Annotated in this window: 45 protein-coding genes, 1 tRNA gene and 1 pseudogene; 18 read left to right on the top strand and 29 right to left on the bottom strand. The window is 35.6% G+C overall.

Features of this window, described 5'->3' with window-relative positions; all coding sequences use genetic code 11:
• Positions 1–201: 201 nt before the first annotated feature.
• The 9 genes from GOQ16_RS11785 to GOQ16_RS11825 all read right to left on the bottom strand — a co-directional run bounded on the left by GOQ16_RS11785 (position 202) and on the right by GOQ16_RS11825 (position 12,805).
• Positions 202–1,191: a metallophosphoesterase family protein gene (locus tag GOQ16_RS11785; RefSeq protein WP_160069465.1), complete on the bottom strand. Its 990-nt coding sequence runs from the start codon at positions 1,189–1,191 to the stop codon at positions 202–204.
• Between the two features lie 104 nt (positions 1,192–1,295).
• Positions 1,296–2,630, bottom strand: a complete 1,335-nt coding sequence (locus GOQ16_RS11790) for an alpha/beta hydrolase family protein (RefSeq protein WP_160069466.1) — start codon at positions 2,628–2,630, stop codon at positions 1,296–1,298.
• A 3-nt stretch (positions 2,631–2,633) separates the two neighbouring features.
• Entirely contained in the window at positions 2,634–3,839 is a 1,206-nt protein-coding gene (locus tag GOQ16_RS11795) for a TlpA family protein disulfide reductase (protein ID WP_160069467.1), read from the bottom strand.
• A complete protein-coding gene (locus GOQ16_RS11800) occupies positions 3,839–5,287 on the bottom strand; it encodes a PKD-like family lipoprotein (protein ID WP_160069468.1) in 1,449 nt (482 codons plus the stop codon). Before GOQ16_RS11800 ends, GOQ16_RS11795 begins: the two co-directional genes overlap by 1 nt.
• A gap of 16 nt (positions 5,288–5,303) precedes the next feature.
• Positions 5,304–5,999: a DUF4843 domain-containing protein gene (locus GOQ16_RS11805; RefSeq protein ID WP_160069469.1), complete on the bottom strand. Its 696-nt coding sequence runs from the start codon at positions 5,997–5,999 to the stop codon at positions 5,304–5,306.
• A gap of 7 nt (positions 6,000–6,006) precedes the next feature.
• Positions 6,007–7,407, bottom strand: a complete 1,401-nt coding sequence (locus tag GOQ16_RS11810; RefSeq protein WP_160069470.1) for a RagB/SusD family nutrient uptake outer membrane protein — start codon at positions 7,405–7,407, stop codon at positions 6,007–6,009.
• A gap of 11 nt (positions 7,408–7,418) precedes the next feature.
• Positions 7,419–10,790 carry a SusC/RagA family TonB-linked outer membrane protein gene (locus GOQ16_RS11815; protein ID WP_160069471.1) on the bottom strand — a complete coding sequence of 1,124 codons (3,372 nt, stop codon included), beginning with the start codon at positions 10,788–10,790 and terminating at the stop codon, positions 7,419–7,421.
• Between the two features lie 99 nt (positions 10,791–10,889).
• Entirely contained in the window at positions 10,890–12,113 is a 1,224-nt protein-coding gene (locus tag GOQ16_RS11820) for a FecR family protein (RefSeq protein WP_160069472.1), read from the bottom strand.
• Positions 12,114–12,214: 101 nt separating this feature from the next.
• Entirely contained in the window at positions 12,215–12,805 is a 591-nt protein-coding gene (locus tag GOQ16_RS11825) for an RNA polymerase sigma factor (protein WP_160069473.1), read from the bottom strand.
• Between the two features lie 305 nt (positions 12,806–13,110).
• On the opposite strand from GOQ16_RS11825, the gene rpsL reads away from it, so the two are divergent.
• The 4 genes from rpsL to rpsJ all read left to right on the top strand — a co-directional run bounded on the left by rpsL (position 13,111) and on the right by rpsJ (position 16,653).
• The gene (rpsL, locus tag GOQ16_RS11830) at positions 13,111–13,524 is read left to right on the top strand and encodes a 30S ribosomal protein S12 (RefSeq protein WP_002993550.1); all 414 of its coding nucleotides are present in this window, start codon (positions 13,111–13,113) and stop codon (positions 13,522–13,524) included.
• Between the two features lie 19 nt (positions 13,525–13,543).
• The gene (rpsG, locus tag GOQ16_RS11835; protein ID WP_132778116.1) at positions 13,544–14,011 is read left to right on the top strand and encodes a 30S ribosomal protein S7; all 468 of its coding nucleotides are present in this window, start codon (positions 13,544–13,546) and stop codon (positions 14,009–14,011) included.
• A gap of 131 nt (positions 14,012–14,142) precedes the next feature.
• Positions 14,143–16,266 (top strand): elongation factor G, encoded by a 2,124-nt coding sequence (gene fusA, locus GOQ16_RS11840; protein ID WP_160069474.1) that lies wholly within the window; start codon positions 14,143–14,145, stop codon positions 16,264–16,266.
• 81 nt (positions 16,267–16,347) lie between these two features.
• Complete coding sequence (gene rpsJ, locus GOQ16_RS11845) at positions 16,348–16,653, top strand: 30S ribosomal protein S10 (protein WP_039053489.1); 306 nt, start codon at positions 16,348–16,350, stop codon at positions 16,651–16,653.
• A 57-nt stretch (positions 16,654–16,710) separates the two neighbouring features.
• Here the strand turns inward: rpsJ and GOQ16_RS11850 are convergent, their stop codons facing one another.
• Positions 16,711–17,418 carry a DsbA family oxidoreductase gene (locus tag GOQ16_RS11850; RefSeq protein WP_160069475.1) on the bottom strand — a complete coding sequence of 236 codons (708 nt, stop codon included), beginning with the start codon at positions 17,416–17,418 and terminating at the stop codon, positions 16,711–16,713.
• A 149-nt stretch (positions 17,419–17,567) separates the two neighbouring features.
• On the opposite strand from GOQ16_RS11850, the gene GOQ16_RS11855 reads away from it, so the two are divergent.
• Positions 17,568–18,284 (top strand): 3-ketoacyl-ACP reductase, encoded by a 717-nt coding sequence (locus tag GOQ16_RS11855; RefSeq protein WP_160069476.1) that lies wholly within the window; start codon positions 17,568–17,570, stop codon positions 18,282–18,284.
• Positions 18,285–18,457: 173 nt separating this feature from the next.
• Here GOQ16_RS11855 and GOQ16_RS11860 read toward each other — a convergent pair whose 3' ends face one another.
• Entirely contained in the window at positions 18,458–18,742 is a 285-nt protein-coding gene (locus GOQ16_RS11860; protein ID WP_160069477.1) for an ATP-binding protein, read from the bottom strand.
• 59 nt (positions 18,743–18,801) lie between these two features.
• Positions 18,802–20,367 carry an IS21 family transposase gene (gene istA, locus GOQ16_RS11865; protein ID WP_160069478.1) on the bottom strand — a complete coding sequence of 522 codons (1,566 nt, stop codon included), beginning with the start codon at positions 20,365–20,367 and terminating at the stop codon, positions 18,802–18,804.
• A 370-nt stretch (positions 20,368–20,737) separates the two neighbouring features.
• On the opposite strand from istA, the gene GOQ16_RS11870 reads away from it, so the two are divergent.
• From GOQ16_RS11870 to GOQ16_RS11900, 7 genes are read left to right on the top strand one after another with little or no spacing between them, the layout of a single operon-like run.
• Positions 20,738–21,367, top strand: coding sequence for a hypothetical protein (locus GOQ16_RS11870; RefSeq protein WP_160069479.1), 630 nt, complete (start codon positions 20,738–20,740; stop codon positions 21,365–21,367).
• A 49-nt stretch (positions 21,368–21,416) separates the two neighbouring features.
• Positions 21,417–22,031, top strand: coding sequence for a hypothetical protein (locus tag GOQ16_RS11875; protein WP_160069480.1), 615 nt, complete (start codon positions 21,417–21,419; stop codon positions 22,029–22,031).
• A gap of 6 nt (positions 22,032–22,037) precedes the next feature.
• The gene (locus tag GOQ16_RS11880) at positions 22,038–23,993 is read left to right on the top strand and encodes a glycosyltransferase family 4 protein (protein WP_160069481.1); all 1,956 of its coding nucleotides are present in this window, start codon (positions 22,038–22,040) and stop codon (positions 23,991–23,993) included.
• Between the two features lie 31 nt (positions 23,994–24,024).
• Positions 24,025–24,954, top strand: a complete 930-nt coding sequence (locus tag GOQ16_RS11885; protein WP_160069482.1) for a glycosyltransferase family 2 protein — start codon at positions 24,025–24,027, stop codon at positions 24,952–24,954.
• Between the two features lie 54 nt (positions 24,955–25,008).
• Entirely contained in the window at positions 25,009–27,228 is a 2,220-nt protein-coding gene (locus tag GOQ16_RS11890; RefSeq protein ID WP_160069483.1) for a peptidase domain-containing ABC transporter, read from the top strand.
• Between the two features lie 7 nt (positions 27,229–27,235).
• The gene (locus GOQ16_RS11895) at positions 27,236–28,576 is read left to right on the top strand and encodes an HlyD family secretion protein (RefSeq protein WP_160069484.1); all 1,341 of its coding nucleotides are present in this window, start codon (positions 27,236–27,238) and stop codon (positions 28,574–28,576) included.
• Complete coding sequence (locus tag GOQ16_RS11900; protein ID WP_160069485.1) at positions 28,576–29,883, top strand: TolC family protein; 1,308 nt, start codon at positions 28,576–28,578, stop codon at positions 29,881–29,883. The genes GOQ16_RS11895 and GOQ16_RS11900 overlap by 1 nt, the downstream gene beginning before the upstream one ends.
• A 166-nt stretch (positions 29,884–30,049) precedes the next feature.
• On the opposite strand, the gene GOQ16_RS11905 is transcribed toward GOQ16_RS11900, so the two are convergent.
• A tRNA-Pro gene (locus tag GOQ16_RS11905) sits at positions 30,050–30,123 on the bottom strand.
• Positions 30,124–30,359: 236 nt separating this feature from the next.
• Here GOQ16_RS11905 and GOQ16_RS11910 point away from each other — a divergent pair.
• From GOQ16_RS11910 to GOQ16_RS11920, 3 genes are all read left to right on the top strand, one after another.
• Positions 30,360–31,031 carry an ankyrin repeat domain-containing protein gene (locus GOQ16_RS11910; protein WP_160069486.1) on the top strand — a complete coding sequence of 224 codons (672 nt, stop codon included), beginning with the start codon at positions 30,360–30,362 and terminating at the stop codon, positions 31,029–31,031.
• Between the two features lie 70 nt (positions 31,032–31,101).
• A complete protein-coding gene (locus GOQ16_RS11915; RefSeq protein WP_160069487.1) occupies positions 31,102–31,491 on the top strand; it encodes a group III truncated hemoglobin in 390 nt (129 codons plus the stop codon).
• A 4-nt stretch (positions 31,492–31,495) separates the two neighbouring features.
• Positions 31,496–31,798 carry a Smr/MutS family protein gene (locus GOQ16_RS11920; RefSeq protein WP_160069488.1) on the top strand — a complete coding sequence of 101 codons (303 nt, stop codon included), beginning with the start codon at positions 31,496–31,498 and terminating at the stop codon, positions 31,796–31,798.
• Positions 31,799–31,865: 67 nt separating this feature from the next.
• Here GOQ16_RS11920 and GOQ16_RS11925 read toward each other — a convergent pair whose 3' ends face one another.
• Both GOQ16_RS11925 and GOQ16_RS11930 read right to left on the bottom strand, forming a co-directional pair.
• Positions 31,866–33,257 (bottom strand): M20/M25/M40 family metallo-hydrolase, encoded by a 1,392-nt coding sequence (locus GOQ16_RS11925; RefSeq protein WP_160069489.1) that lies wholly within the window; start codon positions 33,255–33,257, stop codon positions 31,866–31,868.
• Between the two features lie 75 nt (positions 33,258–33,332).
• On the bottom strand, positions 33,333–34,337 hold the full coding sequence (locus GOQ16_RS11930; protein WP_160069490.1) for a 3-keto-disaccharide hydrolase: 1,005 nt from the start codon (positions 34,335–34,337) through the stop codon (positions 33,333–33,335).
• A gap of 132 nt (positions 34,338–34,469) precedes the next feature.
• Here GOQ16_RS11930 and GOQ16_RS11935 point away from each other — a divergent pair, with 132 nt between their 5' ends.
• From GOQ16_RS11935 to GOQ16_RS11945, 3 genes are all read left to right on the top strand, one after another.
• A complete protein-coding gene (locus GOQ16_RS11935) occupies positions 34,470–36,440 on the top strand; it encodes a transglutaminase family protein (RefSeq protein WP_160069491.1) in 1,971 nt (656 codons plus the stop codon).
• Between the two features lie 125 nt (positions 36,441–36,565).
• Complete coding sequence (locus GOQ16_RS11940) at positions 36,566–37,024, top strand: Lrp/AsnC family transcriptional regulator (protein ID WP_149912905.1); 459 nt, start codon at positions 36,566–36,568, stop codon at positions 37,022–37,024.
• A 77-nt stretch (positions 37,025–37,101) separates the two neighbouring features.
• Entirely contained in the window at positions 37,102–37,788 is a 687-nt protein-coding gene (locus tag GOQ16_RS11945) for a hypothetical protein (protein ID WP_160069492.1), read from the top strand.
• Positions 37,789–37,838: 50 nt separating this feature from the next.
• On the opposite strand, the gene GOQ16_RS11950 is transcribed toward GOQ16_RS11945, so the two are convergent.
• The 14 genes and pseudogenes from GOQ16_RS11950 to GOQ16_RS12015 form a co-directional block, all read right to left on the bottom strand.
• On the bottom strand, positions 37,839–39,551 hold the full coding sequence (locus GOQ16_RS11950) for a protein-disulfide reductase DsbD family protein (protein WP_160069493.1): 1,713 nt from the start codon (positions 39,549–39,551) through the stop codon (positions 37,839–37,841).
• Between the two features lie 106 nt (positions 39,552–39,657).
• Positions 39,658–40,722, bottom strand: a complete 1,065-nt coding sequence (locus GOQ16_RS11955; RefSeq protein WP_160069510.1) for a PLP-dependent cysteine synthase family protein — start codon at positions 40,720–40,722, stop codon at positions 39,658–39,660.
• A gap of 248 nt (positions 40,723–40,970) precedes the next feature.
• Complete coding sequence (locus GOQ16_RS11960) at positions 40,971–41,711, bottom strand: transglutaminase-like domain-containing protein (RefSeq protein WP_160069494.1); 741 nt, start codon at positions 41,709–41,711, stop codon at positions 40,971–40,973.
• 18 nt (positions 41,712–41,729) lie between these two features.
• A complete protein-coding gene (locus GOQ16_RS11965; protein WP_160069495.1) occupies positions 41,730–41,966 on the bottom strand; it encodes a transglutaminase N-terminal domain-containing protein in 237 nt (78 codons plus the stop codon).
• Positions 41,967–41,977: 11 nt separating this feature from the next.
• Positions 41,978–42,892 (bottom strand): annotated as a pseudogene (locus tag GOQ16_RS17930) (alpha-E domain-containing protein).
• Positions 42,893–43,029: 137 nt separating this feature from the next.
• Positions 43,030–43,797 (bottom strand): circularly permuted type 2 ATP-grasp protein, encoded by a 768-nt coding sequence (locus GOQ16_RS18425; protein ID WP_262886257.1) that lies wholly within the window; start codon positions 43,795–43,797, stop codon positions 43,030–43,032.
• 46 nt (positions 43,798–43,843) lie between these two features.
• Entirely contained in the window at positions 43,844–44,347 is a 504-nt protein-coding gene (locus GOQ16_RS18430) for a circularly permuted type 2 ATP-grasp protein (protein WP_262886258.1), read from the bottom strand.
• 463 nt (positions 44,348–44,810) lie between these two features.
• On the bottom strand, positions 44,811–47,225 hold the full coding sequence (locus tag GOQ16_RS11985) for a glutaminase family protein (protein ID WP_192922527.1): 2,415 nt from the start codon (positions 47,223–47,225) through the stop codon (positions 44,811–44,813).
• A 389-nt stretch (positions 47,226–47,614) separates the two neighbouring features.
• Positions 47,615–48,334, bottom strand: a complete 720-nt coding sequence (locus GOQ16_RS11990) for a basic secretory protein-like protein (RefSeq protein WP_160069499.1) — start codon at positions 48,332–48,334, stop codon at positions 47,615–47,617.
• A gap of 12 nt (positions 48,335–48,346) precedes the next feature.
• Entirely contained in the window at positions 48,347–50,653 is a 2,307-nt protein-coding gene (locus GOQ16_RS11995; RefSeq protein WP_160069500.1) for a GH92 family glycosyl hydrolase, read from the bottom strand.
• Between the two features lie 22 nt (positions 50,654–50,675).
• A complete protein-coding gene (locus tag GOQ16_RS12000; RefSeq protein WP_160069501.1) occupies positions 50,676–51,635 on the bottom strand; it encodes a hypothetical protein in 960 nt (319 codons plus the stop codon).
• A 38-nt stretch (positions 51,636–51,673) separates the two neighbouring features.
• Positions 51,674–52,633: a BT_3987 domain-containing protein gene (locus GOQ16_RS12005; RefSeq protein WP_160069502.1), complete on the bottom strand. Its 960-nt coding sequence runs from the start codon at positions 52,631–52,633 to the stop codon at positions 51,674–51,676.
• 32 nt (positions 52,634–52,665) lie between these two features.
• Entirely contained in the window at positions 52,666–54,471 is a 1,806-nt protein-coding gene (locus GOQ16_RS12010; RefSeq protein WP_160069503.1) for a RagB/SusD family nutrient uptake outer membrane protein, read from the bottom strand.
• 71 nt (positions 54,472–54,542) lie between these two features.
• Complete coding sequence (locus GOQ16_RS12015; protein ID WP_240141030.1) at positions 54,543–57,644, bottom strand: SusC/RagA family TonB-linked outer membrane protein; 3,102 nt, start codon at positions 57,642–57,644, stop codon at positions 54,543–54,545.
• Positions 57,645–57,671: the final 27 nt, after the last annotated feature.

Here is a 57,671-nt window from a genome sequence, read left to right on the forward strand (position 1 = left end):
TTGGACAGTATAAACTCTTCTAAAGAAAATAGTGAGGATATAATTTGATTTTTCACAAAAAGCTTTCCTAATTAATAAAAGAGGGCAGATTTTTTTACACCCTAAATTTATTTAGGACAGCTGTGAAATAATTTCATAAAAACATTGTTAAATAGTTAATGTAAATAACATCACATCAAATACCTTACCACAATATTAAAATTATTTACCAAACCATTTATACACTTTACCATTAAACCCTTCAACAGAGTCTGGCAATGACTCTAAAATAATATGACGATGCGAAGCTGGTTCAAACCCTGTTATTTTAATATTTCCTCTAGCTTTTTGCCTTGGCAATTCTAATACGGCATAAGCTTTAGAAGCTTTGAATGGATGACCTAAGATTTCACGAGGACCACCACCTAAACAGCCTGCATGCAATAGTGTTATTTGCTCTTTCGTAGCTGGATAGTACGCATGCTGATGTCCAGAAATATACATATCCACATTATTTTGTTTCAGAAAATCCAACGTTTCATCCGCATCATTTAGCACTTCGCCTTTTTTGTTTTTTGCCGCTACAATGGCATACAAAGGCAAATGCCCTAAAACAATACGCGCTCGCGATTTAGTAGCAGTAGATGTTGCTAATTGTTCTTTCATCCATGATTTTACTTCAGCAGAAATAACAGAGGAAGAAGCATCCCAACTGATGAAGAATACATTATTTTTGATATATGAAAAATAGTACGGAAAATGAGTATCATCTACATACGTTAAATTTGCCTTGTGTCTGTTCATCTTCCAAAATGAAGAAGCAGCAGCTCTATCCAAAAGATAACCTGGAGAAGCATCGTGATTTCCCATTGTAAAACCAAATGGGATGCCTAACTGATTGATTGGCGTAAGAACAGACTGATCAAATGCCAACCACATAGAATCCAATCGTGATGCTGTCAATGACGCTTTCTGCCCTGCCACCATATCGCCTCCGCACAAGATTATATCCGGTTGAATATCTTTGACGCGTTTCACCACATCATGGACTTCCTTGCTGTAGCCAACGGAACCATAGCTATCATTGAGATCCGAAATTAAAAGAATTTTAAGATTTTCATTTTTCGACTCCATCTTCTTGTGCTGTGTTACACAAGAAGCAAACAGCACACAAAAAGCAAAGCCTGATGCAATAAATTTTGGTAGATTCATGCCTCAAAGTTAGGAATAGAATCTGGATACATAGAATAGAAATTACCTTTAAACCAAAAAGGGAGATTTTTAGAAAATCTCCCTCTACGTACAACAAACAAATACTACAATGTAATTTTAACTTTGGATGGAAATACACGTGCGCTATCACCAAATAACGCAGTACTTTCAATCATATTCGAAATATTAACTTTCACTTTATCGTGAAACACCAATTTTCCATTCAAGAAAATCTTCACCTTTTTATTGTAATCAATATGATGCTGATCTAAGAAAATAGAAATATCCAACTCCTCTAGCTCTTTTTTGTTCTTCATCTCATTATCCAACAAATCGACGTTAAGCTGTACTGTATTGTTTTGAAACGTAATATCAAAAACTGCTCTGTCAAACTCATCTCCTTCTTTGATGTTTAATGGCTTGTTGAATACTATATTATAAAAGCCTTTGCGGTAGCGACCATGCATCGGAAAATGCACCCAAGAAATATGCTGGGGATGAGGATTCCTGCTGTAATTGATTAACCAAGGTGTAGTCACCGTATAATCAATACCATGTCCTCGATTTGGTTGCAAAGAAATTTGATGTACAAATTCTCCTTTATTTTCAGCAGCTAATTTTTCAAATTCTTCTTTTGCCGCTAAAGTCAAATTATTACGCCCAAAGCCATGATCATTCTCTCCAGTCTGCAATGAAAAAGCGATATTTCTAAAGTTTAACGGCGGAGCGTTCTTCAAAGGCTCTCCACCTGCCATCGGACCAGCACCTGCCAAATAATCTGCATAAAATGCTGCTAATCGTTGACTTCCATACCCTCCTTCTGAAATTCCCATCACATACATCTTGTTATGATCTATCTCTTCACTCAACATAGCTAAGCGAAACAACTTCTCCCACGCATATTGAACAGGTTTATACCACCATCTGTAGCGTCGCTCATTCGGGATTTGTGGTATGAAATAAATAGATGGCGCATCTTTATAATGCATCGTCCATCCTAAAGTGTTTTTAAATTCCATCTGTTTAGGCCCAGAACCATGAAGATTCAAAAACAATGCATGTTTATTTGTAGCTTCGGTACTTTTGCGAATAAAATAAAAAGGCATTGGATCCTCATTTTTTAATTCCCATTGATGCAATGTTGGAGGATCAGTTTTTCCAATTTGGTCTTCTACTTGCGGTAAATTATATTGTTTATAAACTTGCCCCTTCCATCTTTGCCAAATTAAATCTTTAGTCTGTTCGATTTGTGTTAATTTAATATTTTGGCTACCTGCGAAAGATATCAAATTAGTTTCCTCATCAATTGATTTTAATCTTTCTTCGAAGTAACGATCTATTTGCGGATATAATTTATCTATTTGTTGTGCTTCAACATTAGTCGCGACACTACTCGTAAGCAAAACCGCAACTGATAAACATTTTTTATAAAGTTTCATTTATTAAAATTTAAGTGCACTCTGCACTAATACATTTATTTCTTGAATAAGACCATCGGTACTTCCATTGAATCCCTTCAATGCATAGCGAACTTTTCCATTTTTGTCAATAACAAATTGTGCAGGAATACCATTGACTTTGTATTTTTCCACCAATTCATATTGCGAACCACTTTTTTGATCTAATACCACCTGAAAATTCCAAGATTTTTCATTCATAAGATTTTTAATCTTTTTTATTCGATCTTGTTCTGCTGGATCACGCTCCATCGTATTTACAAATAGAAAAACAACTTCTTTGTTATCTTTATAATGATCTACCACGCGTTGCATAGTAGGAAATGAAGCCAAACATGGGCCGCACCAAGTCGCCCAAAAATCCAAAAACACGACCTTGTCTCTCAACTCCTTTAAGGATACTACATTACCTTGAACATCTTTTAATTCGAAATCGGGAGCTTCATAAGAAAGAAAACCATCAGAAAGGTGAACTTCTTTACTTTTACGCAATACAGAAAGCTGCTCTTCATAATAAGTTTCAAAACCCTTCACATTCCCATGTTTCTGTTCCCATAAATCCTGTAGCAAATGCTTTGATTCCTCATTACCCTTACCCTTCTGAATAATTTCAGCTAAAATTGGTAATGCTAATTCTGGTTCATTATTTCGACGATATAGATCAATAAACAAATAAGGATGCGTAGCTATGAGGGCGGAAAGATCCTTCTGCTCACGCAGATAATTCAATGCCTCTTTATGCTTCCCCGCATACATAAGCATCTCTGCGTACACAAAATTCTGCTGTTGTAACTGAGACTTGGATCTATGGATTTGGTTTCTAAGCGAAGTAATTACGGATTCAGCAGAAGTTTGCTGCCAGCTATCTGCTGGCAGCGCTTCTAATAATCTGTTTCGATCTTGTGCATTTTGAATTTTTATAATATAATTCAATGCCTTTGAATTTCCCCAAGCCACTAGCTTTTCAGACGCAGCAATGTAAACTTGATCCATCAAAAAATGAACTTGAGCAAATTTATCTTCCGGATAATCGTTCTCAAAATTCACATATATCTCCATCAAATCCTTCTCTTCAGAAATATTCTTAATCTGCTGCGCTATAGCAGGAATGGATATAAAAGGCGATACACTTTCTTGTGCAAACCCCAATGATTGAATAAAAACAAGCCCAATAATTATCAAATTCCGCATTATTTTCTATTCTTATATTCTAGAGAAATGGGCTTATTCAAGCCTTCATAAACAGTGGTATAAGTTTTATCCACAAATTCACCCACGTTATCGATAGAAAAGACGTACACTTTTCCTTCTTGTCCATCATAAGTTCCGACAGCTATAGTTCTATTGTTATCCGGGAACCCTACAAAGCTGCTTCTAGACTGCTTTATTTTCATCGCGGTAATAGTTTCACTCGAAGGAAATTGATATATTAATTTGGAAGAATTATTTGAGACATCTAACAAATACAACTCGTTACCTACACTGTAATAAATGTGAAAATACAATCCGGAGAATGCTGCATGAGTAGCTTGTAAAAGCTTTTCTGCTTTATCCACTTTATCTTTACTTACAGCTAAACCTGCGCTATGTATACGTAACACATAAGGAACTTGCTGATTGTCTTTCATCAAGAAACTGTATTGATTCAACGGTGCAATACCTCCAAATATCACATCCATACCAACATTTCTCATATCAAATGGTGCATTTTCTTGATTTGAAAACTGGACGAATTGCTTGTTGCTGTAATTAACAAATTGTTTTGCTTTCTCATCGTAAAACACTCCAGCATCACTACTTTGGGAAGCCAAAAAATACTTAGAAAGCTTATAGTCGCCAATTGTAGGAACGCCAAATCTAAAATCGATCTGATTCGAATAAATTTTACCATTATCAATATAGAATGCATTTGATCCAACCATGTCGTAGACATATTCTTCGGGCTTGCGCTCATTTGGCAATTCTACAAACCAATCGCTTCCTTCATTTATTTTGGTAAAATCGGTATATCTAACGCGTACAGCATCGCTTTCGCCCAATAAGAAAATATCTTGGGAACCTCCAAAAAATGTAGTTAAAACACGGGCTGAATGCAAATTTTTAGGAATAACCAAATTTGGATTTGCAGTGCTCAACAGATTTTTGATTGTGTATCCCTCTGGATGCAATAAGTCAACATCACTTTCTCCAGATGCATTTTGATTAATCAAAAGCCACCCTTCACTCAATTTACTTCCAACTTGCAGTAAATACTTTTTAAAAGATGATACTCCCGTATTATTATCTGTTACTGTATACAACAAGGTATACGTATCAGGTCGCAAACCAAATTGCATGTTCAAATCTTTGGTATCTGCAAGAACTTCATCAATCAAACCTGTAATAGGTGCATTGAGAAGATATACAGACCATTTATAAGACAAATTATCGTTGTTCTCAGCCAGAGATTGTTCGACTAGCGTTTCAACGCTAAGCATATCGAATTGATTTATCTTGATTGTGTCACTCCCATTCTTCAGAATGGAGACTTTATTAATTTCTGTGAGGTCATAATTACCTTTATCCTTATAGCAGGATATTTGCAAGATTATGAAAAGTAAAATTCCAATTTTACTCCATATAGAGGTTATGATTTTCATCGTATTAAAATTTAGGTTAAGGGAATCGCACTGGCACACCATTTTCATCTACCATTTCTGCATTGTGTGTCAGGATATATTGCCTCAAGTAATTACGACATTTGGCAACAATAAAAAGTAAAACTTCGGGATGTAAGCCCGTAAAATTGCTATATCCTGTCTCCCTAATAATTAAGCCATACTTAGCCTGACTATATTCTCCAAAGCGTACATCCTGCCAAGAAGAAGGTTTTGTCAAGTAATTATTTAGTTTGATTAAATAGTTTGCTTGCTCTTTTGGTCCTACTTTGAAATGTTCAGAATCTTTCAATGCAATCCATAATCTTGCCTCCTTGGTACTCAAATCATCTGTTTTGTTTAATTTGACATGCAATACGCCTTCATAGCTATTTGCCGGAATTGATGCAGGCAAAAGTTCATAGTTAGCCGCCGAAGCCGTGGTAGAATCAGTAAGTACACTATAATTTATTTGGCGCTCTATATTCGAAATTTGCCCCAAAATACGTACAGGTATTGCTATAGTATCCGACACCACATCTTCGTTCATCACCGCAAAAGAAACAGTCATACTATCCTGCTCTTCTGTAATGGCTTTTTTGTAAATAGCGATACCTGATCCGAAATCATAAGATAGCATCTGATCTTTCTTACAACCTATTTGCACAAAACTAAAAGCTGCGACAAATAGTATTAAAATATATTTTCTCACCATTCGATTTTTATTGGTTGTTAAATTCAATCTCATCATTTGGTCTTGGCATGATGTATTCTTTTGCCGTCATATCGAATCCATATCCTGCGATACGCAACGTATTATTTCTCTTGTAATAAAAGAATAATTGACCCTCTTGATAAAATTCTTTACGGTATTCTTTGAAAATTTCGGTTTCAATCTGGCTTTCTGTCAAGTCAACGTTAAGTGAACTGATACCACGATTTGCACGCACCGTATTCAAGTAATTAATTTTGTCCGTCAAGACATCACTAGCTTCTGCTGCAATGTAGTACATCTCCGATAGTCGTATCAGCGGTATGCGTTTTGTATTCAATGCATCCGTCTGGATATCATCTATCAAATACTTACTTGGATAGCGTTGATTTGTAGAGCCATCCGTTTTCCATAAAAACACCAACCTAAAATCCGTACTTGAGCCTTCAAATAGTGTGGTAATAAAAGATTCTTTATTTGTCAACACGCTACCTCCAGAGGCTTCACGAAACAATCCATCGTTGATGTTCTTTAATGTTGGTACATATATTCCAAATAATTGTTCGGATAAGAAAGTACGATTTGGAGCTGTCCCTGTGAGGTTATTACGTTGAATGAAAGGGAATAACGATGCATTATCAAGGATCACGCGTGCACTTTGCAGAGCTGTAGCTTTATCACCTACGTAGATTGCAATACGAGCTTTCAATGCATTAGCTGCCCAATAATTCATGTGATTGCGTGTGTGTGATTTGAATGGGTCAGCTACTCCATAGTTTACTGCCTTATGACCAGACAATAATGTAATCGATTCATCCAAATCTTTTAAACATCTTTCGATGAATGCAGTACCATCAAGGTTTGGCTTTACGACCATTTCAAAAACATCCACATATGGAATACTTTTATCTTGCATACCAATTTTTGGTATTGGACCATATGCACGAAATAAATCGAAATGTAAGAATGCACGTAAACCTAATGCTTCGCCTTTGATAAGCTCATAATAGCCTTCAGAAAAAACTCCTTTTTTGCTTTCTATATTTGCTAACAAATTATTGATATTGGCAATTGTGTTATACGAGTGATTCCAAAACTGATCTATTCGACCCTGTACTCCTGCATTCGTGTAATTATACTTTCCAAACTCGTAATAAGCATGTGTATTGCCACTTACATCGTATTGTTGCGCAAACACGTCCATGGTAGCCATTGTAAATTCACGCGCATACAGCGAAGGTTGCGCCATTTTCACGTATATCCCGTTCAAAGCATCCTTAAAACCTTGTTCATCTTGAAAAAGTACACGCTCTGAAATATTTGTTTTAGGTTGCACATCAAGCCATTTCGTACAGCTACTAAATGAAACCGTAAGTATACTGGCTGTTATAAATAATAATTTATATTTCATAATAGATACGATTAAAAGGATGTGTTTAAAGTAAATGTAAAATTGCGTGCAAATGGATATGACAACCCTCTTTCCACCTGGATAGTAGACAATTGTAATATATTATTCCCCTGCATAGTCAGACGTGTATTTTTCAAATTCCACTTATTAGTCCAACGTTCAGGTAATATATAACCCAATGAAATACTCGTAAAATTCAAATAATTGTTTTTCTGCATAAAGCGTGATGTAGCAAATGTAGCCGTAGTAACAGTATTGCCTTCCACATCTGTCAATCCTTTGAAGAATGTCACATCTCCTGGCTTCGTCCATCGGTCTAAAAACACACGCTCATCCACATTCATACTTAAATTGGCATTCTCTACGTAGTCAACCAAAGTTTGATTGTATTGCTTTGCACCAGCTTGGTAACTGAAATATGCTCCAAATTGCCAGCCTTTGTACGCTAGATTAGTACCAAAATTCCCACTCACCTTTGGAATACCATCTCCTACGATAACTTTATCTTGTGCATTCCACACATAAGTTAATTGACCATTTCGATCATAAAACAATTCTTGACCTGTACTAGGATCAATACCGGCAGAAAGTACTGCCCAGATAGAGTTTACAGATTCCCCTTCGACATAACGTTGCTGTGGAAGTCTTTGGTTATTTTGATCGTTAGCTTCATTCATCTTTTTAAGTGAATTAGAAATTTCCTTAATTTCGTTTCTATTGTGAATAGCATTTACAAAAACAGACCATGTCAATTTTGATTGGCCAGGTTTGAAAATAAAAGCATTCAAATTTCCTTCGATACCTTTATTAGCTAGTTTACCCATATTTTCTTTGTAAGAGCTCACCCCCAAAGACGGTGGTGTATTCACATCCAAAAGCAAGTTGTTTGTCAGCTCGTAGTAGGCGTCAATACGCATGATAAAACGATCAGCTAAAAATGCTAAATCGGCACCCATATTGTATTTAATGGTTTCCTGCCACTTTAGATTGGTATTTCCATACCCCAATACATTCACTCCATATCCTCCTAAATAATCCTGTCCAGTGTTGTAACTGTAAGTAGTAATAGCCATATATGGCGGAAATTGTTGACTTCCCGTAGTACCTATACCACCACGAAGTTTGAATCTATTGATATATGGACGTAAAGATGTCATAAACGATTCTTCGTGCACATTCCATCCCAAACCTACAGCACCGAATGGGGCATAACGATTCAATTCTCCAAATTGTGTAGAACCATCAACATTTAAGGCTAAATCAAACAAAAACCTTCTGTCATACGTATAGTTGAAGTTAGCGAACGAAGAAAATCTTCGGCTTATATTATTTTGACCTCTAGGTCGACTGCCATTTTGATAAGCATTACCGAAGAAAATTTCGTCTAATCGATTATTTGGAAACCCAATAACTGATATTGAAGTAGATTTACTTTGTTGCTCTGCTACAGCGACACCTAGTGTAGCGAAAATCAAATTTTTACCAAAGGTCTTACTATAATCTCCGACCAAACTAGCGTCGTAATTGAAGAAGCCAGAATTTGAACGATCGTATGATCCTCTAGTTGCATACGTTTCTGAATTGTAATCTGTGATATTTGAAAAAGCGGTATGATCAGCAGGTAGGAATACGTTACTTTCGTCGTTTTGCTTGGTAATACCCAATTTTCCGGTGATACGGTAACCACCATTTAGTCGCCATTCTAAGAAAGTATTGTTGTTGATACTAGTATATTTATTGTTGTCAATCGTCCCGATATTGGCATTGTATAGTGGATTAGAAACATATGTCATACCGCCAACTCCAAAATTGGAAACGTTTTCCAAAATTTTGACAACATTGCCATTTGCGTCATATGGATTCCAATAAGGATTCATTCTCGAATAATCTCCAAAACTGCCATATGGTGAGTTTTCGGAAGTATTTGAACTGATATTTAATTGGTTACGCAATATGAAATTATTCTTTCGGTAAGACAAAACCATTCCCCCTTCAAATGTCTCACGATCAGAACCTTTCATTACACCTTTATTATTTGTATAACCAGCCGAAGCGCCATAACGAACATGATTATCACCACCTTCAACGTAGATAGATTGCTTCGTACCGACACCGGTCTGCAACGGTTGCGACAACCAATAGGTATCTACTCCCGAAGCCACAGCTGCCATTCTATTGGAGTAACGCTGATCAAGGATGAATTGATTTTCAGGTCTATTGGTATTGTAGAGACCACTGATGCGCTCCAACTCCAATTTGTCTTTAGCATTCAACAAATTATAGGAAGTAAGATCTGGAGCAGTTAATTGCATTGTGCTTGTGAAACTTACATTCAAGCGTCCCGCTTGTGGCTGTTTAGTTTCAACTACAATTACACCATTAGCTGCTCTAGAACCGTATGCTGAAGTCGCGACAGCATCTTTCAATATGGTTATTTTATCTATTCTATTAATATCTAAGTCATAAATTTTTTGCAAACTCACTTCAAATCCGTCCAACATAAACAAAGGCATACTTGGATTGGATTGATATGCTGCCATGAAATCAGCACCAGATTGATTGCTTACGCCCCCATCACCTTGCACTGGAAAATTATTAGTTCCGCGCAAACTGATTTTTGGCAGTTGATTTGGATCAGAGCCAAATTCTAAATTATCAGGTATACGAACTGCTGGATCAAATACTTTTAGCGCATCAAATACGTTCATCGCATTGACATTGCGCAATTGATCACCAGTCACCGCAGTAGCTGCCCCTGTAAAGTTTTCTGTCGGACGACTAAAAAGTCCAGTAACCACGACATCATCAATGGTTTCTGTTTTCTCTTGCAATTCTACTAACAGTTCTAAACCATGCTGCAAAGACAATTTTTCATTATTCATACCCAAAAAACTCACTGTCAAGTAAGATTCATATTCAGGCAATTCTATCTCAAAAGAACCATTTGCATCTGAGCGTGTGTTCAACTTTTTAACGCCAGAAATAATAGTAGCTCCTGGGATAGGCTGCTTAGTATTCGCATGAATTACACGGCCTTTGAACGTCTTCTTGGTAGCACGCTCTTCATCCATCAATACGATTGTCTGTTTGTCAATCATATAGACAACACCAGCTGATGGATTAAAATATTTGATTAATACATCATTGATATCTGCATTTTTAAATTTTGGATTTATACGTTGATTGAAATCCAATTTTTTAGAGCTAAAAACAAAGTTATAGCCCGTTTGCTTACGAATATTGGTTAGAAATTCGTTTAATGTAATCCCCTTTTCATCGATAGTAATAGATTTGGTTTGCGCAAATAATAGCTGCGTAGGACAAACCCAGATAACTAAAGTCAATAGTGTGGGATAAATAAGCTTTATTAATACTTTAGACATAAGTTTTTGAAATTCATATGCTCTTATTCATAATAGGCTAAAGAGCGAGTTAGGTTTTATTATTATTCATGTATGTATTCATTCATTATTTAGATAGGACTAATTCACGATGTACACCTCCTTTCCTCGTATTTCGAACTTAATAGCATAAGTCTTTTCTATAATTGTTAGTAATTCTACTAGAGATATATTGCGCGATACCTGCGCCCATAATTTTTGATCAAGATTTTCTGGGATATTCTTAAAATCTACATCATACCAACGACTAATTTGCTTTAACGCATTTTCTAAAGTTTCATCTTCGAAATAGAATATATTATTTAGCCAAGCAAGATTTCTATCGAGATCAGCTCTACTTTTCACCATACCATCTGCACCGAGCACTACTTGCTCATTTGGATTTAGCCATAAGATATTTTGATTATTAAGGTTTGTGACATGTACTGAACCTTGTACTAAAGTGGTTTCAAAACCATCGGCATCTGGATAAGCATTGACATTAAAAGAAGTTCCATAGACTTTAACTTCTTGTCTCAATTTGCCTTGTTTTGAATAGACGACAAATTGTCTCTTATCTTTGACAACTTCAAAATACGCTTCGCCTATCAACTCCACATAACGTAAACTATCTATAAGAAAATATGGAAACAGGAGTGTGCTCGCGGAATTTAAATGCACCAATGTCCCATCGGGTAATGTAAGCTTGTACTTACCTCCTTTTGGAGTTTTAATAACATAATTAGCATTTTTCATCTGCTTATTCAGATGATTCAAATCGTATTTCAACAGAAGTTCATTATGCGCAGATTTCTGCACCACAAGTCCATTTTTTGTAATTTGGGTACCGATAGCCAACGTGGGTAAGTACAACTTAGTACCATCCACCATTTCCAGAGTAGCTGATTCTTGTGCAGGTAAAATTTCATTTTTTGACGAAATACTTTCATTCGGTACATTCCTTTTGTCATCAAGGAAAGTTAATTCCGCTAACTTCTCATGCAAATCTGTCTTAATTACTAATGGTACAGTAATCATTAGAAATACAGCTGCTACAGATGCCCATTGCCACAACCGCGCCTTAAAGGAAGGTCTTATAATTTCGTCAGCAGATGCATATATGGCGTTCAATATTTGCTCTTTGGAATCCGAAGACAGTATCTCTTCTTTCTTTTTCAAATAAAAAGCTTCCAACATGCACGCTTCCACGAGCTCCTTGAAAGTAGGGTCTGCTATGTACTGATTTAACTCATCACGCTCAGCTACAGTTTCCTGATGCTGTATACATTGGTTAAATAAATATTTTATACGTTGTTTATTAGACATATGGATATTATATATGCGTCCGACTTTCAACTCTCTCATAGAGTCGAAATAAGTGCATTTAATAGATTGACAATTTGAATTAAACTATGGGGGGGAGAGATTTAAAAATATTTTGAATAGAAATGCAACAATAGCACCAGTGGCATATCCTTCATATGTGCTAAGCAATAGGCTCTAATACTTTTCATCGCTTGGTCGATGTTATATTTGACAGTCTCTGGTGATACATTTAAAATCTGAGCAGCTTCGTTACGTTTGAGATATTGTTCCTTAAGTAGTCTATACGTTTCCTGTTGTTTGGGGGGTAATCTTTTAATCGCGCGCTCTAGCAGACTTTGGAAATCCTTGTCCTGCAAAATATAATCAACACTTGGATAAATTTGCAAGAGAGCAGATTGCCCTTCCTCATTTAAATACTGTTTATAATGCTGGCCTTTTTTCAGTATGTTGAACGTTATATTTCGAGCTATGGTATACAACCAGCCCTCGAAGTTATCAACCGTTGTCAACTGAATCCTATTTATCCATACCTTAAGAAAAGTGTCCTGCACAACATCTTGCGCTATATTCTCATCGTTGGTAATACGTAATGCTGTAGTATATATATTAGGATGATAAGCCTCAAACAATTGCCGAAATGCCATTTCATCACCAGATGCAACTTGATGTAATAAATTAGTGTGTTTTTCCATAGACATCCCCCTCTTACTAATACATTTTCATTGACAAATATAACTTTTGACAACAAATTTCCTATCCAAATTTATTTTTCGCACCTTATTAAAGTAAGATTTACCAATTTACCAGCATTAATATATATTTTTTGCTACGATCACAATCACCGAAATAAGCTGATGTTATTATTATTTTATCTTTCATTAGATTAAGAAATTAGTTAACAACTTTTTTCTACACAACACTTTACAATTCAAAATCTTTCTTTATCTTTGCAGTCTTAAAAGATTTTTTAACAAAAATTAAAAACAAAAACAGGTAAATGCCTACTATTCAACAATTAGTTAGAAAAGGTAGAGTAGCTCTGGTTGACAAGAGTAAGTCACCAGCGTTGGACTCATGTCCACAGCGAAGAGGTGTATGTACACGTGTATATACTACTACCCCTAAAAAACCAAACTCAGCAATGCGTAAAGTAGCTCGTGTACGTTTAACAAACGGTAAAGAGGTAAACGCTTACATCCCTGGAGAAGGTCACAACTTACAAGAGCACTCGATCGTATTGATCCGTGGTGGTCGTGTGAAAGATTTACCAGGTGTACGTTACCACATCATCCGTGGTGCATTAGATACTTCAGGTGTAGCAGGTCGTAACCAACGTCGTTCGAAATACGGAACTAAGCGTCCTAAACCAGGACAAGCAGCTGCAGCTCCAGCAAAAGGTAAAAAGAAATAATTAAGCGGAGGAAAGAAAAATGAGAAAATCAAAACCAAAAAAGAGAATCATTTTACCTGATCCAAAGTTTAATGACGTTCAGGTAACACGTTTCGTAAATAATATGATGTTCGATGGTAAAAAATCTATCGCTTACTCAATTTTTTACGATGCAGTAGAATTAGTAGAATCAAAAACACAAGAAAACGGTTTAGAGACTTGGAAAAAAGCTTTAAACAACGTTATGCCTGCTGTTGAAGTTAAGTCTCGCCGTGTAGGTGGTGCTAACTTTCAAGTACCTATGGAAGTACGTCCAGAGCGTAAAATCGCTTTAGGTATGAAATGGTTAATTTCTTATGCTCGCAAACGTGGTGAAAAAACTATGTTTGAGAAATTAGCAGGAGAAATCATTTCAGCTTCTAAAGGTGAAGGTGCTGCTGTTAAGAAGAAAGAAGATACGCACAAAATGGCTGAGGCTAACAAAGCGTTCTCACACTTCAGATTCTAATTTTGAAAGCAACACAATAAATATGATTACACCGACTATTGATAAAAGATTATTCCTTTATCAAAGTCGGTGTACTTATTTAATTACTGCATTAAAAGAAAACGTCGAAAGACAAATTGCATAAAAACAAAATGGCAAAAGATTTAAAATTAGTTAGAAATATCGGTATCGCTGCGCACATCGATGCTGGTAAAACTACAACTACAGAGCGTATTTTATTTTACTCTGGAGTAAACCACAAGTTGGGAGAAACGCACGAAGGTTCTGCAACTACTGACTGGATGGCACAAGAGCAAGAGCGTGGTATCACGATCACTTCTGCTGCTGTAACAGTATTCTGGAATTACCGTGGCAACAAATACCAAGTAAACGTAATCGATACTCCTGGACACGTGGATTTCACAGTTGAGGTAAATCGTTCATTACGTGTATTAGACGGATTAGTATTCTTATTCTCTGCTGTTGACGGTGTTGAGCCTCAATCAGAGACTAACTGGCGTTTAGCTGATGGATACAAAGTTCCTCGTATTGGTTTCGTAAACAAAATGGACCGTTCAGGTGCTGACTTCTTAAAAGTGGTTGGTCAAGTAAAATCAATGTTAGGTTCTAACGCTGTAGCTTTACAATTACCTATCGGTGCAGAAGATGGTTTCGAAGGTGTAGTTGACTTAATCAACAACCGTGGTATGGTGTGGAATGAAGCTGATAAAGGTATGACTTTTACAGAAGTTCCTATCCCTGCTGACATGGAAGAAGAAGTAGCTGAGTACCGTGAGAAATTATTAGAAGCAGTAGCTTCTTATGATGAGTCATTGATGGAGAAATTCTTCGATGATCCTAACTCATTAACTGAGCGCGAAATCTTAAATGCATTACGTGCTGCTGTATTAGACAATGCTATCGTTCCTATGGTTTGTGGTTCATCTTTCAAAAACAAAGGTGTACAAACTATGCTTGATTTAGTAATGGAATTATTACCTTCTCCATTAGATATCGAAGCTGTAACTGGTACTAACCCTAATACAGGTGAAGAAATTTCACGTAAACCATCTGAGTCTGAGCCTTTCGCAGCATTAGGATTTAAAATTGCGACTGACCCATTCGTAGGTCGTTTATGTTTCGTACGTGCATATTCAGGAGTATTAGAAGCTGGTTCTTATGTATTGAACACGCGTTCAGGTAACAAAGAGCGTATCTCTCGTATCTTCCAAATGCACGCTAACAAGCAAAATCCAATCGAAAGAATTGGGGCTGGTGATATCGGTGCTGTTGTTGGTTTCAAAGACATCAAAACTGGTGATACTTTATGTGATGAAAAGAACCCTATTGTTCTTGAGTCAATGGTATTCCCTGAGCCAGTTATCGGTTTAGCTATTGAGCCTAAAACTCAAGCTGACGTTGATAAATTAGGTATTGGTCTTGGTAAATTAGCTGAAGAGGATCCTACATTCGTAGTAAAAACTGACGAAGATACTGGTCAAACAGTAATCTCAGGTATGGGTGAGCTTCACTTAGATATCTTAATAGACCGTTTACGTCGTGAATTCAAAGTTGAGGTAAACCAAGGTGCTCCTCAAGTAGCATACAAAGAGTCTATCACTGGTACTACAGAGCACCGTGAGGTATACAAAAAACAATCAGGTGGTCGTGGTAAATTCGCGGATATCAAAGTTGTTATCTCTCCTGCTGATGAGGATTGGGATGTAACTAAAAACCCTCTTCAATTCGTTAACGAAATCGTTGGTGGTGCTATTCCAAGAGAATACATTCCATCAGTTCAAAAAGGATTTGAAACTTCAATGAAAAACGGTGTATTAGCTGGTTATCCATTGACTGGTATGAAAGTTCGTTTGATTGATGGTTCATTCCACGCAGTCGATTCAGATTCATTATCATTCGAATTAGCTGGTCGTATGGCTTACCGTGAAGCATTACCTAAATGTTCTCCTGTATTATTAGAGCCTATCATGAAAGTGGAGGTATTGACTCCAGAAGAAAATATGGGTGATGTAATGGGTGACTTAAACCGTCGTCGTGGTCAGATGCAAGGTCTAGATACACGTAATGGTGCTCAAGTAATCAAAGCTATCGTTCCTTTATCAGAAATGTTTGGTTATGTAACTCAATTACGTACTATTACTTCAGGTCGTGCAACTTCTACTATGGAATTCGATCACTTCGCTGAAGCTCCTCGTAACGTTTCTGACGAAGTAATCTCAAAATCAAAAGGTAAAATCAAATCTATCGAAGACTAATATTCTTTGATAATTCAAAATAAACCGATCTCCTATTGTGAATAGCTCTAATAGGAGATCATTTTAAAAAACAAATATAAAATGAGCCAAAGAATCAGAATCAAATTGAAATCTTACGATTACAATTTAGTTGACAAATCAGCTGAGAAAATCGTAAAAACAGTAAAACCTACAGGTGCAGTAGTTTCAGGTCCTATTCCTCTTCCTACTGAGAAAAAAATCTATACAGTTTTACGTTCACCACACGTTAACAAAAAAGCACGTGAGCAATTCCAATTATGTTCTTACAAAAGACTTTTGGATATCTACTCATCAAATGCTAAAACTGTTGACGCATTGATGAAACTTGAATTGCCTTCAGGTGTTGAAGTTGAAATCAAAGTGTGATAGATTTCAGTACTGAAAAAGAAAATCCTTCTCCCATAAAGAGAAGGATTTTTTATTTTAATCACATCCATCAGAACCGCAAGTTGGTCCATCGCTAGTATTCTGAATTTGAATCGGATATGCTTTTGATTGCCATTCTGAATAAGCTTTTTCTAATGTCTGGATAAATAACTCAACTGGCTGTGCGCCAGAGACAGCATATTTACGATCATACACAAAGAAAGGAACTCCTTGTACACCAATCTGACGTGCTTCGTTAATATCCATTTTCACTTCGTGATCCAAAGAACCATCTACGACAACTTTTTGGTATGCTACAGCATCTAGACCTACTTGCTTAGCAATATCTTTTACCACTTCTATATCGTCGATATTTTTACCTTCGGTAAAATATGATTGAAATAATAATTCTTCTACTTCATCTTGCTTTCCAAATTGCTTAGCAAAATGTGTCAACACATGCGCTTTAAAAGAATTGGCTACAACGGACTTATCAAAGTTATAAACTAGACCTTCTTCCTTTGCCATTTTTGTTACTTGAGCATTCAAAGCTTTTGCTTGCTCTAAAGGCATTCCTTTATGCTGTGCTAAATATTCGTTAATGTTAATAGAAGTATCCGTTTGCATACCAGGATTCAACTGAAAACTTTTCCATTCGATATCAATTTTATCCTTTAGCGATGTGTTCTCTAATGATTTTTCAAATCGACGCTTACCTATGTAACAGAATGGACACATTACATCGCTCCATATTTCAATTTTCATTTTATTCATGGCAATTCTATTTTATTTAAAACTACAAAGAGAGTCAGAAACATTCGTCACAACAGCGTAAATACAAAAGCATTAAAAAATAAATCCTAATATATAAATCATATAACATTGGAATAATATTAGTTTTTATAATTTTGAATATGGAAAATTTACAAGGAAAATATGCGCTGATTACCGGTGGAGGGCGTGGTTTAGGTAAAGCAACAGCTTTAGCGTTCGCTCAAGAAGGCATCCATGTTGCAATCACAGGGAGAAATGAATCTAACTTAATTGATACTGTAAAAGAGTTAAAAGCTTTAGGTGTGCAAGCTGCTTATAAGGTTTTTGATATCACTGATTACGATGCTGTTGAAAAAGCTGTTCAAGAACTAAATGTGGAATTTGGTATGTTTGATATTTTGGTAAATAATGCCGGTATTGCTTCTTTTGGTTCGTTGGTAGATATGGATGTAAAAGCATGGACAGATATTATTAACACCAATTTATTTGGTACGTATTACGTTACAAAATCTGTATTGCCACAATTGATCGAAAAAAATCAAGGTGACATTATCAATGTATCTTCTACAGCAGGATTAAATGGTGCAGCAACAACTTCGGCATATAGTGCTTCTAAATTTGGTGTTATTGGTTTATCTGACTCTTTAATGCGTGAAGTGCGTAAAAACAATATTCGTGTTTGTACTTTAATGCCCTCTACAATAGCGTCGGACATGTCCATTGATTTAAAATTGACAGATGGAAATACTGAAAAAGTTTTACAACCTGAAGATTTTGCAGAATTAATCGTTGCTAATTTAAAATTACCAAGAAGAGCTATGTTGAAATCTGCATCTTTGTGGTCAACAAATCCATAAAACACAATGAGTATCCATGAAATAAAATAGGCCTATGGTTTTTGTAAGTAGTCAATTAACTTGCTACAGATTTAACACAAAACACCATAGGCTATGGATACAAATATACAAACAGGTCGAGATAAATTAAGAGTTAGTTTTTCTGGTCGGCAGATTTTTTTAGGAATTGATGTTCATAAAAAGAACTGGAATATTAGTGTATTTATCGATGATATATTACGTTTAGCATCATAGTTTAATAAATCGTTATTACGGGGAAGAGCAGCAGATTTCATACGTCTAACTTCATCTCTTTGTTGGCGATGTTGCTGCTCTGTTTTCAATAACCTCGTTAGGAGCTCTAAATAGCCAATATCTTCACTTTCAGCTGTAGCTATTATTTGATCCAAATTTGCAGCAACCGCTGAGATTCTGAAGTCTGAACAAAGTTGTTTTACCAGTTGTTTTTGATTTTCCATTGTTATATTTTTAGTAGAGTTATTAGTTTTTCCCTGCCGTATTACCGACAGGGATATTATTAGTTGTTACCAAAAAGCAATTCATAATCTGTTAAATCACTTTTCTGAGGTTCGAGTTCCATTTGGGTGTTATTGCTTGCTGAAAGTGGGTTGAGCCTGATAATTTTGGTTTCCAGTTCCGGTTTATGGATTTTTTCTGAGCGGATATAATCTAGATAAGCTTTAAAGTCCGTTGCGCTTAGTATATTATTAGCATGAACGTAATCTAATGCACGTGATATATCAAATGCATTATTGTTTTCTATGACACGCTCAATCATTTGTATCTGATCACGTATATATCTTTTTTTATGGAGTTTTATCGCAATTAACCATTGCTGAGCTTTTTCTATATTTTCGAATAAAGAAGCTGTTTGATAAATCAGTTCTGTTACCTTTGGCTCCATATTACGGCCATGAGTACGCAGAATGATCTCTTTCCCTTTTAAAGCTGAAACTTCATGTACGCAGATTTCTTTTCCTGAGAGCTCTGTAATGTGTAATTTGCCATGCTGCTCGCTAAGGTGGACTTTAGTAATACCAGCGTTATATGTGCCAATTGGAACACTATAGAAATTACCCTTATAAGACACCTTATTATCTTTATGAACAGCATAAATCTGTTTTTGCGGTGGCTTGGGAAGCACTTGGTGATACTGTTCTAAAAACATCTGCTCTTTAGCAAGTTCTTCTAGTGGAATAAGTTTGGTTGTACCATGGGGCAGATTGTTGGCCGTACGGTGCAGCCAGGCTATACACTCATCATTAAGCGTTTCAAGATCACGATATGGCCTATTATATAGAAAGTTCTGCTTTACATATTTAACTACGTTTTCTACTTTACCCTTGCTTTGGGGATCGGATTTTCGACAAAAATGAAGCTTAATTCCACGCTCTCGCACATAATTCGAAAACTCGGAAGTGAGTACTATGTCACCTAGGTTTTCAGAGACGATAAACAATCTGTCCTGATCATAAACGATTTCTTCAGGCAGACCAGCAATAAACTGAAAAGCTTGTTCATGTGCATCAATAACCATTGCCGTGGTAAAAGGAATATCACTAAACAAAACGAACTTATAACGGCTGCGCGATAGAATGAAAGTAAAGAATTGTACTCTCTTTTGCTTATTTGTTGTGGTGGTCATATTATAAAAACCAAAGTCTACCTGAGCTTGACTACCGTAAGGAAGCTCTTCAACCATCTGAAAATCACGAGCAGAGCTCACTTTAGGAATATTGAATTCCGCCCGAATGCCTTGTACAAAGTTGAATACTGTTTTGGCACTAACTGAGGGAAAGTCAGGGTGTTGTTCTTTAAGCCAATCAAACATTTGTGCGGCAGAAGTATCATGGTAGAGCTCCAATTTTTCCCGTACAAAATCTCGAAAGGGATCAAGAAGTTTTTTCTTAGAAATAGGCTGTTCTAGTTCTTTTTGGTAACTTTGGTCGTCTTTGGATAAGAGCTTTTTTACCGTGCGCCAATTCAGTCCTAAATGTTCTGAAATTTTGCGTATCGAATTACCTTCTCGATACATTTTGTGAACCTCATGATAGGTCATAAGTTTATTTAAATAATAGTTCATAATTACTTTGTCTTATTGCTATAACAAAGCTTGTTTTTTCTTTTGGAACTCTATGTTCCAAAAGATGAACTATGTATTTATTATTGCCAATTATGCTGCACTCTTTATTGCCAAAAATTGTGTATTCTGAATTACCGATTACATTTAATTAAATTTTTAAGTAAAAAAGATGCTAAAAAATATATGAATTTTAGGCAATCGATTGATTATTAACAATATTTTTACTATCAAAATATTCCTTTAACTTTATAGTGTGATGTCTAAAGTTTGAGGATAGCCAATTATAGAAGAATACTTTCCCTCCATTATTCACAAACAGACAAGAATAAATATTCAATTATTATTTAAAGTCATAAACTTAAAAACAATTATGAACAACAAAAAGCGATTAAACCTCGAAAAATTAGCCAATTTGCTGAAACATGTTAGTCCTCAGGAGTTTTTCTCTATCTTAGGAGGGACTGGATTTGATGGCTATTGCGTATTTGAGTACTACAAATATCTGAGCACTAATGGATTTGATAGAAATCCTGATTTGAGTTTTGATGAAAACTTCTACTATTCAGCTTTTACCCAACATCATAAAAATTTGAATAATGATGTAATTCCCTCAAATCTAATCCCAAATGGTACAGGAAGTATTGCAGGACCAACTGGAGATCAGGTAGGTAGTTTCAATGTTACATTTTTTGACACCATAAATATCGAAGGAAACGATGGCAGTACAGGAAGCTCTGGAAGTTCTGGAAGTATTATTGGTGATAGTTTATCGAGCATCTTGTCAGATTCAAATAACAAGGTGATGATCAATAGTGGTGGTCACGCATGGGACCTACAGTCAATTACAGCAGCACCAACCGATGGGTCCTCAGGTAGTTCATCTACATCATATAATATTTCATTATATGACCCCAAAACAGGAAATTATGATTTTAAAACAGTTACTGCAGCTGAATTAATCGGAAATGTGGAAGCGTTCAAAAAACCAGGTTCAAATTAATCCTTGATGGAGTATTAACTTACTCCATCAAACTAATTTATATATATATATGAAAAGTATAGTATTACTAATCAGTTTTATCACTTTAGCATTGAACTCATTTGCTCAACAGGAGGAGCGAAATTTCAAGTCTATTTTAGAAAAAAGCGCTAAAAGATCAAAAGTAGCATATACCCTACCCAACGATTACACCTTCGATTGTTCCAAACCAAGCGGCTCAGATAGCAAAGCCTTATATGGCCTATTTGCGGTTTCGGATTGTATCTTTATATCACCTGATAGTCTTTTGGCATTTGGAGTTAAAATTTATGGATATGACAAAGATTATATTGGACTCCGTCTTCGTGATAGCATTATGCATTTTCAATTAGACAGCATCAGATTACGAACTATAAATGCAGAAGGTGAATTCTTTAGCAAGAAATTTCTTAAAAAATTTAACGCTAATGGAGGTTTTTATGCCAAATTTGAACCTTCACCAAAGTTTTACAAAAGAGATGTTTACAACCAAATAATCATGTATGAAATATCTCATTATCAATTTGGTGAGATTGGGGTACACTTTTTAGTCAATAAAGCCAATATAGAAGATCCCAAAAAGAAAAAGAAGATCGAGAAAGAAATGAAAAAGATACTGAGTGGATTCAAGTTTTACATGGAATAACTTTACATGAAAACTATCTGCTATTTCGATGAATATCACTATAGAGCAAATGGGCTTTTTACCTATACAAATTATTACAAGGAACTACTGGAAGAATATAATAATTATGAGTTAATTATCATACGATTCAATGCACCTGTTACGACTGAATATTACGATAATTCAGTCAGGTGCTTTGAATTTGACTTTAAAGCTGATGCGATAAATGAGGATTTATTTATCCATTCTGAAATTTTCAATTTTTTAAATACTATTTCTAATGAAATAATATTGCATTTCAATTGGTATAGTCACCTTCAATTAAACTATTTAATTAAGAGTTTTTTCACTGTCAAATCAGTTCTCGTGGTTCATTGTCTCCAATGGAGAGACCTAGTTGATTCAGATATTACTTTGTTCAATCATATCGAAAAAAAACTAACTATTGGAGAGTCATTATCTGGAATGGAAAGTTACACTATTAACCATGAGATGCACAACTACCATTATTTAGATGAAATAATTACAGTATCAGATTTTGCAAAAAAAAATCTTAATGTATTATTCAAAATTCCAAATTCAAAAATTACAACTATTTACAATGGACTATATTTTTATAGAAAAAAGAATAACAAGAAAAAATTACGACGTCAATTCAATTATTCTAGTGACGATATAATTTTTTTGTACGTAGGCAGCATTTCAAGACGAAAAGGGATTTTCGATTTCACAAAAGTATTCCTTGAAATAGCAAAAAAATATAAAAATTTAAAACTATTGATATGTGGCGATGGAAAACTTCAAGACTTATTTAAGTTGGTCGGTCTATCCAATAATATTAAGATTATCGGCCCACAAGAAAAAAATGTCGTTTTTAACCTTTATAATTTAGCTGACATTGGCATCGTACCTTCTTACATAGAACAATGCAGTTTTACAGTACTTGAGATGTTGAGCAATCAGCTTCCCATTATATTATCCAAAACCGATGCTTTGCCTGAATTATATGATTCTCCATACACAATTAATATTTCTAGAAAACAGAATAGTTTTAGCAGGCTGAACGAAACATCTATAAAAAATGTCCTTGAGTCGGCAATTTATAGTAAAAAAGATATGCTTTCAGTGGCAAAGAATAACTACTTATTAGGATCGAAAAAATTTGACATTGTACAAACAATAAAAAAAACAACCGAGGTTTATTCAAAAAAAACGAATAGAGCCTCAAAAGGAAAAACGATTGTATTTATTAAAAATTTAGAAGGAGAAAATCTTGATTCAATTTATAGATATTTTTCATTACTCGATCAGGAGTTCGAAATATTTCTATATAAAAAAACAGAAATATCCACAACTAACTTTAATAACATCCAATCAATAAATTATTTTGATGAATTAGTTTTGAATCCAATCATCCAAAGGAGCAAGGCTGAATCTGTTCTATTTATATCCGAATTCCCTATAAATACCGGAGCTTTTGAAAAACTTAATCAAGAGCTATTTGATGGTAAATACGATGTCGTATTCGGTAGCCATACAATATTTGACGGATTATTATATGAAACTAAAAAATCAAAATATTACGATCATCTTTGGTATAAACAAACTTTAAATGCTCATTGCATATTATTTAATATACAATATTTAAAAAAAAATATTCTTTCTTCAAATTATGGCCAATTATATCTTTTAGATTTATTGTTAAATAAAATGAGTAAAATCAATTTTAGTATTATTGATTATCCAGTTTCTATTTTCAAGGTCAAAAAGAAAGTCTTGTCTGAAAATAATATAACAAAAGATGATTTGTACTATTATTTTTCGATCATTAAAGACGCTTTATTAAGTAGAGAAATATCTTTTAAAGACGACCACATCGTAACACATATCGAGTTTATTTTTAAGCATAGATATAGAAAAGATAAATTAAAAAAAGATCAACAGGCATGGTATAAAAAAATATTAGAAGATACCTTTACTTAAAAGAAATTTCGTCATGTAAAAATGATCCATTATGAATAGTGAACACAATAATTTAATTATCGAAACCTCTATCTTGATTCCGACCCATAACAACGGTCCATATCTTTTGGACACGATAAGCAGTATATTACGTCAAGACTACCAAAATTATGAAATTATAATTATTGACGATCACAGTAATGATAATACAGAAATGATTATCCGATCATTACAAATGATCGAAAAACGATTAAAATATTACGTAAATGAGGAAAAGCAGGGCTTAGTAAATGCTTTAAATTTTGGAATTAAACAATGCAATGGGCAATTTATAGCAAGAATGGATGCTGATGATACAATGATTGGAACAAGATTATCAGAACAAATAAAGTTTCTTAAAGAAAATAGAGATTTTGTTGGAGTTAGTTCATCAATGCAACTCTTTGATTTTAATGGTTTATTCTTGGGAAATAGAATAGTTAATAGTAACCCAACAGAATGTAAATTCATGTTATTATTTTGTAACATGTATGTTCACTCAGCGATGACCATGTATAGTAGCATATTTAAGGAATACAAATATGATAAAAATTATAAATTTTGTGAAGATTATGATCTGTGGTGCAGAATTAGTAAAAAGCATAAATTGGGAAATTTATCAACTATACATCATTCCTATCGTATTCATAACAGTTCTACTAGATCATCTAGTGGTTTAGCAGAGCAACGTATTAACGTGTTAAAATTATTATCTAAAAATCTGACAGAGATTGATATAGAACACACTGAGCATGAACTACTTATACACTACTGCCTTTTTAACAGTACTACGCGAATTGGCTCAGAATTAGAAATTATGAAATGGATAACCAAAATATTTGAAAGTAAATATTTAAAAAACGAATTTGATCAAGAATATTTATATTCTAAATATAAGTATTTGCTTAATAAATTCTGCTTCCCTAGCACTGTTATTGATTGATATTACTATTTTTTTCACTAGAAATCTAAATTTATAAACGCATTAGTCCAAACTATGACTATTAAACCATTTCCTATAGATCGTCAACTTGATTTCATGGACTGTGGTCCTGCGAGCTTAAAGATGATTGCTAAATACTACGGTAAGTATTATTCCTTGCAATACTTACGTGACCTTTGCGGTAATACAAGAGAAGGTGTATCTTTGGCGGGAATATCTCATGGAGCAGAAACTATAGGTTTACGCTCCTTAGCAGCACACTGCACAACCGAAGATCTAATTGAAAAAGTACCTTTACCTATTATTCTTCATTGGGACAATTCGCATTTTATTGTGTTATACGATGTTAAAGAAAAACGAAATGGAAAGACTACATTCTATGTAGCTGATCCAGCTAAAGGTCATGTTAGTTATAATAAAGAAGAATTTGAGGATAAATGGACCAAGCGCAATGAAAATAAAACCTCAGGAATAGCTTTGATTCTAGAGCCTCAAGCAGACTTCAAACAGCGTCAAGTACATGAGAAAGCTGAACGAGGAAGACATTTAGAAAATATCGTAGGATATTTTGCACCCTATAAAAAAAGCTTTCTCTATTTGGGATTGGTTATGCTTCTTATTACAGCAATGCAGGCTGTACTACCTTTTATCTCAAAAGCGGTCATTGACGTTGGGATCCAGACTCAGGATGTATCGTTTATCAATATTGTTTTGATAGCCAATTTAGCATTGATTGTAAGTATTACGTTGAGCTCGGCTGTACGAGATTGGATACTTCAGCACATGTCTTCCCGTATTAATATCGCATTGATTTCTGATTATCTCATTAAGTTAATGAAACTACCAGTTTCTTTCTTCGAAAACAAAATGCTTGGAGATATACTACAACGTGCCAATGACCATGAGCGCATTCGTTCCTTTATTATGAACAATTCCTTGAATCTTATTTTCTCGTCGTTGACCTTTGTCATATTTGGTGTCGTATTATTAATTTTCAACAAGACCATATTTTGGATATTCTTAGTGGGTAGTGCATTATATATCCTTTGGGTGATGGGATTTCTACGCCTTCGGAAAAAATTAGATTGGGATTATTTCGAGTTGAATGCCAAAAATCAAAGCTATTGGGTGGAAACCATAGGTGGTATACAAGATATTAAAATTAACAATTATGAACAAGCTAAACGTTGGAAATGGGAAGGTATTCAAGCGAGATTATTTAAGGTAAATCTTCGTATGCTGGGCATCAACAATATTCAAAACTTAGGCGCTAGCTTCATTGATTCTGTTAAAAATTTATTGATTACCTTTTTTTGTGCCAAAGCCGTTATTGCTGGTGAAATTACGTTTGGAGTCATGATTTCTACCCAATTCATCATCGGTATGTTGAACGGCCCAGTACAGCAACTAATCTCTTTTATGGTCGGATTTCAGTTTGCGCAAATATCGTTTATGCGACTAAATGAAGTTCAAATATTAAAGGACGAGGATGAAGACGTGGGGAACAATGACATGGATCTAGCTGGCAGTAAGGACATTGTATTGAATAATGTATCCTTTCAATATACTACCGTTTCTCCTCTGATATTAAAAAACATCCATTTGGTAATTCCTGAAGGTAAAATCACGGCAATTGTTGGAGATAGTGGTTCTGGCAAATCGACTTTATTAAAACTATTACTTCGATTGTACAAACCAAGTTATGGAGAAATTTTGATTGGAGGCATGAATATCAACAATATAGGTCTACACCAATGGCGTGACAAATGTGGTGCAGTAATGCAAGATGGTAAAATATTCAATGACACCATTTTGAACAACATCATCCTAGATGATGAAAAACCTGACAATGATAAACTTCGAAAAGCCGTACAAACTGCTAATATTGGTTATGAAATCGAACAACTTCCATTAGGTTACCAAACCAAAATGGGTGAAAACGGACGTGGATTGAGTGGTGGACAAAAACAACGTGTCCTAATAGCAAGGGCTTTATACAAGAATCCTGATATTTTATTTTTCGATGAAGCTACGAATGCCCTTGACACCATCAACGAGCAAAAAATCACTCAAGCATTGGATGAAGTTTTTCATGGTAAGACCGTAATCGTAGTCGCCCATCGATTAAGTACGATCCGTAAAGCAGATCAAATTGTCGTCATGCGTGATGGACATATTGTCGAAGTTGGAAACCATGACTCATTAATGCAAAGACAGGGAAGATATCACCAATTAGTCGAAAGCCAATCCGAAGTCAAAGTATTAGCAAATTAATATACTCATGAGTGTTGAAGAAATACAAAATATAAAAGATAATAAAACAATCATCCCGAACCGCACAGAAGAGGTTCAGGATATTATAGAGCGAATGCCCAATACTTTTGCTAAATACATTACATATGTGGTATTTGGTATTGTTGGCTTACTTATATTTTTCGGTTATATTGTCAAATATCCAGACATCGTTACTGGTGAAGTAACCATCTCTGCGCAACAAGCGCCTCTGCGTTTGGTTGCTGAACAAAATGGTAAGCTCCAGATTAACCAACTAAAATCACAAGACGACGTAAAAGTCGGACAATTGGTGGCTTGGATAGACAATCCTGCAGATCCTGCATTAATTCAGAAAATTAAGGAGCATACTAAAGATTTCAATTTAGAAGGTTTCAAGGCTCGAAAGGTTTACGATATTTTGCCTAAAAACATGAATCTTGGTGATTTGACGATCCCCTATTCTTCATTTCTAACTGCTGTCAAACAGTTAGCAGATTATCAAGACCATCGACTATACGATAAGCAGGAACAATCTTTATCCAATATACTCCAAGAACAACACCATGCGCTAGGTACACTCAAAGAAAAAGAAAACCTTAGCAAGGAAAACATCAAATTGAATCAAAAATTCTTGGAGCGAGATTCTATTCTATTGGCACGTAAGATCATCAGTCAAGCAGAATACGAACAATCTATTGCTTCCAATATCAATTCAGCAGATCAATATAAAACGTCTTTACGTAATACGGGTTCGGTGCGAGAACAAATCTCCAACACGGAGAATTCAATTCAGCAAAATAAAATTGCCAAAACTGAGCGAGAACTTCAATTGGAGCTGGAATTAATTACCGGCTATAACAATCTAATTGATAAAATAGCTCTGTGGGAAAAGCAATACCTTATCACTTCTCCTATAGCTGGTAAAGTACAATTTCTGAAATTTTGGAATCAAAATCAGTTTGTACAAGCTGGTGAATCACTTTTTTCTATTGTACCTCAACAAAATCAAACTTTAGGTCAAGTACTCTTACCTATTTCTGGTGCTGGAAAAGTAAAAAATGGACAAGAGGTAATCGTCAAGATGGCTGACTACCCTTATATGGAGTACGGATATATCAAGGCGAGAGTCACCAATATAGGATTAGTAAGCACTTCTTTACAAACCAATAATGGTACATTGGAAAGCTATATGGTAACATTGGATTTCCCAGATGAACTAATAACAAATTACGGCACCACACTTGATTTCAAATTTGAGGCTAAGGGTACAGCAGAAATCATTACAAAAGACAGAAGACTAATAGAGCGATTCTTTGACAATTTAAAATACATTGGACATTCAAAATAATGAAATTTTTAATTCTTGTTTGTAGCATAACCCTATTTATCACAAATAATCTATCCGCTCAAACCAAAATATCGCTTACTGAAGCTAATGAAATTTTAAAAAGCAATAATACGAATATCAAACAGGCTGCTCTTCAAGAGAAAATTTCTAGAATAGAATTGGATCAGGCTTATGATAATTTAATGCCCAATCTTGGCTTCTCCATGAATAATCAAAATACAATGGGTTTAAATTTTGATCAAATCACAGGACAGTTGATAACAGGGAACCAATGGACACATTTTGTTAATGCAAATGTAAATTCAAGTATTACAATTTTTCAAGGATTTCGAGGTTACAATAACATTCAATTAAGTAAGGTAAATCTAGACCTTTCCAAAATGGATACAGAAAGATTGAAATACGAACTACAGATTCAACTTATCAACTTATATTTTCAATCCTTGATTAATTATGACCTCTATCAAGCAGCAACATCACAATCTAAATTATCTGAACAACTCGTGCTTGCTGAAGATAGTAAATTGGAGACCGGGAAAAGTACCATTTTGGACTTAGCACAAGCGCAGAGCAAGCTTGCTAACGACCAACTGAATCTAACAAATGCCAAGAATGCCTATGATCTTAGTATGTTTAAATTAAAACAGCTTTTAGAGCTGGATGATGAAATTGAATTAATAAAACCTGTTGTTATTCAACAAGAACCTTTATTGAATGAATACACTATTGCCGTAAATGATCCTTATCTCAAAATAGTTAATCGTAAAATAGATCAATCTATTATTAATAACAGACTTGCAAAGTCTGGGTATTATCCTACAATTTCTTTTAATACAGGATATGGTACAAATTATTCTTCTCAACGTTTTACTTCTTCGTATTCCAGTAAGGTAATGCCTCTCATTGATCAAATGAACAGCAACAGATCCTTGTATCTCAATTTTACTCTATCCTACAATATTTTTGACAAAAATAATACTAAAGCAAGCATAATCAAATCAAATATCAACACAGAGAGTCTAAAGCTAGAAAGAGAGAAAGTAATTAGAGAAAGAGCCCAAACCTACAATCAGCTCAAACTGGAATGGAGTGCAGCAGTTGAAGAAAACAAAGCTATAGAAAGTGCCTATACTAGTAGTAAAATGAATTATGAAGCTATGAAAGAAAGATTTGAGGTAGGCAAAAATTCTTCCATTGATTTATTCAAAGCATTAACAGATTTCAACATGAATGAATTTAGAAAAATTACTTCATCATACAACATCTTATTAAAAGAAGAGTTAATTAAACTGCAAATATCTGAGTGAAATAAAATAAAAACTTCAATATTAATTACAACTGATAATGATAGTAACAGATGCATAAAGTAATTTAATATTACTTTTCACAACTTAATAATATCTCTAAAATAGCACAATTCTGTCCGAAATATGTCCGAAAAAAGAAAAAGCCACTGATTTTCAGTGGCTTTTGTCGGGGTGGCAGGATTCGAACCTACGACCTCCACATCCCAAATGTGGCGCGATACCGGGCTACGCTACACCCCGAAAAGGTATCACCTTTTGTTTATTGTGATGCAAATATACAGCGATTTTGGTTACTTGCAAATATTTATTTCAAATAAATATAGAACCTACTGATTTATTGAAAGATAATTTTCAACCGCATTAAACTACACAATCAAAGCAGACACAAATTGATGATATTTCTTCTTCCAAATTTCATTTTGTATCTTACTATCCGCTGAAAAAGAATTAGATTGTAAACTCAACTTTTGAAAAACATGAAATCATTTACATTCATACTATATATGATTTATGCGTTGCTATCGTGTAATGCAAAGCAAACACAAGATTCAACTCAAGCAATTATGGATAATCAAAAGCTTATAAAAGCTGTGGTGAATAACGACACAACATTTGTGGTCTCCGCATTAAAGCAAGGAGTTAATGTTAATATTACAGATGATGCTAACCGTTCTCTTCTATTGATTGCTACCAACCATTACTATTTCGAAATGGCAAAAATATTAGTACAACACGGAGCAGATGTCAACCAGCAAGCTAACAATATGGATAGTGCGTTTTTATATGCTGGAGCCACGGGTCAAACCGAATTACTCAAATTATTTATCGCAAATGGTGCAAGATTCGATATATTCAACCGATACAATGGATCTGCGCTAATTCCTGCTTGTGAAAGAGGACATGTAGAAACTGTAAGATTATTAGCAAATACGAAAGATTTCCCCATTAATCATGTCAATAGACTAGGCTGGACAGGATTAATGGAAGCAGTTATACTTGGTGATGGAAGTGTAAAGTATCAACAAATAGTACAAATTCTAAAAGATGCAGGTGCTGATTTGCATATTCCTGATCATGATGGCGTGACACCGCTTCAACATGCAGAACGTAGAGGATTCGATGAAATAGTGAAAATCATTAAATCCTAATCAATTGACTTCAACGTGACGGACTGCAATTAAAAAAACAAGAATTTTGTTAGTATTAATACAAATTCGAATGAGCGATATAGAAAATATTGAAGATATAAAATTGCTGGTCGACACTTTCTATGCTGAAATAAGAGCGGACGATATGTTGGGAATTATCTTTAATCAAAATATTCAAGACAGGTGGCCGCAACATTTGGAAAAGATGTACAGATTTTGGCAGACAATACTTTTGGATGAATATACGTATGACGGGAGGCCATTTCCTCCACATGCGCATTTACCCATTAGTAAGGTTCACTTTGATCAATGGCTCCAGTTATTCGGAAAAACGGTACATAGCTTATTCGCGGGAGAAAAAGCAGATGAGGCGATCTGGAGAGCACAAAAAATGGCCGTAATGTTTGAGAGTAAAATCGATTTCATTCGCAATAATCCGAATAAACCTTTATTATTTTAAGCCAATGAGAACATTATCCAAGCCACCAAAGACGGTGGATTTACATGCCGAAGCATTTTTAGACGATTGGGAAGATTATGATGTTGATGAACTATTAGCGCTGGCAATTGATTATTTTAGGGAATCCTTGGATGCAGCCATCTATTGGGACTATGCAGAAATAAAATTTATTCACGGCAAAGGAAAAGGGATTTTACGTGACACGATTTACGAAGAATTGAGGGACTATAAAAATGCTGGTACTATTGCGTCATACTACCCGGCGTATCACAATAAAGATATAGTAGTTGTACTTATTGGTTTATAATACAAATTTAAATCCTTTAGAGAATAAAATAACAACAGCTCCATGTCATAAGGAGCTGTTGCTATTTTTAATTGATATTCTTTGGTATCGCTTCGTAATGTGTATCCACAAGATATAGCAAAGAAGCTAATGCACCAACGCCTGATTGTAATTCGCGACGATCTACCGCTTCAAAAACATCTTTGGCGGTATGATGTACATCAAAGTAACGATGTGGATCAGGTCTAAGATTAAACATAATTGTATTAGGAAATTTGGATCCCCAAACGCCTGAATCAACACCAGGACTGCCTGCTAAAAACCTAGAAACCCAGTACTTTTGTTCAAATAGTGGTTTCCAAGTATTCACCATCCAAGATACCGCATCCTGCGAAGCCTTGATGTCAAAACCCCGCGGCGAAAATCCACCTGCATCGCTTTCGATTGCTACAATTTGCTGTTCGTTCTTACGTTGTGCTTCCACACCATATTGAATAGCACCATGCACACCATTCTCTTCGTTCATATAAAACACCAAACGAATGGTATGCTTGGGTTTATACCCCAATTCCATCAACGTGCGAATAGCATCAAGCGTACCCATTGTCCCAGTTCCATTATCATGCGCACCCTCTCCTACATCCCAAGAGTCTATATGACCACCAATAGTGATTATTTTGTCGGGATAAATAGTTCCTTTCCATTCGGCTAAGACATTATGTGTATTTACTTTTGGTTTCCACTGTGAATTGAGCTTCAAAAAAACTTTCAAATTCTTATTTTTCTTCAGCGCATCGCTTAGTTTATTGGCACTCACAGCCGAAATAGCTAGTCCTGGAATACTATCGATACCAGCAGCATAACGTGTGCCCCCTGTGTGCGGATAATCATCAATAGAAGAACCAAGTGAACGAAACAAATAAGCAATAGCACCGCGTTTGGCCGCTTCTACTGGACCTCGCGAACGTTGGCTACTATTTAAACTATACGCGACAAAAGCATCCACATGCGATTCGTCCCAAGGTTTATTAACAAAAACAATTTTTCCTTGCACTGCATCGCCAAGTTTGCTTAAATCCGCTAAGTATTCGACTTCTACAACTTCGGCTGTTAGTCCATCAACTGAAGTTCCTACTGAACCACCTAAAGCCAACACACTTAACGATTCATCTGTTCCTACTATCTTAGCAATTTCCTTTTCACCACGATCCCAATACGGAATAGCTACATCTTGCAAATACACCTTATCAAAAGACAATGTTTCCATTAAGTTTTTTGACCAATTTACCGCTTGCTCAGCCTTGGGTGATCCCGCAATTCTGTTACCGATTTCTTTCGTTAATACCCTCAAATTATCGTAAGCTTTTCCATTGAAAAAAGAATGACGATAAATCTGATCTAACATTATTGAATCTTGCTGCGCAAACCCCAATCCATTGCACATCAAAAAACTCAAAAGCAATAATATTTTATTTTTCATAATAGCCTAAATTAAAAAAATGCTGCTTTTTCATGAACAGAAAAAGCAGCATTTAAGTATTTTTTCACCAGTATTCTAATATTGAATTGGTGTAATCGTAATTTTTCTAAATTCTACACCTGTGTGGTCACCTTGCAAATAAATCGGTCCTGGTTCACCCTCTTTACTATCCAACGCTCCGCCTGTGATTCCTGGAATTTCTTGGTTGCTGATAACAATTTTTCCATTGGAAACAACAGTTACCATACGACCTTTTAATGTAATTTCATATTTGTTCCATTGGTCAGCACCATTCGTAACGATTGCGCTAGGTGTCAAAAATCCATACACTCCACTGTAATACAGCGAACCTGGGTGTCTGTCTAATGGTGAATCTTCGATTTGTACTTCGTATCTACCGCGTAAATAGATTCCCGAATTGCCATCTTTACCATATTTAAACTCAACTTCCAATTTAAAATCTTCGAAAGATTGCTCAGAGATTAAATTAGCACCTGCTTTTTTATTGATTAAGACACCATCTTTCACTTCCCATTGATTATCATCTGAAGAAGTTTTCCATCCTGTCAAATCAGTCCCATTGAATAATTCGATTGGAGCACCTAATTTACCTTCTGCCGTACGAACTAAGTAAGGTGCCTTTTCCCCTGTATACGAAAATTCGTTTCCTTTGTTACTTATGATTTTACCTTTTAACTTACCTCCTTCTAACACACCTTCAAGTTTGATAAGACCTGTTCCATCTTCCCACTGTGTAGGAATCTCGAATGAAATTTTTCCAGCATTCAGTTTAATATGCGAAACAGGGCGAGCACTACCCGCATCTGCTACAAAATAACCTACCAACGTGTTGAAACCTGACAATTTCACCTCTAACCAAGATGGCACTTGCTTACCTTCCTTTTCAACAGTGATATCCCATCGGCCAATTAATTCTTTCATGTCTTCTGGTATTGTTTGCGTTGCAGGATTATGTATTTCTTCCTCGTTTTCTGCATTTTGCCCAGAATTACAAGATGACAATGAACCTAATGCTAAAGCTGCTAGCACAGTATACGTATGGAACTTATTAACTTTCATATAATGTATGGTTTATAAAAATTGAAAACAAATATACTAATTATGTTAACCAACATAGACCTAATTTTTTTTCAAGAAAACTAAAAAAATTTACATTACTTTAGAAGTAATTATTAACTCATTTAAACCAAAATGTTAAAACCACTATTAACCCTACTGTTTGTTTTAATAACTATAAGTGGATTTGCACAAGATTTTTCGTTTGGAAAAATATCAGCTGAAGATTTCGATAAGGGAGATTACGCTCCTCATTCCGAAGCAATCGTATTGCATGAATACGGCAAGGCTAGAATTGAATACCAAAACATTAAAGGAGAATTAGTTTTACGCTTTTATTACCACACAAAAATATTGATTAAAAACAAAGAAGGTCTAGATTATGCAAATTTTACTGTACCGTTGTTCAAAAGCAGTGGCAGTAGAGAGACAATTGAGGGAGTAAAAGGCACCACATACAATAAATTAGATGATGGTAAAATTGAGAAAACCGATCTGGATAAAAAGAATATTTTGACCGAAAAAGTATCAGAGAATAGAGATGTCGTTAAAATAGCATTGGCCAATGTCAAAGAAGGCTCCATCATTGAACTTAAATATTCCACAGAATCTCCCTACTTGTATAATTTAGAGTCTTGGCAATTTCAGAGCTATATACCTAAAATACATTCAGAATTTGTTTCCGAAATTCCCGAAATATGCCATTATAATGTGAATATGAAAGGATATGTAAAATTGGACTCCCGCAAGCAATTACCTTATGACACCAAAATATCTACATCGACAGGAGATATCCGCGGGACGCAAACAATATATATCGCTAAAGATATTCCAGCATTTATTAGGGAGGATTATATGACCACTCCCAAGAATTTCATGGGTATGCTTACATTCGAATTAGCTTCATTTTCGATTCCTTTTGGCCCAAGCCACAATTATGCTACCACTTGGGAAAATGTTAAAGAGCAATTATATACGACTGATAATTTTGGTAAAGAATTAAACAGAACTAATCTTTTTAAATCGATTCTTCCCACAATAATCAAAGATGATATGACGAATTACGAAAAAGCGAACATCTTATATAATTATATAAAAACACAAATAAATTGGAATAAAAGTTATGGTCTTTTCGCAGACAATGGTGTAAAGAAAGCTTTAGAACAAAGAAATGGGAATGCAGCAGATATTAATTTTGCGCTAATCAGCGCGTTGCGTGCTGCTAATATCGAAGCTAATCCAGTAATTTTATCCACACGCGAAAATGGAATGCCGGCTTTATTCAGACCAACTATTACCGATTACAACTATGTAATAACTCATATTGAAATAGATTCTTCAGAATATCTTCTGGATGCATCAGATGCTCATGCACCGTTTGGGCAGTTACCTCTGCGATGTATTAATCACAAAGGAAACCTACTGACAAAAACAGCTTATAAGTGGGTAGATTTGGTTTCTATGTTATCAAGTAAAGTGAGTTATGATTTTACAGGCGAACTAACTGAGGATGGTACGTTACATGGAACATTAACTTCTATGCGTATAGGATATGCAGCTACTAACAAACGCGAAGAAATTAAAAAGTTCAATTCCATAGAGGAGTACAAAGAAAACATTTATGAAAAAAATACAAACTACAAAATTAACACACATGAGATGTATAATCTAGATGATCCTTCACAAGTTCTAACAGAATCTCAAGAAATTGAATTTAAAAATTTTGCAAATAAAAATGGCAATGAACTCAAATTCATTCCATTTATTACCAGCAGGACAACTAAAAATCCATTCAATCTAGATGAAAGATCATATCCAGTAGACTTAGGCTCCACAATTGAGGAATCATTTATATTAAATATAAAATTACCAGATTCATATACAGTAAAAAATAAGCCCAAGAACCAAAGCTTAGCGCTACCTAATCGAGATGCGCGTTATCTGTATATCATAAAAGAAGCCGAGGGTGTACTTACTGTGCAAATATCTTCTATGCTGAACAAACCCTTGTTTTTGCCAGATCAATACCTCGATTTAAAAGAATTCTTTTCACATATTATACAATCGCAAAGCCAGGATATTACCATAGTACCTTCTACCCTATAAATAATAATTTATATTGAATTCACAGTGTCAAATCGTAATATTTACAGGTTTAACAAATTTCACCTGTAAATATTACGTTATTTGTTCATATTTTTATATTTTTGATTTAATCAATCTAAACTACAATGAACTTAGATCCTACTGATATAAAATTACTGAAGCTATTGCAGGAAGACGCAACCTTAAGCAATAAGGAATTGGCAGAGAAACTATACAAATCCATCGCTGCCATTCACGAACGTGTAAAAAAGCTTAAAAAAGCAGGTTACATCAAAAAAACAGTAGCAATTTTAGATCGTAATAAGATTGGTATAGGTTTGATTTCATTTTCGCAGGTATTCTTAAAAGCACATACGTTTGAAACGTTAAATGAATTTGAACAAGAAGTTTCGAAATTCCCTGAAGTAATGGAGTGCTATCAAATGGCTGGATCGTACGATTTTATGTTACGTATCGCGACCAAAGATATGGAAGCCTACCACATGTTTTTACGTCATAAATTAGCCGTATTACCGCAGGTAAATACCGTACAAACTTATTTTGTTTTGTCAGAAACTAAAAGTGAAACTGCTTACCATTTTTAAAGAAAAATCAAAAAGCACTTAAATTTTTGTGGCTCAAACAATTAATATTTATCTTTAATGAGATAAACCCATTGATTATGAGAAACATTATTCTGACTATTCTAGCTATTGCTATAGGTATTCCATCAGTATTAGCACAAAATTTGACAGGCGCTTACATTGCAAAAAATGGCGATGATTCACACTTAATTTTAATGGTGGATGGCTATATTTCACACTCAATTTTTAGTAATGACACCTATAAAAGTACACAAGGTGGCAAATACAAGGTAGAAAATAATAACCTTGTGGTTGTATGTGAGTATGATGATAAAAATGCTGAGAATATAGGTAACACGCACCAATTTCCGCTAGAAATAGGAACAAATTCCATCAATATTCAAGGTGTGCCTTTTCAAAAACAAGCTGTAAAAGCGCAAGGCTTAGATGGATTGTGGCGCATTACCGGTCGTAAAACCAATGATGGTATGCAAACAATTCAACGCGGCGATCGTAAAACCATTAAAATTCTGGTGGACGGATTCTTTCAGTGGATAGCTATCAACCCTGCGCAAAAAGGGTTTTACGGAACTGGTGGTGGTAAATATACTTTTGACAAAGGTGTATATCAAGAAAATATCACATTCTTTTCCCGTGATAATTCCCGAGTTGGAGCATCATTGAATTTTGAAGGAAAAATTGAAGACGGTCAATGGCATCACAGTGGAAAAAGTTCAAAAGGCGATCCTATTCACGAAATTTGGAGCCGAGATAACATTAATTAATACTCCCAATTGCTAGCAATTGGGAGTATTAATTAATGTTAAGGTTGAATTTATTTAAATTTTTCCAAAGCAGAATTCAAGAACGCCTCGTATTTGTCGATATTATATTCTGCTCCACTAGTCGGAACCAACAATTCACCATTTGTATCCAATAAAGCGTAAAGCGGTTGCGAATTACTCTCAAATCGTGTGATTTGAAAATCAGCATTACGCTTGCTAACTGTATTTATGTTTTTGCCTGTCTTCTTAGAAACATATTGCTCTGCTTCTGGAAGCTTTAAAACTTTGTCATCCACGTACAATTCAACCAAAATAAATTCATTATTTATCAAATCCTTGATTTTTGGTGCGCTCCACACCTCTGCTTCCATTTTACGACAATTCACACAATTCCAACCCGTAAAATCTACCAATAAAGGCTTATTCTGTTGTTTCGCTGCTGCTAAAGCTTCATCGTAATCGTAATACGGATCCATACCTTTGATTGTCGCTTTGCTATGGAAATAAGTGTAATGCTTGCGTGATGCAGCATCCGCACTTTGGGACGCATTACCCGAATGGGAAATTCCTGAAGTCAAATCAAAATCTTGTGTTCCTACTGGAGGCAAAAATGCTGAAATAGCTTTCAATGGCGCTCCCCACATCCCTGGAATCATATACACCACAAATGTGAAAACCATTATAGCTATCATCGTTCGCGGCACAGACATACATTCTAAAGTACTATCGTGCGAAAATTTGATTTTACCAATCAAGTATAATCCCAGCAAACCAAAAATCACAATCCATAACGCCAAATACACTTCTCTATCCAACAAATTCCAGTTGTACGCTAAGTCAACATTGGATAAGAATTTAAGTGCCAAAGCCAATTCCAAGAAACCTAAAACCACTTTCACACTATTTAACCAACCGCCAGATTTTGGTAAAGATTTCAACATCGAAGGGAACATCGCGAACAATACAAATGGAACTGCCAAAGCGCAAGAAAAGCCTAACATTCCGATTGCAGGCCCCAAACGTTCGCCACGCGTAGCCGCTTCTACAAGTAATGTCCCAATGATTGGGCCTGTACAAGAAAACGATACCACCGCCAAACTTGCCGACATAAAGAATAACCCAACTAATCCGCTTTTGTCCGAATTAGCATCGATTTTATTGACAAATGAACTTGGTAGAGTAATTTCGAAAGCTCCTAAAAAAGATGCGGCAAACACCACCAACATTAAAAAGAAGAAGAAATTGAAAATACCATTTGTAGAAAGTTCGTTCAATGCTTCAGGACCAAAAGCAATGGTAATCAACATACCTAATGCCACATAAATGACAATAATAAACAAGCCGTACATGAAAGCTTGGGAAACAGCTTTTGATCGAGAACCTGCTTTTTTGGTAAAGAAACTTACTGTCAATGGCACCATTGGAAAGATACAAGGCATAAAAAATGCTGCAAAACCACCCAATAATCCGGCAATAAATATTCCCCATAAAGAAGCGTCGTCATTTTTAGATTCGGAATTATTTATACTTAAGTCTTCAGTTTTACTTTGCAAAGAGTCTTGTGTGATCGTGTCTTGATTCGAATTAGCTTCGTCCGTTCCGTCCGAAAATTCAACATCGCTAAGATCTACAAAACCTGTATCCGACGAATTGCCATCTGAAAATTCAACGTCATTCAAGTTGACCAAAGAATCTTGCGCCATTAAGTTATTAAAACTCAAGATTAAGGTTATAAAAACTAAAAATTTCAAAAATAATTTCATAAAGTTGGCTTTAGTCTTGCGAATAAGATCAGTCGAGTGAATCACTCGACTAAATCCATTCTAACACAAACAATTCCTAAACAAATAGGATGAAACAATCTATATATTAACCAATTAATGGTTTTGATAATCTTGCTATAGGTAAAAAATCAATAAACTCTAGATCCGTAGAAATATACCCATCTTTGATAGGCTCATCTTTTACTAAATCTGTACTCAAATATTTTTTATTATCATCACATAATAATGTCACGACCACCGCATCTTCACCCAATTGCTCCTTCAATTTGATCGCTCCAATGACATTCGCTCCAGAAGAAATCCCGACAGCTAATCCCAATTGTTTGGCTAACTTCTGCGCCATGATAATTGAGTCACCGTCAGATGCACACACCACCTCATCCAATTCATCCAATTTTACAATTGCAGGAATAAATTCATCTGAAATTCCTTGAATACGATGTGCTCCAACTTTGTAACCAGTTGTCAACGTTGGGCTTTCTTGTGGCTCTAAAGGATGTATTTTAACAAAAGGATTGTAATTTCTTAATTGCTTGCCAACCCCCATTACCGTTCCTCCAGTTCCTACGCCTGCCACAAAAGCATCTGCAACTAACCCTTTGGATTCCAATTGTAGAGCTATTTCTTTACCTGTTGTCATCTCATGCGCATCTGCATTAAATCTATTTTCAAATTGTCTTGGCAAGAAAACTCCACCGCGCACAGCAAGTTCTTCGCTCAATCTAATACTACCTAGAAAACCACCCTCTTCTTTACTAATTAATTGAATATCTGCACCCATACTTTTAATGATATCGATACGCTCTTTGCTCAACCAATTAGGCATAATAATCTTGACAGAATGCCCTAATGCTTTTCCAATAGCGGAGAATGCGATTCCAGTATTTCCGCTAGTAGCCTCTACAATCATATCATCAGGACGGATTTGACAATTCATATACGCCTTATACATAATATAAAGTGCCATACGATCCTTGATGCTACCTGTGAGGTTATAGTTTTCACATTTCACATATATTTTCCCAACTTTTCCTTTGTAAGTATAATGCAATTCAAGCATAGGCGTATTGCCAACAAGGCACCACAAATGATTGAACCTACTATCCAATTCAGGTGAAAGACATTTACTATAGGTAGAATTTGCCAACATATTTCCTTTACACTTATTATTCACGTTCAATGACATCGCAAATCTCCGATAAAACAATATAATTTTCAACACTAATATAGTATTATTGAATTTTTTATTGAAAAATACTGTTTTTACAAAAAATTACACTTTTACAAAAGAGATTACAATAACAAATGCTAATAAACATCAAAACCTACATAGCACAAAAAAGGGCTCGACAATGCGAACCCTTTAAAAACAAACTATGGCTATAGGGAAAGTTGTATTTATTGTTGTTGTTGTTGTTGTTGTTGTTGTTGTTGCTGCTGAATATCCAAAAAGTGACGATATGAGTTTTGTGTGGTGTTCACTGATGGTGCTGCTGTTGTGGTGTACATTGGCACTAAAGGATCATTAGTACCTTCGCGGTATTTATTTTGTTCATTAGAAATAACGACTGATACGGTCAACCTTTGTTCCGAAGGTCCCTTATATGTTCCTTTTACAGGCGTACAATCTTTAAAGTCACGTCCATACGCAATGATAATATGACGATCAGCCACCCAACAATTGTTGGTAGGATCTATTCCTACCCAGTCCAGTCCTGGTATATACACTTCAACCCATGTATGTGTAGCACCTTCGCCACGCATCTCGCTTTTACTTGGACATATATACCCCGAGATATAACGACATGGAATCTGCAACATACGTAGCATTGTAATCAATAAATGTGCAAAATCTTGACATACACCAGCCTTTAGAGACCAAATCTCATCCACTGTTGTCTCCACTGTCGTCACGCCTTGGCGATAAGCAAATTCATTATATATATAATTTGATAGGCTCGACACGACATCTGAAGTATCCAAGTTTTCAACATTCAACACATCAAATACATGTTGAATTTCTGCTTTGGCATTAACTTGCTCCAGTTGTAAAAACTCCATAAATGGATACGCCCATTGAATACGTTCCAATTCCTTTTTTTGCTCTTGCAGCGATAAAGTTTGTTTGCGCAATGGCACATTTGTCGTGATAACTTCCTAATCAACACGTATTTCCAGCTCTTGATGTGGTTCGATAACTGTAAAAAAACCAACCTGATTATCAAAATAATCCGAAAAAGTATCTATTTGCACATGCGGTTTTGTGGTAATTATTTGCGAAATAATCTGCTGATTCGCATCAGATTTAGGGTATAAAAGTATTTGATTTGCACTATCTGTAACTGCTGATGGATACTGATATTTAGTAACGTGGGCAACGTAGTATTTAGGCATATTTTAAAATATTAATAGATATTTCCAAAGTAATCGTTGTTCAAAACACGGTTAATGTCAACATAATACTTCTCAACCGTATTGAGGTAATTGATTTGACCTTCAAAATCATTGGGTATTTGAATATATTTGATGTAAGAAGAAGCTTTTCCAGAGATGAAATTAAGATCTGGATGATATAATCCAATTTCTTCCTTTTTCATCATCTTCAAATAAACAGATATACGTTCCCAATTGTAATCCAATGAATAGGGGAAATTGCTGTTATTCATAATTTGGTTAAAAACTAACTTAGGATCCAAATTACCTACATGTTCACGCAAATAGGTTTCATACCCACTCAACGCTATTAATAAATAGCGCCAACGTTGTTCATTAGGTTTTTCGCAATCATTTTTATCCAATGTCAAATGATATTTCAATAGATCAATCAATTACAAACCTCTTTCGATTAATTTACCCAATTGCATGAAGAAAAACGCTTCACCTCTATTCATCGAATTGTGAATAATACCATCATAAACCATGGCTTGTTTAATGAGTTGATCCATCACTGTCATTGGATCGACAGCCAACTGTCCCTTTAGATAATCGTCTTTAATCAAATGATAGAAATCATTCAACGATTGCCATAATTCTCTATTAATATGATCTTGCGCACTCCGCGCATTTTCTCTCGCCTTAAATACATTATTCAGAATCGAGAAATCTTTTTGGCCATCAAAAATCAATTCGCCTAATACTTCACCGCCATCATTATCCATGGGATAATTTAAAGAAAAGTGATTCGCAATTTGATTCCAGTCTACTTTGACCAATCCATCTTGGTCTGAGATATATGTGGAGTTCAAAACACGCAGTTGTATACCTGTTCGCTCCATATATCGACTCATCCAATACATATTTTCCGCAACTCTGCTCAGCATATTTAATGTCTTTTTTAATCAATAATCCAAGTATCTTTACTTCCTCCACCTTGCGAAGAATTTACCACGATTGAACCCTCCTTCAAGGCTACACGTGTCAATCCTCCCGGTACAATCTCAATTCCATCCGGCCCATACTACGGAAATGGCCGTAAATCCACCCTTAGCGGTTGCAGTTCGCCGTTGATATAACAAGGTGCGCTTGAAAGCTTTATTATAGGTTGAGATATAAATTGTCTTGGATTTTTTCTAATTACTTTGATATACTCGCTAATCTCTTCGTCTGTGGCATTATTCCCAATCAACATGCCATAACCACCACTTTCATTGGTTTTTTTGACCACCATATTGGTGATATTTTGAATAGTATATTCGCGCTCTTCATCATTTGCCATTTGATAAGTAGGCACAGATTTCAGAATTGGCTCTTCATTCAAATAATAGCGAATCATATCTGGCACATACGCGTACACCGCTTTATCATCAGCCACACCATTACCCAGCGCATTGACGATATTTACATTTCCTTTTCTGTATACATGATAAAGTCCAGGTACGCCGAGCATACTATCAGATTTGAACACCAATGGATCCAAGAACTCATCGTCCACACGTTTGTAAATTACATCGACTTTTCGCAATCCACGAGTCGTTTTCATATATACGAAATTGTTTTGAACGACTAAATCACGACCTTCTACCAATTCAATGCCCATTAAACGCGCTAACTTGGTATGTTCGAAATAAGCTGAATTGTAAATGCCTGGTGTGAGCAATACTACATTTGGTCGATCACTCAAATGCGAACCCAACGCTAATAGATTTTTGATTAATAAATCTGGATAATGACCTACAGAACGTACTTTATTTTCGACTAAGCGATTTGGAAAAATACGTGAACTCATCTTGCGATTTTCCAGCATATAACTTACCCCAGAAGGTGTACGAAGATTATTCTTCTAACATATAATAACTACCATCCGAATCCCGAATTAAGTCAATTCCGCTGATATGTGTATATATATCAAAAGGAACATCCACATGCATCATTTGACGGAGGTAATTTGGACATGAAAACACCAAACTCGACGGAATGATGCCGTCACGAAGTATGAATTGCTGATGATAAATATCCTTTAAGAAAATATTTAATGCTTTTATTCGCTGTCTTACTCCAGATTCTATATGTTCCCACTCATTACATTGAATTACGCGCGGAATTATGTCAAAAGGGAATATTTTTTCAATTCCTTCGCCATCACTATACACTGTGAATGTAATTCCTTCGCGCATAAACAACTTTTTAGTCATTTCATTACGCAGTGTCAAAGAATCTGAATCCATTTCACCCAAAGAATGGATAAATTTTTCAAACTGAGGACGCAAAACTTCCCCAATCATCTCATCATACACACCATCTATTGGACTATAAGAGGTCAGCAAACCATTTTTCATGATTAAAATTTCAATATTTACAACTTATTAGGTTAAATATAAAAATATTAATACGAAAAACAACAAATATTTATAATTATGATATAAAAAATATTTTATTAATGAAAATATCACAATACTAAATCAAAAATTAAAATAAATTACACAACGAAAAGAACAAACACCCATATAAATCACACTTTTAAGCAAAATTTCCACTTAAAAGAAGAATTAAAGCTCAATAAAATAACTTTCTCCCCTCAAAAACAAGTAATATTGAAATTTTAGCACTGAATATTTATGTGAATTTAAAATTTGTGTTAAAATTTCAATTTAACCAACCATTTTCACTGATGCTTTGATAATTATAATCTTCCTAAATGAATAGATGGACTACAGTCATTCAAAATTTATAATAAAAAAAGCAAACATTGAAAAATCAATGTTTGCCTACAATTTATCTACCACCTTATTATGATTCTTACTATTTTTTCGCCATTCGATCAGCTAATGTTTTCATAAAAAAACCACCAACCACGCTACGCGCTTTGAAATTTTCTCTAACACCTGTATCTGCATCGTAAAAATCATTTAACGGCACGCGCGTTGGAGCTTCCAAAGAAAAGACATATACTGGATCAATTAACGCGTCAAATTGCTGACGTGTAGGTGCAAAAGTCGCTGTCCACAAAATCCAATCGTTTTTTGTATACGCTTTACGACTATCTAGTGGCACACCAAATTTCTTGGTTTTTGTTAGATAATACTCAATTTCTGTATCGTAAACATGTTGAGGAAAGAGTTTCAAATCGAGCACCTTATCCCACACCAAATTGTATTTCAAACTCCATGTATTTTTATCATCAAAAGTTAACGCATAATGATCACCCGCGCCTGCCATTTCAATCCACTTTTGCACCATTTCATGTGCGATGGTGCGATATTTCTGTGCTGTAGCTTTCTCACCCAACACATCAGCCATCTGTGCATAGCTGGCAATTCCTACAATAGCTTTCACCGACAAATTGATATTACGTGCAAGATGTCCAGCAAAGTCATCAGTACACAACTGTTCCTTCGGATCAAACCCTTCCTTGACCAAGTATTCTGCCCAAGTAGTCAAAGTTTTCCAATGTCTTCTAGCGTATGTCGCATTACCTTGTACTTTTGTAATTGCTGCGGTTAGAATTATCATATTTCCTGACTCTTCTACTGGCATTGGCTCTCCATAAGTCTGACCATTTGCATGTGGATAAGTACCCAAGTCATGTGCAGCCCAAGGGTAAGGATATTTACCACTTTCACTAAAATAGAATATCCCTGTCAGCATACCTTTGAGTAATTCAGGATTATATAACAAATACAAAGGTGCAGATGGGTATGTAACATCCACGGTATTTATGAATCCGCCACTGTTATTTTCTTTAGACAGCCATAATAATTCATCATTCGGACTTTTGACTAGTGTATGCGCAGCAATACTTTGGCGGTAAGCCAAAACATTCAAATGTGCATATTTCTCACCTCCAGATTTCAAAGCTTCAGCGTATAATTCATTATCAAAACGTTCGCATTTAGCTATTACTTCTTTGTATTCATTTGCAGCCAAAGTAAGTTGATTTTCGATGGTCTCTTTGCCCGAATTATTCCACCAAGGTCTCAGATTGGTTTTAAAATATTGAATAGCATACAGCTCATCATAGCCCAGTTCTACAAACCGCTCTACTTCCACAGTGCCAACTTGACCGAATGGAATGATTGTATTTAATGATAAAGACGTACCATTTGTCTTAGAAGTAGATGTCGATCCTTTTCTATATGATTCTATAGCCTGAGCTGCTGTACTAATATATTGCACCATTTTATCCTTTTTGGGTGCGGCCACATAAAAATAACCCCAATCTATGCGCATATCATCAGCACCTTTTGCCAAAATTGGTTGCTCCACAGTACCAACCTTCGATATACTCAATTGCTCATTAGCGTATTGTGTAGCCACGACTTGTTGGGAAGGCCTATACACTGCAATATCAGAGGATGCCGCAAAAAACACATTAACATTATGTTTTTTGTTGTCATTTGTTTTTACACTATATGTGATATAAGAAACAGGTCTTGCTAACAAAGCTAAATCATCCATCAGCAATGGTGAAGTAAACGTAACTTTCAAATCCACTTTACCTGCTTGAAAAGTATAAATAGTTCGCGTGGCAGTAACTTCCACATTCTTCTGAACTGCCTCTAAGATTTTTGAATCCTTTGATTGAATTTTATCTACCAAACCAAAGTCCAAATAACGACCACCAGCAGTATTCTTCAAGTGAATAGCAATTATATTTTTACCCTTCTTCAAATCTGTTTTATTCAGCTTGATGTAATCAAATTTATTGGTCCAACCATTTTTGGTGTATACATTTTTTCCATTTAAATACACTTCGATATTATCATCGTGATTGAGTTTTAATATTAATTCATTTATAGATTCCAAATTAGCAATATCAAACACACGTCTCACCCAAATATTATCTGATTTCCACTGCGTTTTTACATCTCCATTATCTCCGATTGGCGCAGCGTCTTGTTTCCAATTATGTGTATCGTAACTTTCAGCCGTCCAATTTCCTACTGGGGTTTGTTCTGTATAGTGCACTTCAAAAGATTTTTCTTCAGCTGTATTTAAAATGGATTTGTAGTTAGGAGCTTCCAATCCCATAAATCTGTAGATAACGCCATCCACATTTATCAAACCTAACAAAGAATGATCAGCATCCGTCCAATGTTTAGTCGTAGATGCATGCAATTGGTCAGTCATAGACCAGATGCTAAAGTTTGGGTTGTGCGTAATTAGCGGGTAGGCTGGCGCAACTCGTTTTTGTGCCTGCAGATTAAAAATGGACATCAACGTAAGAACGGAAGCAAACGCGAACGAAATGACACTTTTCTTCGTATGCTTTATCCCAATAGGATTTGGAAAGAATCTATACATAGCTTTATTTAAAATTTTCAGAATATATATATTGGTTATTCATAAGTATTAAAGAATGTTATTAACAATTACTGCGTAACATTCAGCAACACAAATAAAGCTGGAATAAATTTAATATGCGGATAAGATCGTCTCAATTTGCATTCATTTTTTATCAGTTGCAAAGATTGTATCGCGCATTATATTTATTGATTAAAGTAATTGTTGAAGATTATACAAAATGTATGGTATAATCTTAAAAAAAATGAAAACGAGCCTACATTTCCAGGCTCGTTATACAATATATGACTATTTAATAACTATTAAATTTTTGGATTTTCAGCATATTCCTTCCACAATTCATCCACATTCTTACCTGTCATTTTCACCCAAAAATCTTCTGTATAAGTTTTATTGCGCATTTGCGCATCTAAAGATTTCATTATTCCTTTTTTCTTATTTTTTTCAATCCATAAAAAGAATCGAGCAGTGATTCGATACGCATCCGTATATTTATGATTTGGACGATATTCTGGCAAGCTCCAATTGGCTCCTTCATTATCCACTCCCATCGTGTGTCGCACATAGTCTGCAATACCTTCCGTTATCCAACCTGGTCCAGCATTATTTGGATAATTTTGCACCAAATGCATCGTTTCGTGTGTTACGATATCAATATCTTTAGGATTCTTTTTGAACCATTCTGGATTGAATCGAATAACCCCACCTCCTGCTGCCGCTATACCATCATATTCAGGATCAATCACAAAAATCACCTGAGGAGCTGATTTTTTGTTGTAAAGCTTTACCTGTTTTGGATAGTTAACAAAAAACACTTCTTTTAATTGCTCACCAATACTCGAATCGAAATCCTTCGATTTATTAATATAGATTAATGTAAATTGTTTCTTCTTTATCGTGTCCACCTGCAAGGCATTGTTGATATCTCGAGAGATATTCGACCATTCTCGCTGTGCAAATCCTGCATTAATAATTCCCATTAAACATATCGTTGTCAGGCCGATGTATTTTATAAATTGCATATTTAAGATGTATTAAAATTTATTTTTATCTGTTGTAAATGAATAAGGATAAGAGGAAGCCTTTGTACCTCTTGATTTGTTTGGTTCACTGCGCATATCCAATTTTAAAGTACCACCTTTCATTACATCTGTATGTCTAATGTAATTTAATGTATGTATCTTCCCTCCAAGCGTTGCATGATGGACATACTTATTTTCATCAGAATTATTGGGTGCTTCAATCACAAATGACTTTCCATTTTCTAATTTTATAGTCGCCTTTTTGAATAAAGGAGCGCCTAGGACATACTCATCCATCGCTGGACATACAGGGTAATACCCCAATGCTGAAAACACATACCATGCTGAAGTTTGTCCATTATCCTCATCACCACAATAGCCATCAGGTGCCGCGCTATACATTCTATTCATCACTTCACGAGCCCAATATTGGGCTTTCCAAGGTTCTCCTGCATAGTTGTATAAGTATATCATATGCTGAATAGGTTGATTCCCATGCGCATATTGGCCCATATCAGCAATCTGCATTTCACGTATTTCATGAATCACTCCACCGTAATAGCTATCATCAAATAAAGGAGGTTGTACAAATACGGAATCCAACATGTTGACAAATGTTTTGTTGCCGCCCATCAAATCAATTAATCCTTGAACATCATGAAATACTGACCACGAATAATGCCAACTGTTTCCTTCAGTAAAGGCATCACCCCATTTCAATGGATTAAATGGTGATTGAAACTGTCCATCCTTATTTTTTCCTCGCATCAGATTGGTAGATGGATCAAATAAATTCTTATAATTTTGACTACGTTTTGCGTACAACTCGATTTCTTCTTTAGGTTTACCCAATGCTTTTGCCAATCTATATATAGCAAAATCATCATAAGCATATTCTAAGGTACGCGCAGCATTTTCATTGATTCCGACATCATATGGCACATAACCCAAATCATTGTAATAGGCTACACCTTTACGACCTACAGCTGTCATCGGTCCTTCATTATTTGCTCCATGTTTTAGCGCTTCATAAAGAGTTTGAATATCATATCCTCGAAGTCCTTTCAAATAAGCTTCAGCAACGACAGAAGCTGAATTATTTCCTATCATTATGTCTGCAAAACCAGGACTACTCCATTCGGGTAGAAAACCTCCTTCTTTATAACAATTAAGCAAACCTTCTTGCATTTCTTTATCAATAGAAGGATAGACCATATTTAGCAACGGATACAATGCTCTAAATGTATCCCAAAAACCTGTTCCTCCAAACATATAACCAGGTAGTATCTCACCTGTATATGGACTATAGTGTACGATATTACCTTTAGCATCATATTCATATAATTTATTTGGAAAAAATAACGTGCGGTAAAGACAACTATAAAAAGTTCGCATTTGATCAATTGTACCTCCTTCAACCTTAATCTTTCCAAGATTTTCGTTCCAAAGTTTACGTGCTTTACCTGCTACTTTGTCAAATGAATCTTGTCCTAACTCGTTAAGGTTTAGAATCGCTTGTTCGTGACTAATAAATGATGATGCAACACGAGCATGAATAATGTCGTGTTTTCCTTTAGATTTAAACCCTACAATCGCACCGACGTGATTAGCATTAATTTTTAAAACACCATCTTTTTTGGTTTTACCTTCCCAAACAGCTTTATTAGCAAATGGTCTATCAAAAACGACTACAAAATAGTTTTTGAAATTTGGTAATTTACCTCTACTGTATCGTGTGGAATAACCAATTAGCATATTCTTCTCTGGAATAATTTGCACTTCAGATCCGCGATCAAAAGCATCCAACACGACGAATGCACTATCTGTTTTTCCAAAAGAAAATCTAAACATAGCCGCTCGCTCAGTAGGCGTCACTTCGGCTGTGACATCGTAATCCGCCAAATATACTTTGTAATAATAGGGCTTCGCAATTTCCGATTTATGCGAGAACCAACTCGCACGCTCGTCTTGATCAAAAACTGACTTACCACTCACAGGCATCAACGAAAATTGTCCATAATCATTCATCCAAGGTGACGGTTGATGCGTTTGTTTCAATCCTCGGATTTTATCGGAGGAATATGTGTATTGCCACCCATCTCCCATTTTGCCAGTTTGTGGCGTCCACATATTCATTCCCCATGGAACTCCCACAGCAGGGTATGTATTTCCATTGGATAAAGAAACTTTTGAGTCTGTGCCCATTAAGGTATTAACATAATCTACGGGTTCTATCTGTCCATTTTGTCCAAATAGATTCGGAATAGTTATGATTAGTAGGCAAAGAAAAATGGCTAAATATTTAATTGTAGTTTGCATTATATAAATAATCGTAGTGTAATTAGTAAGTAATTGTGTTAAAATCTGTTTTTGCCTTTTGTAACTGAGGCTGCCAAAGGTTGCCATACCGATCCTTATCACCAAATGCACGGAGTGCGAGATCTGAAAGATCCTTCCCTGCAGCCCCACTCCAGAAATGAATAAACTCACCAAAATTTAAATCTCTTGTATATTTTCTTCCATTAGGGATACTTGTGGTAGGAAAATTTTGAGACAATAGTTTAAAAAAATTATTCAAAACATTTGCTTCGCCATATTGCTCGTAAATAGGATAAAACCAGTCACGATACCAATAGGTCCCAGTTTTTGGGAAATTATCATTTGTAAGGAGCATTCTATTATGCCAGCTTTGTGCTTTATCTGCCCAACCTAGCGCTTTATAGACATCGTATTGATAAATTTCCATCCATTTACTATCGCCCCATATTGGGAAAGCAGGAGAATTTAATGTATTATAGGAAGTTCCTTCAACGATATGACCTATTTCGTGGGTAATAAGATCGAGTGGTTCACCGATACTATCTAGCCATCGGGTCCTTCCTAAACCCGCATCAATGATATTAATATAACCATGACTGTTACTGAGGTAATAGCCCGGATGTCCTCCTCCGTATGTTCCTCCATGTAATGCCACTTTAAGTCGAATATCAGGTCCAAACCCTCCATAGGTTTTCCATGTGTAATTCCAAATTTTGGTGATAGCTCGTCGTGTCCACGTCACCGCATCATCCATATCCTCATCATGATATATGACTATGGAATCATTATAATATTGTCTTGTCAACAATAATTCGTGTTCCAGCCATTTTTCTCTCCAAACACGTGGAGGTGCATTTGGATCCTCTGAATCTACAGGATTTTCTTCTTTGGGTTCATCTAGCGGATTGTTATCTGCCACCTCTTTGCAAGAGACGCAAAGAAGCAACAGACCAAACAAAAACATTAATCTAACATTTAACATAGGGAAATAATAAATATTTTATATGATGAGCTTTGATTTTAATAATATTGAATCAGTCTCCATTCAGACATTTGAAATAAACTAGTCCCATTATTTGATACTAAAGTAACTCGGTAATACGTATATGGCGTTGTATTTGTTGTCTCAAACCTTCTTGTTTGATTGCGATCACTAAAGAAATATTCCACTTTATTATCCAATACGGTCCAAGTATTACCATCATTTGATGCTTCGAATCGCCAAGTTTTTGGATCTCGATCACTCGCATCATTACCTGATGTAAACGTATAGGCTCCTATAACTTGAGGTGTATTGTATTTTATCTGAAACCACATTCCTGAAGTATATCCTTGTGTTAGATATTTTGTTCCTAGGTTATTATCGACGAGTTTTGGAGAACCTTCACCATGTCCAGCCCCACCATTATTCTCATGACTTACGGACAGTGCACCCAAATTGGTAACATCTCTTTCTCTTCTTATAAGTGAATCAATTCGAAAATAGGCTGTATTTCGATCCTGATGAACAGCTGAAGAGCCTGCCGAAATTAGTTTCACTGGCAACATATATGATTTACCTATTTGTAATGCCTTTGCGGTGATCATTATTTTGAGTGGATCACTATTAGAAGCTCCTGCTTTTATTAAAGATTCTAAACTTGAAATGGAATACGATGATTGTGGAAAAGCAATATAGTTTGTACCATTTTCAAGATTGTACGCATTGATCAAACTTTCATCGACTGCGAACTTCACACTCAAATCACTATCGGGATATTTTAAACCTCCATATGAAGCCCCGATGAAAATATCTTGAATCGTATCAATATCAAAAAGCTGAAGATACGATTTGCTTTCTGAAGCTTGAGCCATGTAAATCACGCCTTCACTATCCACCGCATAATCCACATCTTTCACACATGACACAAAAGAGCTTAAGATAAAGCCTGCGATAGTCATAACTCCAACTACTCGCAAGAAGTTATTTTTTATGTTCATTATAACACTCATTTCTATACATTTATTAAATATTACCATCCAGGATTTTGAACCATCAACTCATTTTTTAAAATTTCATTATTCGGAATAGGGAATAAATAATCTCGCTGTCTAAATACACGTGTTTCAATTAACGTTTTGTCATAGAATGCATTTCCATCAGCAAACATATTCATACCGAAAACGTCCCCACCAAACTCTGCTACTGCAGTTTTCCAACGTCTACAATCAAAATAACGTACATTCTCAAATGCTAATTCAACTTGTCGCTCTCTACGAATAGCCGTACGCATAGCAGTTTGATTCGCTGGTCTTGCTATCTGACCAACACCAGTACCATAGGTCGGAATTCCTGCACGTTGGCGTACTAAATTTAGATAGGTGACGATATCATTGTTCGTTGGCTCATATTCGTTTAATGCTTCCGCATAATCCAAGTAGATTTGTGCTAATCTTAATTGTACCGACCCTCGGTTGTTACCATTGGTAGAAACATTCTTGCGGATAATATACCCCGTTGGAGAAACGTCTGATGTACTTTGCCTACGTCCAGAATTACCAGAAAGCTCCATTACAGTAATGACTTCACTAGAATTCGAACCTTGATTCAACCAATAGCTTCTATTATAAGTGATTCCGACATAAAAACGTGGTTCCCGATTTGCCCATGGCTTAAATGTACTTCGCGCTCTTGCATCAAATGGCGCTCTGTAATCCGTAAAACCATTTAATTCGTAGCCTGATGCACCATCTGTTATAGGTAATCCATTAGCCATGTGATAAGCATCTACTATTTTCTGTGTTGCACCTAATGCTCCTCCACCTTGTACATCAGTTGTATAGCCAACATGTTTTGGAGTTTTGTCATATTGCGAATAATTTTGGGCATCAGTACGTGCAAAAATCCATTCTTCATTCCACTCTCTCAACATGACATTGCGCGTAGACAAATAGGCTTTCACAAATGGGTCAGCATTATTTTCTTCATATAATTTGTACGTATTCGGAACGAATTCATTTAAAAACTCTTTAGCCGCATCTGCTGCTAATTTCCATTTGTTCGCATCGTAAGTTTGAGATACAAGCTGTTTACCATCTGTATTTTTAAGATTTGCGTAATCCGTGTTTCCATTAAACAAAGGACTAGCTGCCCAGTGCAACGTTTGTTGTTTGAAAGCTTTAGCCATTCCCTTTGTGATTCTGCCGAATTCGCTATTCACAGGTGTGGTAGGCAAATCAACATAGGCTAAGTCAAGCTCAGACACGATAAAATCAACGCACTCGTCAAAACTATTACGAGGCAACAACACTTCCGACAACGGAGCGTCTACTGGAATAACATTTGTTACTAATGGAACTGGGCCATATATACGAATCAAAAAGAAATAGTACATCGCTCGAAGTGCTCTTGCTTCTGCCTTGTATCTTGATTTCATCGCATCATTAACCTCTGCGGGATTTGCAGAATCTATTTTATCGATGAAATCTGTAGCATTTCGTATGGACTTATAATAATTATCATAAAAGGTAGAAACTGAACCATCTGTAGTCGCCCAGGTACTTTTATTCATATTATTGGCATAATTGAAATCCCATGTATATTTCGCTTCGTCCGATGCGGCCGTCCAAGGACCTGCATATTGATTACCAACAAACCTTTGTGACATCTCATTAGGGAGATTTGCGTAAATTTGTGTTAAGTAATTATCTACATAGTTCCTTGATTGAAATATATCTTCTACGGTCAAAACATCATCTGGAATTTGATCCAAGAATCCTGAGCATGAGGTAAGAAAAACCCCGCCTGCCATTAATATTGATAATATTTTAGTTTTCATGTTGTTAACGTTAATGTTGATGATCCTACTGATTTGGGTTTGATTAATCTTCATAGCGAAATTTATTATCATTAAAAATTAGCTTGAAGTCCCAAAGAAATGGTACGCGTATTCGGATAAGATGATCCGTTACTCGTATTTAATTCTGGATCCCATAACTTGAATTTACTCCAGTAATACAGATTCACGCCTTGTAAGTATACTCTTGCATTTTTTAATCCCCAAGTTTTCAATCTTTCTGTTGGCAAATAATAACCGAAATCCACGGTCTTTAGTCTTAAAAAGTCAATATCTTTCACCCACCATGAAGACGCCACCGCATTGTTGGTATTTACAGAATTACCGTAGCCTAGACGTGGATAGAAAACGTCTGAAGAAGGATTTGCCTCTGTCCAACGCGATTCCGCAATAGTAAATAAGTTACTCCGTTCGGCGCCTGTACTATTATTGAATGGAATAATACCGTCACCTGATATTCTTCTTTCCGCACCTTGTATGCCCTGGAAGAAGGCGCCAAAATAAACTTTCTTGTAACTGACATTGAATCCCGCACCAAATACAAGGTTTGGAACATCTCCATTACTAATTTTCGTTTGATCGTAGGTATTAATTACTCCATCACCATTTAAATCTTTGTAACGAATATCCCCTACACGCTGCGCACCCAACGCCGATTGATCTGCATGAATATCAATTTCTCCTTGACTTTGGAATAGTCCATCAGCCACGTATCCATAACCGGCTAAGAAATTCCTTCCTCTGCGCTCCAAGTATGGAAATAATTGACGTGGATTGTCATTTTCTATAACTTGGTCTTTGTTGTACGAGAACGTACCATTAAATGACCAGACGGTTTTTCCTAATTCTAGATTTTCTAATGCTACAGTACCGTCAAAGCCTTGGTTTTTGATAATTCCCAAATTACCAAAAGGCTGATTTTGAAGTCCTAGATAATTTGGCAAACTTCCTCTTTGTAAAAATACTCCAGAGCGATTTTCTTTGAACCAATCCACTGTCACATTCAACTTGCCTTTTAATGTCGTAAACTCCATACCGACATTGTGCTTATGTGATTCAGCCCAAGTCACATCATAACCATAATCAGAGATTGCTACTCCACCATAACCTACATTACTCGTTCCATTCCAGAATGAATATCCACTTGCACCTGTACTTACAATCGTTAAGAAACCAAATCTTCGACCTCCACCTCCAGAACCCGTGATACCATTTGAGTAACGAAGCTTGACCATTTGAAATGTTTCTTTAGCAGATTCAAAGAATTTCTCATTTGATAATATCCACCCCACACCAAATGATGGGAATAACCCAAATCTTCTACTCGGCACAAAGTTTTCTGAACCATCGTAAGCAAAGTTGAATTCTGCAGCATAACGATCATCGTACAAATAGTTAGCTCTACCTACTACACGTTGTGTACGATATGGCAATGAGGAGGTTAGGTCACCTGCAAAAGCAGATACTTCATCAGTTTGTGTATACAACAACAGGGCATTTACATTATGCTTATCAAATTGGCGACTGTAATTAAATCCACTTTCAAAATAGAATTGTCGATCTCCACTATTGCTTCTGCCGTATCCTAAATCTTCTGAACCATTGGACATAATCACGAGATTCAACGAGCCGTCTTCATTGTACGGATTAGCACGATCTATAGAATAAGTCGTTCTATTGCGTGTACGAGCGATATTATGCGAATTATTCGTGTCAAATGAAAACATTCCATATGCTGACAATCCATTAGTCCAACTACTCAAATCTTGTGTAATTCTTGCGCTAGAATTCAATTGACTAGAAAAGTTATTTTGATATCCGGTCTGCGTTATTAAGGCATAAGGATTGGGCTGTGCATCAGAAGACTGATTAACTGCTGGAATATAGTTGCCTGGATACATCAATGGATACAATACAGGATTAGTCTGCATCACGCGACCGAAAGCCTCTTGAGGATTGACACCTGGATAATTATTATTGATTACATAGCCTAATATTCCAAAAGAAAATTTCGTCGTTTTGGTCCAATTCATATCCACATTTGAAGTGAAATTATATCTTCTGAATCGGGTATCTGCCTTATAACTTTGTAAATTATCAGTCTTCAACAAGCTGGATTCATCATAATACGATATAGCTGTATAGTATTGGGTATTCTCTGTTCCTCCTCGTGCGCTAAAGTTAGCTCTTCTATTGTATGAAGCATTTTTAAAGAGAGCATCCAACCAATTTACATTTGGATACAAGTTTGGATCAGTTCCATTTAAAGTATTTTGAATATACTCATCGCTATATTCGGGAGCTAAACCTGATGCCACCATTGCTTCATTACGCAAGCGCATATATTGCTCTGCATTTGTCAAATCCGGTCTTTTGGTAAAATCTACCATACCCTGATTGTAATTAAACATCAAAGTAGGCTTTCCAACACGACCTTTTTTAGTGGTAATCAAGATTACACCGTTCGCTCCTTGAGCACCATAAACAGCAGTCGTAGACGCATCCTTCAGAATTGTCAATGACGCAATATCCTCAGGATCAAAAGCATTCAGATCCCTACCCTGAACCCCATCCACCACAATAAGTGGCGATGCGCTATTTTGGGAATTAAATGTAGAAATACCCCGTATCCATACGTCGGCTGAATTACTCCCAGGGAGACCAGTACGCTGTACCCCCACGAGCCCAGCAATTCGCCCCGCTAAAGTAGCACTCAAGTTCGCAACAGGCTGCTTTAGATCCTCCACTTTTACTGTAGATTGCGCGCCCACCATGTTTATCTTACGCTGTTGACCATAGCCCACTACGACAACTTCATTCAGGCTATTATTCAACGCCTTCATGGTTATCGTTAATGTTATACTATTGTTTATTATTACAAATTGATCCTCAAATCCAACATAGGAAAAACGCAAGGAATCCCCCCGTTCAGCCATTATTTTGAAATTACCAGACTGTTCGGTGGTCACAGCAAGATTGGTTTTCAAATTAATAACACTCACTGCACTCAGATTTTCGTTCAATTCATTTTTTACAACACCTTGAATTTCTATACTAGAGTTGCTCTGCGCAAATACCATAGAACTCAAAACACAAAGTGTCAATAGGATTTGAACACCTCGCATTGTAAATTTTAGAATGTGTATAGTTCTCATTTCATACATAATTGATTAGTTTGTTTT

The organism is Sphingobacterium bovisgrunnientis, from assembly GCF_009829085.1.
GTDB classification, from domain to species: domain Bacteria; phylum Bacteroidota; class Bacteroidia; order Sphingobacteriales; family Sphingobacteriaceae; genus Sphingobacterium; species Sphingobacterium bovisgrunnientis.

Bases quoted from the DNA above. Each gene is read 5' to 3' on its own strand.
- GOQ16_RS12015 (WP_240141030.1), bottom strand. From the start codon at position 57,644: ATGAGAACTATACACATTCTAAAATTTACAATGCGAGGTGTTCAAATC.
- GOQ16_RS11900 (WP_160069485.1), top strand. From the start codon at position 28,576: ATGAAATTTTTAATTCTTGTTTGTAGCATAACCCTATTTATCACAAAT.
- GOQ16_RS11860 (WP_160069477.1), bottom strand. From the start codon at position 18,742: ATGGAAAATCAAAAACAACTGGTAAAACAACTTTGTTCAGACTTCAGA.
- GOQ16_RS18425 (WP_262886257.1), bottom strand. From the start codon at position 43,797: ATGAGTTCACGTATTTTTCCAAATCGCTTAGTCGAAAATAAAGTACGT.
- GOQ16_RS11940 (WP_149912905.1), top strand. From the start codon at position 36,566: ATGAACTTAGATCCTACTGATATAAAATTACTGAAGCTATTGCAGGAA.
- GOQ16_RS11855 (WP_160069476.1), top strand. From the start codon at position 17,568: ATGGAAAATTTACAAGGAAAATATGCGCTGATTACCGGTGGAGGGCGT.
- GOQ16_RS12005 (WP_160069502.1), bottom strand. From the start codon at position 52,633: ATGAACATAAAAAATAACTTCTTGCGAGTAGTTGGAGTTATGACTATC.
- GOQ16_RS11885 (WP_160069482.1), top strand. From the start codon at position 24,025: ATGAATAGTGAACACAATAATTTAATTATCGAAACCTCTATCTTGATT.
- GOQ16_RS11950 (WP_160069493.1), bottom strand. From the start codon at position 39,551: ATGAAATTATTTTTGAAATTTTTAGTTTTTATAACCTTAATCTTGAGT.
- GOQ16_RS11995 (WP_160069500.1), bottom strand. From the start codon at position 50,653: ATGCAAACTACAATTAAATATTTAGCCATTTTTCTTTGCCTACTAATC.
- GOQ16_RS11785 (WP_160069465.1), bottom strand. From the start codon at position 1,191: ATGAATCTACCAAAATTTATTGCATCAGGCTTTGCTTTTTGTGTGCTG.
- GOQ16_RS11895 (WP_160069484.1), top strand. From the start codon at position 27,236: ATGAGTGTTGAAGAAATACAAAATATAAAAGATAATAAAACAATCATC.
- GOQ16_RS11805 (WP_160069469.1), bottom strand. From the start codon at position 5,999: ATGGTGAGAAAATATATTTTAATACTATTTGTCGCAGCTTTTAGTTTT.
- istA (WP_160069478.1), bottom strand. From the start codon at position 20,367: ATGAACTATTATTTAAATAAACTTATGACCTATCATGAGGTTCACAAA.
- GOQ16_RS11825 (WP_160069473.1), bottom strand. From the start codon at position 12,805: ATGGAAAAACACACTAATTTATTACATCAAGTTGCATCTGGTGATGAA.
- rpsJ (WP_039053489.1), top strand. From the start codon at position 16,348: ATGAGCCAAAGAATCAGAATCAAATTGAAATCTTACGATTACAATTTA.
- GOQ16_RS11870 (WP_160069479.1), top strand. From the start codon at position 20,738: ATGAACAACAAAAAGCGATTAAACCTCGAAAAATTAGCCAATTTGCTG.
- GOQ16_RS11990 (WP_160069499.1), bottom strand. From the start codon at position 48,334: ATGCAATTTATAAAATACATCGGCCTGACAACGATATGTTTAATGGGA.
- GOQ16_RS11875 (WP_160069480.1), top strand. From the start codon at position 21,417: ATGAAAAGTATAGTATTACTAATCAGTTTTATCACTTTAGCATTGAAC.
- rpsL (WP_002993550.1), top strand. From the start codon at position 13,111: ATGCCTACTATTCAACAATTAGTTAGAAAAGGTAGAGTAGCTCTGGTT.
- GOQ16_RS11880 (WP_160069481.1), top strand. From the start codon at position 22,038: ATGAAAACTATCTGCTATTTCGATGAATATCACTATAGAGCAAATGGG.
- GOQ16_RS11930 (WP_160069490.1), bottom strand. From the start codon at position 34,337: ATGAAAGTTAATAAGTTCCATACGTATACTGTGCTAGCAGCTTTAGCA.
- GOQ16_RS11925 (WP_160069489.1), bottom strand. From the start codon at position 33,257: ATGAAAAATAAAATATTATTGCTTTTGAGTTTTTTGATGTGCAATGGA.
- GOQ16_RS11965 (WP_160069495.1), bottom strand. From the start codon at position 41,966: ATGCCTAAATACTACGTTGCCCACGTTACTAAATATCAGTATCCATCA.
- GOQ16_RS18430 (WP_262886258.1), bottom strand. From the start codon at position 44,347: ATGAAAAATGGTTTGCTGACCTCTTATAGTCCAATAGATGGTGTGTAT.
- GOQ16_RS11985 (WP_192922527.1), bottom strand. From the start codon at position 47,225: ATGTCCATTTTTAATCTGCAGGCACAAAAACGAGTTGCGCCAGCCTAC.
- GOQ16_RS11800 (WP_160069468.1), bottom strand. From the start codon at position 5,287: ATGAAAATCATAACCTCTATATGGAGTAAAATTGGAATTTTACTTTTC.
- GOQ16_RS11955 (WP_160069510.1), bottom strand. From the start codon at position 40,722: ATGTTGGCAAATTCTACCTATAGTAAATGTCTTTCACCTGAATTGGAT.
- GOQ16_RS11790 (WP_160069466.1), bottom strand. From the start codon at position 2,630: ATGAAACTTTATAAAAAATGTTTATCAGTTGCGGTTTTGCTTACGAGT.
- GOQ16_RS11915 (WP_160069487.1), top strand. From the start codon at position 31,102: ATGAGCGATATAGAAAATATTGAAGATATAAAATTGCTGGTCGACACT.
- GOQ16_RS11935 (WP_160069491.1), top strand. From the start codon at position 34,470: ATGTTAAAACCACTATTAACCCTACTGTTTGTTTTAATAACTATAAGT.
- GOQ16_RS11850 (WP_160069475.1), bottom strand. From the start codon at position 17,418: ATGAAAATTGAAATATGGAGCGATGTAATGTGTCCATTCTGTTACATA.
- rpsG (WP_132778116.1), top strand. From the start codon at position 13,544: ATGAGAAAATCAAAACCAAAAAAGAGAATCATTTTACCTGATCCAAAG.
- GOQ16_RS11820 (WP_160069472.1), bottom strand. From the start codon at position 12,113: ATGTCTAATAAACAACGTATAAAATATTTATTTAACCAATGTATACAG.
- GOQ16_RS11810 (WP_160069470.1), bottom strand. From the start codon at position 7,407: ATGAAATATAAATTATTATTTATAACAGCCAGTATACTTACGGTTTCA.
- fusA (WP_160069474.1), top strand. From the start codon at position 14,143: ATGGCAAAAGATTTAAAATTAGTTAGAAATATCGGTATCGCTGCGCAC.
- GOQ16_RS11815 (WP_160069471.1), bottom strand. From the start codon at position 10,790: ATGTCTAAAGTATTAATAAAGCTTATTTATCCCACACTATTGACTTTA.
- GOQ16_RS11945 (WP_160069492.1), top strand. From the start codon at position 37,102: ATGAGAAACATTATTCTGACTATTCTAGCTATTGCTATAGGTATTCCA.
- GOQ16_RS11920 (WP_160069488.1), top strand. From the start codon at position 31,496: ATGAGAACATTATCCAAGCCACCAAAGACGGTGGATTTACATGCCGAA.
- GOQ16_RS11910 (WP_160069486.1), top strand. From the start codon at position 30,360: ATGAAATCATTTACATTCATACTATATATGATTTATGCGTTGCTATCG.
- GOQ16_RS12000 (WP_160069501.1), bottom strand. From the start codon at position 51,635: ATGTTAAATGTTAGATTAATGTTTTTGTTTGGTCTGTTGCTTCTTTGC.
- GOQ16_RS12010 (WP_160069503.1), bottom strand. From the start codon at position 54,471: ATGAAAACTAAAATATTATCAATATTAATGGCAGGCGGGGTTTTTCTT.
- GOQ16_RS11795 (WP_160069467.1), bottom strand. From the start codon at position 3,839: ATGCGGAATTTGATAATTATTGGGCTTGTTTTTATTCAATCATTGGGG.
- GOQ16_RS11890 (WP_160069483.1), top strand. From the start codon at position 25,009: ATGACTATTAAACCATTTCCTATAGATCGTCAACTTGATTTCATGGAC.